Origin of the sequence: Rhodoferax sp. OV413, assembly GCF_945881795.1 — a bacterium.
In the GTDB taxonomy this organism is placed as follows: domain Bacteria; phylum Pseudomonadota; class Gammaproteobacteria; order Burkholderiales; family Burkholderiaceae_C; genus Allorhodoferax.
Genome location: NZ_CAMCVG010000001.1, coordinates 1 through 57,355, shown reverse-complemented (window position 1 = coordinate 57,355; position 57,355 = coordinate 1). Strand labels below are relative to the sequence as shown.

The window sequence follows — 57,355 nt, the reverse complement described above, 5'->3', positions numbered from 1 at the left end:
ACTTCCGCAAACCGGCTAGCCAGCTCAGCGCCTATGAGGCGGCGCGCCTGGCGGTCATGCTGCCGCGCCCCAAGTTCTTTGAGAAGATGCCCCAGTCGGCTTACCTGAGCGCGCGGGCCGGCACCATCGTGGCCCGGATGGGCGATGCGCGCCTCCCCTGAGGCTATTTTCCATGCGAATCCTTGGCATTGACCCCGGCTTGCGTACCACCGGCTTCGGCCTGGTGGACGTAGTGGGGGCGGACGTGCGCTATGTTGCCAGCGGCACCATCGGCACCCAGCACCTGGACACCCGCGCACTGCCCGCACGGCTCAAGGTGTTGTTTGACGGCATTGGAGAGGTGGTGGCGCGCTACCAGCCCACCTGCGCCTCGGTCGAGATTGTGTTCGTGAACGTCAACCCGCAGTCCACCCTGCTGCTGGGGCAGGCGCGTGGTGCGCTGGTCACGGCGCTGGTGTGCGCCAACCTGCCGGTGGCTGAATACACCGCCCTGCAGATGAAGCAGGCGGTGGCCGGCCACGGCCGCGCCCACAAGGATCAGGTGCAGGAAATGGTCAAGCGCCTGCTCAACCTGCCCGGGCTGCCCGGGCCGGACGCAGCCGACGCGCTGGGCCTGGCGATTACCCACGCACACGCCGGCAAATCGATGGCGCTGCTCTCAGGCGCGAATGGGGTGGGGGGCGACGGTAAGGTGCACTACCGCGACGGGCGCAGCCGCTGAAGCCGGGCCCTCAGCTTTAGCAAGCCAGGTGATGCCCTGGATTACCAGGCCCGCACGGGCTGGGCAAAGCCCTGAGGCGCCTGCCGCACGTCTTCAAAGGTCACGACCTCCCAGGCCTCGGGGTGAGCCTGCAGTTCGCGCAGCAGCTTGTTGTTGAGCGCATGGCCCGAGCGGCGCGCGCTGTAGGCCGCCAGCAGGGGCTTGCCCACGATGTAGAGGTCGCCCATGGCATCCAGGATTTTGTGCTTCACGAACTCGTCGTCATAACGCAGTCCGTCGGTGTTGAGGACCTTGTAGTCATCCATGACGATCGCGTTGTCCAGCCCGCCACCGAGCGCCAGGCCGTTGGCGCGCATCATCTCCACGTCTTTGGTGAATCCGAAGGTGCGGGCGCGGGCAATGTCGCGCGAATAGCTGCCGGTGCTCAGGTCAAACTCCACCCGCTGTCCAGTGGAATCTACGGCGGGATGGTTAAAGTCGATCTCGAAGCTGAGCTTGTAGCCATGAAAGGGGTCGAGCCGCGCCCACTTGGCGTTAGCGCCCTCGCCCTCGCGCACCTCCACCGGCCGGTTGATGCGGATGAAGCGCCGCGGCGCGTTTTGCATCTCGATGCCCGCGCTTTGCAGCAGGAACACAAACGAGGCGGCCGAGCCGTCAAGGATAGGCACCTCCTCGGCGGTAATGTCGACATACAGGTTGTCCACACCAAGGCCGGCGCAGGCTGACATCAGGTGTTCCACCGTGTGCACCTTGGCGTTGCCACACGACAGCGTCGACGCCAGACGGGTGTCGGTCACCGCCTGGGCCGACACCGCAATATCCGGCGCCTGCGGCAAGTCCACCCGCCTGAACACAATGCCGGTGTCCGGCGCAGCAGGCCGCAAGGTGATCTCGACACGCTGGCCGCTGTGCAGGCCCACGCCAACGGCGCGGGTGAGGGACTTCAGGGTTCTTTGTTTAAGCACGTTGGGATTGTAAAAGTTCCCGGGAAATCCCCGACCACGTATCCGATCAATCCGCCTGCTTGCGCAGGAAGGCGGGAATCTCAATGTCTTCCATGCCGCCGGTAGACAGGGCGTCCACCTTGGCGGCTGCCTGGGTGCGGTTGTGGCGCCAGACGCTCGGGGTGGTCATGCTGCCGTAGTCGGGCTGGGCTGCTGCTGAGCCGCCGCCCAGGCTGTGGCCGGCGCCTGCGGGACTGGCCAGTGCGGTGATGGTGGGCACATGAAAGGGCACGTTATCGGTGCCGGTGCGCAGCACCTGCAGTGGGGGCGCAGTGCGGCGGGTGCCGTTGCGGCTGAGGCCGGTCGCAATCACGGTGACGCGGATTTCGTCACCCAGCGTGTCGTCGTTGGCGGTACCGTAGATCACATGGGCATCGGCCGATGCGCAGGCGCGGATGGTCTCCATCGCCACCTTGGATTCTTTGAGCTTCAGGGATCCCTTGCAGGCAGTGATCAGCACCAGCACACCCTTGGCGCCGGAGAGGTCCACGCCCTCGAGCAGCGGGCAGGCCACTGCCTGCTCGGCGGCGATGCGGGCGCGGTCAGGGCCGCTGGCGGTCGCCGTGCCCATCATGGCCTTGCCGGGTTCACCCATGACGGTGCGCACGTCTTCAAAGTCGGCGTTGATTTCGCCCTTGACGTTGATGATTTCGGCAATCCCGCCAACGGCGTTCTTCAGCACGTCGTTGGCATGGGCGAATGCGGCTTCCTGCGCCACATCTTCGTCCAACACTTGGAGCAGCTTTTCATTCAGCACCACAATGAGCGAGTCCACATTGGCTTCAAGATCCGACAAGCCGGATTCGGCATTGCTCATGCGGCGTCCGCCTTCAAAGTCGAAGGGTTTGGTCACCACGCCCACGGTCAGGATGCCCATGTCTTTGGCGACTTTGGCAATCACGGGGGCAGCGCCGGTGCCGGTGCCGCCGCCCATGCCGGCGGTGATGAAGAGCATGTGCGCGCCTTCGATGGCTTGGCGGATGGCGGCTTCAGCTTGTTCAGCGGCTTCGCGGCCCTTGTCGGGCTTGCTGCCGGCGCCAAGGCCGGTGACGCCTAGCTGAATTGTCTTGTGCGCCGAGCTGCGGCTCAGGGCCTGCGCGTCGGTGTTGGCGCAGATGAATTCCACGCCGTTCACACCGGTCACGATCATGTGCTCGACCGCGTTGCCGCCGCCGCCGCCCACGCCGATGACCTTGATCTGTGTGCCTTGGTTGAAGGTTTCTTCTTCGATCATTTCGATGCTCATGCTCTCTCTCCTTGAAACGCTAACTAATTGAATAAAGGGGTGTGTGGCAGCTCAGGCGGCCATGGTCATGCGGCCTGCGAGCAGGATGTCGGCCAGCAGTCGGGTGGCGCGCTCGGCCTCGGGCTTGGGCGCGGGGTGGCTGGTGAGCAATCCCCAGACCACGTCGTCACTGACGCCGAAGCGGCAGAGCAGGATGTCGCTGGAAGCGATACTGGCCTTCTGGCTCTCTGACAGCGTCTTGATGATTTCTGCGGCGTCTTCCGACATCCCCAGAATCTTCAGCGCAGACGGCAGGTCCTGACGGATCAGGTTCTGGGCCATGTTCAAGTACGCCAGGTTGGCATCGCGAATTTCGGCCTGTATGTGGGCTTGCATATTCGTTATCTCCTCATTCCAATAATTCTTCGACGACTTAATTCCAACAAAGGGGGACTTGCATGGGGGCTTGGCCGGCCCGGGGGGTCCAGGCCTCGGTGCACGATGACCCGGATCAGGCCCCAGTGAAAGCGGGGCAACAGCGTGCAGGGGCAGGTGTTCAGTGCGGTGTTTGGCATGATTAAAAGTTCCCTACAAACCAGTCCTTGACGGAACTGAACGCTGATTTCATGGAGCCGGACTTCTGCGCCACCTTGTAGCCGCGCATGCGGGCAATCCGGGCCTCTTCGAGCAGGCCCATCACCGTGGCGGCGCGGGGCTGGGCCACCATGTCGGACAGGGCGCTGTTGTATTTGGGAACGCCGCGGCGCACCGGCTTCAAGAAGATGTCTTCGCCCAGCTCGACCATGCCGGGCATGATGCAGCTGCCACCGGTGAGCACGATGCCGCTGGAGAGCACCTCCTCGTAGCCGGAGTCGCGCATGACCTGGTTCACCAGCGAGAAGATTTCTTCTATCCGCGGCTCAATCACGCCGGCCAGCGCCTGGCGGCTGAGCATGCGCGGGCCGCGGTCGCCCAGGCCGGGTACTTCGACCTGCATCTCGGGGTCCACCAGCAGCTGCTTGGCATGGCCCGACTCGACCTTGATGTCTTCGGCGTCCTTGGTCGGGGTGCGCAGCGCCATGGCGATGTCGCTGGTGATGAGGTCCCCGGCAATCGGAATCACCGCGGTGTGGCGGATGGCGCCGTTGGTGAAGATGGCCACATCCGTCGTGCCCGCGCCGATGTCCACCAGCGCCACGCCGAGTTCGCGCTCGTCCGCGGTGAGCACTGACAGGCTGCTGGCCAGGGGGTTGAGCATGAGCTGCTCAACTTCGAGGCCGCAGCGACGCACGCACTTGATGATGTTTTCCGCCGCGCTCTGGGCGCCGGTCACGATGTGCACCTTGGCCTCGAGGCGGATGCCGCTCATGCCAATGGGCTCACGCACGTCCTGCCCGTCGATGATGAATTCCTGCGGCTCCACCAGAAGCAGGCGCTGGTCGGTCGAAATATTGATGGCCTTGGCAGTCTCCACCACGCGGGCCACATCGGCCTGGGTCACTTCGCGGTCTTTCACCGCCACCATGCCGCTGGAGTTCAGGCCGCGGATGTGGCTTCCGGTGATGCCGGTGTAGACGCGCGTGATCTTGCAGTCGGCCATGAACTCGGCTTCTTTGAGGGCCTGCTGGATGCTGGCCACGGTGGCGTCGATGTTGACCACCACGCCTCGCTTGAGCCCGTTGCTTGGCGCCACGCCAAAGCCGGCCAGCTTGAGCTCGCCGCCGGGCATGATCTCCGCCACCACCGCCATGACCTTGGCGGTGCCGATGTCCAGCCCGACGACGAGATCTTTGTATTCTTTTGCCATAGTTGTACCCTGCTTCGTTGCCGCTATTTCTTGCCACCGTCTGCCGCCAGCGTGGTCACGCCGCGCAGCTTCACTGCATATCCGTTGACGTGACGCAGGTCCGCCGACTCCAACGAGCCCGGCGAGCGCGCATAGCGCGAAGTGACCTGGGTCAGCGTTTTCAAAAACCTTTGCAGGCGATCGCCCACCTCGTCGGGCGCGCCGCGTCCGAGCTCAATCACCGCGCCACCATCGAGCCGCGCCCGCCAGCTCCCGCGCCCGGTGAGCTCAAGCAGCTCCAGCGGCATATCCATGCCGGTGAGCAGCGGCGCCAGCGTGCGATACATGGCCAGGACGTCGGCGCTCTGTCCGTCGGGGCCGCTGAGCTTGGGCAGGTTGTCCTGCTCTACCTCGCCCAGATTGGCCTCAAACACCTCGCCATAGCTGTTCATCAGCCGCAGCTCGGGCTCCGCGCCCCAATAAGCCACTGCCACATGCTCCTGCAGCTCCACCCGCAGACGGTTGGGAAACTCGCGCCGCACCACCGCATGACGCACCCAGGGCACCGACTCAAAGGCTTTGCGTGCGCGGGCCAGGTCGACCGAGAAGAAGTTGCCGTTCAGACCCGGCGCCACGTTGGCGCGCAGGGTCAGGGGGCTGTTGTGGTTCATGTCGCCCATCACCGTCACGCCCTTGAGCGAAAACACCGGCAAGCGGCCCAGCCACTGCCCGCCCGCCACCACGCTCAGGACCACAAAGCCCAGCACCAGCAGCAGCGCGGTGCCGTTCATCAGCTTGACGTCCAGCGGCATGGCAACAGATGGGTTCACGCGTCGGTCCCTCCGTCGGTGGCGGTGCTTTGCAATAACCGCACGCACAGGTCTTCGTAGCTGATGCCCGCCGCGCGGGCCGACATGGGTACCAGCGAGTGACCGGTCATGCCCGGCGAGGTGTTGATCTCCAGCAGATAGGGAGTGCGGCTGGCGGCGTCAATCATCACGTCGGCCCGCGCCCAGCCGCGGCAGCCCAGCACCTGGTAGGCCTTGCAGACCAGCGCCTGAATCGCCTCTTCCTCTCCCTCCGGCAGGCCTGCGGGCACGAGGTACTGGGTGCTGTCGGTGAAGTATTTGTTCTGGTAGTCGTAGTTGCCTTCGGGGGCGACGATGCGGATCACCGGCAGCGCCTCGGGCGTGGCGGTGGGCCCCCAGATAGGGCAGGTCACCTCGTCGCCGGCGATGAACTGCTCGCACAGCACATGGCTGTCGTGCTGCGCCGCCAGCGCGTAGGCTGCGTCGCACTGGTCTGCCGACATGACCTTGGTGAAGCCAATCGACGAGCCCTCGCGGGCGGGCTTCACGATCATCGGTGCGCCCAATTCGGCAAAGGCGGCATGGGTTTGGGCCGCGCTTTGCACCTGCTGCCAGGCGGGGGTGGACAGCCCTTCGAAGCGCCAGATGCGCTTGGTCATGACCTTGTCCATGGAGATGCTGGACGCCATCACACCGGAGCCGGTGTACGGAATGCCCAGCAGCTCGAGCGCGCCCTGCACCGTGCCGTCTTCGCCGAAGCGGCCGTGCAGCGCGATAAAGCAGCGCTCAAACCCTTCGCGCTTGAGCGCGTCGAGCGCGCGCTCGGCAGGGTCAAAGGCGTAGGCATCGACGCCGCGCGCCTGCAGCGCCTTGAGCACGCCGCTGCCTGACATGAGCGACACCTCGCGCTCGGCGGACGCACCGCCCATCAGCACGGCCACTTTGCCAAGACCTGCCGCCGTCAGATTAAAGGCGTTTTGGCTCATAGCGCATGCCCTTGCTGCGTAGAGTGCTCACTATTTTGTAGCAGCTCGACAATTTTGGCCGGTACCGCGCCAATAGATCCGGCGCCCATGCAGATGATCACATCGCCGTCCTGCGCATTGGCCACCGCAACCTGCGGCATGTCGGCAATCTGGTCCACAAACAAAGGCTCCACCCGGGCGGCCACCCGCAGGGCCCGGGCCAGCGTGCGGCCGTCGGCGGCAACGATGGGCGCCTCGCCGGCCGCGTACACCTCGGCCAGCAGCACCGCATCGGCACCGGCGCCGATGACCTTCACAAAATCTTCAAAGCAGTCGCGGGTGCGGGTGTAGCGGTGCGGCTGAAAGGCCAGCACCAGCCGCCGGCCGGGGAAGGCGCCCCGCGCTGCGGCCAAGGTGGCGGCCATTTCCACCGGGTGGTGTCCGTAGTCATCAATCACCGTGATGGTGCCGCGCGCCGCGCCGTTCATGGCGGGCAGTGCCCAGTCGCCATAGCGCTGGAAGCGGCGCCCCACGCCCTTGAACTCGGCCAGAGCCCGCACGACGGCCGCATCGTCAATATTGAGCTCCACCGCCACCGCAATGGCCGACAAGGCGTTGAGCACGTTGTGGCGCCCCGGCAGGTTGAGTACCACCTCCAGATCGGGCAGCACCACGCCGTTGCGGCGCTGCACGGTGAAGTGCATCTGGCCGCCCACAGCGCGTACGTTCAGCGCGCGGACCTCGGCGTCCTCGTTGAAGCCGTAGCTGGTGATCGGGCAGGTGACCTGCTGGCTGATGTCACGCACCGCGGGGTCGTCGGTACATAGGATGGCCGTGCCATAAAACGGCATGCGGTGCAGGAAGTCGACAAACGCCTTTTTCAGCCGGCCGAAATCGTGGCCGTAGGTTTCCATGTGGTCGGCGTCGATGTTGGTCACCACCGCCATCACCGGCAACAGGTTCAGGAATGACGCATCCGACTCGTCGGCCTCGACGACGATGTGCTCGCCGCTGCCCAGGCGCGCGTTGGCGCCGGCGCTGTTGAGGCGCCCGCCGATCACGAAGGTCGGGTCCAGCCCGGCCTCCGCCAGCACGCTGGCCACCAGGCTGGTGGTGGTTGTTTTGCCGTGGGTGCCGGCAATCGCGATACCCTGCTTCAGGCGCATCAGCTCGGCGAGCATCAGGGCGCGCGGTACGACCGGAATCTTGCGCTCGCGGGCGCGCACCACTTCGGGGTTGTCGGCCTGCACCGCGGTGGAGGTGACTACCGCATCTGCGCCATCGACATGGGCGGCATCGTGGCCGAGGAAGGTTTGAATGCCAAGAGCACTTAGGCGGCGGGTGGTGGCGCTATCGGCCAGGTCGGAGCCGGAGATCACGTAACCCAGGTTGCCGAGCACTTCGGCAATGCCCGACATGCCCGACCCGCCGATGCCGACGAAGTGAATGTGTTTGATGGCGTGCTTCATGCGGCAAGCTCCTCGCACGCTGCCACCACGGCTTCGGTGGCGTGTAGTTTTTGCATCTTTTTGGCCTCTAGCGCCCGCTGCATAAGCGCAGAGCGCTCTGTTTTCAATAGCATATCGGCCAACCCTCGGGGGGTGAGTTCGCTCTGGGGAAGCAGCCAGCCGCCGCCCTGATCGACCAGGAAGCGCGCGTTGCCGGTCTGGTGGTCGTCGACCGCCGAGGGGAAAGGCACGAAGGCCGCCGCCGCGCCGATGGCGGCTATCTCGGTCACCGTGCTGGCGCCGGCGCGGCAGATGACCAGGTCGGCATCGGCGAAGGCCTGCGCGGTGTCGGCGATGAAGGGGGTGATGGTGACCGCGGGCTGCGCGTCGCTGGCTGCGTCGACGTTGGGATCGGCATGGGTGTAGCCCTCCACCGCGTCAATTCCAGCGGCCGCGTAATTGGCGCGCAGTTCGTCAATCTGCTTCTCGCCCGCCTGGTGGGTAAGCACCGGGCGCTGCGGTGCGGGGATGAGGGCCAGGGCCTGCGGCACCACGGTATTGAGCGCGCGGGCTCCCAAACTTCCCCCCACCACCAGCACCCTGAGCGCACCGCTGCGGCCAGCAAAGCGGGCTTCGGGCGCGGGATGATTCAAAAACTCGGCGCGCAGGGGGTTGCCCACCCACTGGGCCTTGGGCAATACGCCGGGGAAGGCGCTGAACACCCGGTCCGCCACGCCGGCGAGCACTTTATTGGCCAGGCCGGCCACCGAATTTTGTTCGTGCAAGACCAGCGGCTTGCCGCACAGCACGCCCATCATGCCGCCGGGGAAGGTGATGTATCCGCCCAGTCCCACCAGCACATCGGGCTTCACCCGCAGCACCACCCGCAGGCTCTGCCAGAAGGCGCGCAGCAGCATGAGCGGCAGCAGCGCAATCGTCACCACACCCTTGCCCCGCAGGCCGCCGAACGCCACAAGCTCCAGCGGTATGCCACGCTGCGGAACCAGGCGGCTCTCCATGCTGCCCGGCGCGCCCAGCCAGTGCACGCGCCAGCCCTTGTCCAGAAGCGCCTGCGCCACCGCCAGGCCCGGGAAAATGTGGCCGCCGGTGCCGCCGGCCATGATGAGCGCGACGCGCTGCGCCCCCAGGGTCTGCTTCTGCGTCATACCCGCCCCCCGTGCATCAGTTGCCTGTTTTCATAGTCCACCCGCAACACCATGGCGATGGCGACAAGGTTGAGCAGGATGGCCGAGCCGCCATAGCTCATCAGAGGGAGGGTCAGGCCCTTGGTGGGCAGGGCGCCGAGGTTCACGCCGATATTGATGAAGGCCTGAAAGCCTATCCACACACCCACGCCCTGCGCCAGCAGGCCGGCAAACACCCGGTCCAGCGCGATGGCCTGGCGGCCGATGTGCATGATGCGGCGTGTCATCCAGAAGAACAGCGCGATGACGGTGACAACGCCGACCAGACCGAATTCCTCGCCAAGGATGGCCAGCAGAAAGTCGGTATGCGCTTCGGTGAGGTAGTGCAGTTTTTCTACGCTGCCGCCCAGGCCCACGCCGAATATCTCGCCGCGACCGATGGCAATCAGCGCATGCGTCAGCTGGTAGCCTTTGCCTAGGGCGTACTTCGCGTTCCACGGGTCGAGGTAGGCAAAAATGCGCTCCCGCCGCCACTCCGAGAAAGCAATCATCAGGGCGAAGGCCACCACAATGACCGCCGCAATCAGGAAGAACATGCGGGCATTCACTCCGCCGAGGAACAGGATGCCCATGGCAATCACCGCGATCACCATGAAGGCGCCCATGTCCGGCTCGGCCAGCAGCAGCAGGCCGATCACCGCGACCGCCGCCGCCATTGGCGCCACCGCGCGGAAGAAGTGCTCTTTCACGTCCATCTTGCGGACCATGTAGCCGGCGGCATACAGCACCACCGCCAGTTTGGCCAGCTCAGAAGGCTGGAAGTTCACCACGCCCAGTGACATCCAGCGCTTGGCGCCGTTCACTTCACGGCCCACACCCAGCACCAGAATCAGGAGGAGCAGCGCCGCAATCAAGATCCACGGAGCCATCCGCTCCCAGGTCTGGATCGGCACCTGAAAGGCAATCAGCGCCGCCACAAAGGCCATGACCAGCGACACCGAGTGGCGGATCAAGAAGTATGTGTGGGTGTAGTTGGTGAACCTGGGGTTGTCCGGCATCGCAATGGAGGCGGAATACACCATCACCAGGCCCCAAAGCAACAGCGCTGCCGTCACCATGGCCAGCGGCTGGTCGAAGCCCTTGACCTGCGCCGGCGCGGTGCTGGCCGCGAAGGAACCGCGCCCGCCCAGACGCACCGGCAGCGCGGCGCCGGCCCCGGCCTCCCGGGGCGCGAAGCGGTCTAACCAAGCGCGGGGCAGGAGCTTCATGCTTGCTGCTCCAGATCGGTGCCCCGCTCCAAGGCCAGCGCACGCACGGCCTCGCAGAACACCCGGGCGCGGTGCTCATAGTTGTCAAACATGTCAAAGCTGGCGCAGGCGGGCGACATCAGCACCGCATCACCAGCGTGGGCCTTGCCGTGGGCCAGCGCGACGGCCTCTTCCATGCTGGCGGCGTCCAAGAGAGCCACGCCTGCTCCCTCCAGCGCACTGCGAATCCGCGCGGCATCGCGCCCTATCAGCACCGCTGCGCGGGCATAGCGGGCCAGCGGCGCGGCCAGTGGCCCGAAATCCTGGCCCTTGCCCTCGCCGCCCAGAATGACGACCACACGCCGCTCTGCGCCCAGGCCCTGCAGGGCTGCCACGGTGGCGCCCACGTTGGTGCCTTTGCTGTCGTCAAAGAACTCCACATCTCCGAGCATGCCGATAGGCTCCACCCGGTGGGACTCGCCGCGGTATTCGCGCAGGCCGTACAAGATCGGGCCCAGAGCGCATCCCGCTGAGGCGCACAGGGCCAGCGCTGCCAGAGCATTGCCGGCGTTGTGACGGCCGCGGATGCGCAGGGCATCGGCCGGCATCAGGCGCTGGATGTGGATTTCCTCTTCCTCATCCTTGCGGCGCTTGCGGGTTTCATCGGCTTCCAGCGCGCGCACCAGCCAGACCATGCCGCCCACCTCTTCCATGCCGAAGTCGCCGGGGCGCCGGGGCAGGTCCGCGCCGTAGGTGGTGTGAGCGCGCTCCGGTATCTTGTCTTGGGCGCGTTGCGTGCGAGCGCGGGTGGCGAGATTTGCGGGGGGCTTGCCTTGGGCGTCGTCCGCCGGGGCCTTGTGGAGCATCGCCATGACGGTCTCATCGTCGCGGTTGAGCACCATCAGGGCGCGCTCGCCGAAGATGCGGGCCTTGGCTGCGGCATAGGCCGTCATGCTGCCGTGCCAGTCGAGGTGGTCCTGGGTGACGTTGAGCACCACAGCCGCCGTGGGCTCAAAGCGGCCCGCCGCATCGAGCTGGAAGCTCGAGAGTTCCAGCACCCAGGCCTCGGGCAGGCTGCCGGACTGCAGATGCAGCGTCAGGGTGTCGAGCAGCGTGGGGCCAATGTTCCCCGCCACCGCCACCGTCTTGCCGGCATGGGCCATGAGCTGCCCGGTGAGCGAGGTGACCGTGGTTTTGCCGTTGGTGCCGGTAATGGCCAACACGGCGGGCTGGTAGCCGCGTTGGGCGCGCAGCAAGTCCAGGGCCGCAGAAAACAGGCTTAATTCGCCACCAACGCTTATCAATTCTGCGTTAGCAGCTCCTAAAACAGGAGCAATTTCGTCGGGACTCAGGCCCGGCGAGCGGTAAAGCGCCTGCAAACCCTTGCCCTCGACCAGCGAAGCCGCAAACGGGCCGGCCACAAAATGCACCTCTGGCAGCTCCTCGCGCAGCGCGGTCAGCTGCGGCGGGGCGGGGCGTGTGTCAGCAACCGTGACGCGGGCAGCGCCACCCAGAACGCACCAGCGCGCCATGGCCAGACCCGAGACACCCAGCCCCAAAATCAGCACCTGCTGGCCGGCCAGCGGGGCGAACACGGCTGATTCCGTCGCAGGGCCTGCGGGCGCGGTGGCTTGGACGTCACTGTCTCCTGCTGGATGCGGCGCAGGACGCTCTTGCCCGCCAGCCGCCGGTTCTGTGACTTGTTCGCCCTTTTCGCTGTACTTGTCGCCCTCTTTATCGCTCTGCGGGTCCGCAAAAATGCGGGCCACGAATTCGGCCGCCTCCTGGGCGGCGTTCAGGGTGGTGGGCAAAGGCCGCGCAGGCGCGTGCAGCATCCCGCCGGCGTCAGGCGCCGGTGTGAGCATGGGCTCAAGGGGGGAATGCTGCACGGGAGTGGTCATCGCAGCTTGAGGGTGGACAGGCCGACCAGGCACAGCAGCATGGTGATGATCCAGAAGCGCACGACCACCTGGGTCTCCTTCCAGCCGGATTTTTCAAAGTGGTGGTGCAGCGGCGCCATCTTGAAGAGGCGCCGGCCCTCGCCGAACCTTCTCTTGGTGAACTTGAAGTAGCTCACCTGCAGCATCACCGACAGCGCCTCGGCAACAAAGATGCCGCCCATGATGGCCAGCACGATTTCCTGGCGCACGATCACCGCCACCGTGCCGAGCGCGGCACCCAGCGCCAGCGCGCCCACATCACCCATGAATACCTGCGCGGGGTGGGTGTTGAACCACAAAAATGCCAGCCCCGCCCCGGCAATCGCCGAGCAGAAAATCAGCAACTCGCCCGCGCCCGGGATATGGGGAATCAGCAGGTATTTAGAGAAGATGGAGCTTCCGGTCACATAGGCAAACACGCCCAGCGCCGAGCCCACCATCACCACCGGCATGATGGCCAGCCCGTCCAGGCCGTCGGTGAGGTTGACCGCATTGCTCGAGCCCACAATGACCAGGTAGGTCATCACCACGAAGCCCAGCACGCCCAGCGGATAGCTCACCTCCTTGAAGAAGGGCAGCAGCAGGCCGGCTTTGGGCGGCAGGTTGACATCAAACCCGGAGCGCACCCAGTTAAAGAACAGCTCCAGCACCCGCAGGTTGGAGTTCTCGGAGATGCTGAACACCAGATAGAGCGCGGCCACCAGGCCGATGGCGCTTTGCCAGAGGTATTTCTCGCGAGAAGGCATGCCCTCGGGGTCTTTGCGCACCACCTTGCGCCAGTCGTCGGCCCAGCCGATCGCGCCAAAGCCCAGCGTGACCACCAGCACGATCCACACAAAGCGGTTGGACAGATCGGCCCAGAGCAGCGTCGAGATGGCGATGCACAACAAAATCAGCACCCCGCCCATGGTGGGCGTGCCGCTCTTAGCGAGGTGGGTTTCCATGCCGTAGCCGCGAATCGGCTGGCCGATCTTGAGCGCGCGCAGCCGGCGGATGACGGCGGGCCCGGCCAGCAGGCCGATGAGCAGCGCGGTCAGCGCGGCCATGACCGCACGGAAGGTGAGGTACTGGAACACGCGGAACACGCCGAAATCCGGCGACAGACCTTGCAACCATTGGGCCAGGCTCAGCAGCATGCGGATTCTCCAGAACGATCAGTCATCATGTTTTTTCTCCCGCCGCGGGCGCAGCCGACAAGGCCTCCACCACCCGCTCCATGCGCATGAAGCGCGAACCCTTGACCAGCACACTGGCCACCGACGGGGCCAATTCCCGGGCGGCGTCGATGAGGGACTGCACATCGGCAAAGTGCCGCGCTCCGGGCAGCTGCTGCACCGCGTGGGCACTGGCTTCGCCCAGCGCCAGCAAGTGGTCGATGCCGGCCTGCAAGGCATAGCAGCCGGCCTCAGCATGAAAGGCCGGGCCTTGCTCGCCCACCTCGCCCATGTCGCCCAGAATCAGCATGCGCGGCGCAGGCAGGTCGGCCAGCACATCGATGGCCGCGCGCATGGAGTCGGGGTTGGCGTTGTAGGTATCGTCCACCAGGGTGAAGTCGAGCGCGCCGTGGCGCACTTGCAGCGCGCGGCAACGGCCCTTGACCGGCTCAAACGCCTCCAACCCCTGAATCACGGTGTCGGGCGGCACGCCGGCGGCCAGCGCGCAGGCAGCCGCGGCCAGCGAGTTCTTGACGTTGTGGCGCCCGGCAATTGCCAATCGGTAACGCAGGGCCCCCAGCGGGGTAGACGCATGCACTTGCCAGGCGCCATCCGCCCACTGCGCGCTTTGCAGTGTCACGTCAGCGCCCGCGGGATTCGCGGCAAATCGCATCACCGGGCGGCCGGGGCACAGGGCGCTCCAAAGCTCGGCATAGGCATCGTCGCCCGGAAAAACGGCGCGACCTGTGGCCGGCAGGGCAGCCAGCACGCTGCCGTTTTCGCGCGCCACCGCCTCGATGGTGCGCATGAATTCCAGGTGCTCGCGCTGTGCGTTGTTCACCAGCGCCACCGTGGGACGGGCGATGGCGGCGAGCACCGCAATTTCGCCGGGGTGGTTCATGCCGAGTTCCACCACCGCAATACGGTGCTGCGTGCGCAGGCGCAGCAGGGTCAGCGGCACGCCGATGTCGTTGTTGAAGTTGCCAAGCGTTGCCAGCGCCGCGCCATCGGGCGCGTGGGCGTGCAGGATGCTGGCAATCATCTGGGTGACGGTGGTCTTGCCGTTGCTGCCGGTCACGGCAATCAGGGGCAGGTCGAACTGTGCGCGCCAGCCGCTTGCCAGGTCGGCCAGTGCGCGCCTGGTGTCTGCCACCTCGATGCGCGGCAGGCCCGCGGGGTAGGCCTCCGGTGGCAGGCCGGCGTGGCACACCACCGCTGCGGCGCCTAAGGCCCGGGCCTGGTGCAGCATGGTGTTGGCGTCAAATCGCTCGCCCTGCAGGGCAACGAACAGGTCTCCCGCCTCGATGCTGCGGGTGTCGGTGTGCACGCGCAGCACGCTGGTGGCGACGTCGCCTGCCAGCACCGCGCCGGGGATCCAGCCTGCGGCCCGGGCCAGCGTCATCATCGCGCTCATGCGGTCACCTCCAGCCTTCGGGCGCGACGCTCCAGGCCCGCACGGGCGTGCGCCAGGTCGGAGAACGGCAGCTTGACGCCGGCGGTCTCTTGTGTGGCTTCGTGGCCCTTGCCGGCCAGCAGAATGACATCGGCCACGGCCGCTTTGCCAATAGTGTCCACCACAGCGAGTGCGCGGTCGACCTGCACCTCCACACGCGGACACTCCACCATTCCCAGCAGGATTTGCGCGACGATGGACTCAGGTTTTTCGCTGCGGGGGTTGTCGCTGGTGACCACCGCGCGGTCGGCGTGGGCAGCAGCCACTGCCCCCATGAGCGGGCGCTTGGTGGCATCGCGGTCGCCGCCGCAGCCGAACACACACCACAGCTGCCCCCCGCGCTCGCGCGCGATCGGCTGCAGGGCGCCGAGGGCCTGGGCGAGCGCGTCCGGCGTATGGGCATAGTCCACCACCACCAAAGGTTCTGCCAACCCGCCCACACATTCCATACGACCGGGTACCGGCAGCAATTCCTCACAGGCCCGCACTGCCGACGCCAGATCGATGCCCAATGCGCGCATGGCAGCGACCACACCGAGCAGGTTGGACACGTTGTAGCTACCCACGGCCTGCGACTGCAGCCGCACTGACTGCCCCGCCTCCACCACGTCAAAGGCCAAACCCATCGCGGAGTGCGTCACCGCACGGGCCATCACGCGGGCCTCGCGCTGGATGCCGACAGTCCACAGGTCCAGCGGCGCACCGGCCAGCTCGGCCGCCAGCTCCACGCCCTTGGCATCATCCAGATTCACCACCGCCGCCCTCAGGCCGGGCCAGTCAAAGAGCGCGCGCTTGGCTGCCCAGTAAGCGGCCATGCTGCCGTGGTAATCCAGGTGGTCTTGCGTCCAGTTGGTGAAGATGGCGGTGTGGATGGCCGTGCCGGTGAGGCGCATTTCTTCGATGCCGATGGACGAAGCCTCCACCGCACAGGCCCGTAGCCCCTGCGCCACGAATTTGCGCAAGGTCTTTTGCAGCATGACCGGGTCGGGCGTGGTGAAGCCGGTGGCAGACAGCGCGGGCGGCACGCCCACTCCGAGGGTGCCAATGACGCCACAAGCCCATGCCGCTGTGGCCGGTGACTCGTTGCCTTCCACATCGCGCGCGAGCCGGCCCAGCGCCTGCGCCAGCCACCAGGCGGTACTGGTTTTTCCGTTGGTACCGGTGACCGCAATTACTGAGAGCTCGTCCGAAGGTTGTCCATAAAACTCCGCGGCCAGGGGGCCGGCGGCCGCCTTGAGGCCCTCCACCAGACCCACCCGCCCGGCGTCCCATGCGAAGGCGTGCGCGCCGGCCTGCTCCACCAGACAGGCCACCGCGCCCTGCGCCAGCGCCGGTTCAACAAACCGGCGCGGGTCGGTGGCCAAGCCCGGCCAGGCAATGAATGCGTCGGCGGCCTGTAGCTCGCGGGTGTCGGTGCTCAGGCCCTGCACCCCGAGGGAGCGCAGCCATTGCACGGCATGGGCGGGCGTGTGGAAGGCGGGCATCAGAAGCTCTCCTCCACCGCATCGGCCACGATGTTGGGGCGCACCGCCATGTCGGGCTGCACGCCCATCATGCGCAGGGTTTGCTGCACGGTTTCACTGAACACCGGGGCTGCAATCTCGCCACCGTAGTACTTGCCGTTGCTCGGCTCGTCGAGCATCACGCCCACAATGATGCGCGGCTGGTCAATCGGCGCCATGCCCACAAACCAGCTGCGGTATTTGCGGTTGCCGTCCGTTCCGTAGCCCTTGCCGATTTGCTTGTAGGCCGTGCCCGACTTGCCGCCTACCGAGTAGCCGATGGTCTGCGCCTTGGGCGCGGTGCCGCCGGGGCCGGCCGCCATCTTCAGCATGTGACGGACCTTGGTGGCGGTTTGCTCCGAGAAGACCTGCACGCCCACCGCCGGTTCGCTGGTCTTGAGCAGGGTGGCTGGAATGATCTGCCCGCCGTGAGAGAACACGGTATACGAGCGCACCATCTGGAACAGCGAGGCCGACATGCCGTAGCCGTACGAAATGGTGGCCTGCTCAATCGGGCGCCACGACTTGGCGGGGCGCAGGCGGCCCGAAACCACGCCGGGGAATTCGATTTGCGGCTTCTGGCCGAAGCCCACCTGCGAGAAGGTCTGCCACATTTCACTGGCGGGCATTTGCATCGCCAGCTTGGTGGTGCCGACGTTGCTGGAGACCTGGATGATCTGCTCCACCGTGAGGGCGCCGTGGGGGCGCGAATCGCGAATAGTGGCGCCGGTGATAGTCATCGAGCCCGGGGCAGTGTCAATCAAGGTGCTGGATTTGACGCGGCCGGTCTCCAGCGCCAGCCCCACGGTGAAGGGCTTCATCACCGAGCCGGGCTCAAAGGTGTCGGTCAGGGCGCGATTGCGCAGCTGGGCGCCGGTCAGATTTTGGCGCTTGTCGGGGGTATAGCTGGGGTAATTGGCCAGCGCCAGCACTTCACCGGTCACCGCGTCGAGCACCACCACGCTGCCCGCTTTGGCCTTTTGCGCCTGCACCGCTTCGCGCAGTTTCTGGTAGGCAAAAAACTGCACTTTGCTGTCGATGCTCAGCTGCACATCGCGGCCGCGCACCGGCTGCACGATGTCTCCCACACCCTCGACCGCGCGGCCAAACCGGTCCTTGATCACGTTGTGCATGCCGGGGCGGCCGAGCAGCTGCTTATTGAACATCAGCTCCACGCCCTCCTGGCCGTTGTCTTCTACATTGGTGAAGCCCACGATGTGCGCCGCAGCCTCGCCCTCAGGGTACTGGCGCTTGTATTCCTTGCGCTGGTAAATGCCCTTGATATTGAGCTCGGCGATCTTTTTCGCGACGTCCGCGTCCACCTGGCGCTTGATCCAGACAAAGGTCTTGTCTTCGTCCTTGAGCTTCTTGGCAATGTCGGCCGCGGGCATGCCCAGCAGCCTGGCCAGGTCTGCCAGCTGGCCTTTTTCGAGCTCAACGTCTTCAGGGATAGCCCAGATGCTGGGCGCGGGCACGCTTGAGCCCAAAATCAGTCCATTGCGGTCCAGAATGCGGCCGCGGTCGGCCGGCAGGTCAATCGTGCGGGCAAACCGGATCTCGCCCTGCTTCTGGAAGAAATCGTTTTTGTAGACCTGGATGTAGGCCGAGCGCGCTACCAGCCCTGCAAAGCCCAGCGCAATGACGCCCACCACAAATTTGCCGCGCCACACCGGCGTGCGGCTGGCCAGCAGAGGGCTGGAGGTGTACTGGATGCCGCGGCGCGTCATGGCGCACCCTTTCCGCCCGGCGCTACAGAATTAGTAGCTGCCGACGCAACAGGCGCGGCGTAAGTGACGTAATTGGTAATGGCCGGGGTGACCTGGTGCATTTGCAGTTTCTCGCGCGCGAGTTGCTCGACGCGGGCCGAGGTGGCCTGCTCCCGCTTGGCGACCTGCAGGCGACCGTGCTCCGTCTCGAGGCGGCGGGCGTCTGCACGGGCCTTGTCCAGCTCGGTAAAAAGACGGCGGGAGTCGTACTGCACGCTGACCAGAAAGAGTGCGCTACCCACCAGGGCCACCAGCAGCAAGAGGCTCAGCCGGATCATGCCGGCATCCTTTGCGCCACGCGCAGTATGGCGCTGCGCGAGCGGGGGTTTGCCGCCACCTCTTCGTCACTGGGCTTGAGGCGACCCAGGGCCTTGAGTTTCATGTCCTTCGGGGCGGCAAACGGGTTGCGACGGTCGTACTCTTCTTTCGAATGCTTGGCGATGAACTGCTTGACGATGCGGTCTTCCAAAGAGTGAAAGCTGATGACCGCCAGGCGCCCGCCCGCCTGCAAAACGTCCAGACTGGCGGCTAGCGCCTGTTGCAGCTCTTCAAGCTCGGCGTTGATGAAAATCCGAAAAGCCTGAAATGTGCGCGTTGCAGGGTTCTGGCCCTGCTCGCGGGTTTTGACCGTGTCAGCCACGAGCTGGGCCAGCTCGGCGGTGGATGAAATTGGGCCCCGTTCCTGTCGGCGAGCAACAATCGCCTTTGCAATGGGGCCAGCAAACCGTTCTTCACCATAGTCACGTATCACCTCCGCAATCTGATTGATTTCGGCCGTCTCCAGCCACTGGGCCACACTCTCACCGCGCGTTGTGTCCATGCGCATGTCCAAGGGCCCGTCGAAGCGGAAGCTGAAGCCCCGCTGCGGGCTGTCAATCTGGGGGGAGCTCACGCCCAGGTCCATCAGCAAGCCGCCGATACTGGCAGCCGGCAACTCACCGAGCTGGGAAAAGCCCTCATGGCGGATGGAAAAACGGGGGTCGGTAATGTTCGCGGCCTCGGCCACCGCTTCGGGGTCGCGGTCAAAGGCGATCAACCGGCCGGAATCGTCGAGGCGGGACAGGATGCTGCGGGAGTGCCCTCCGCGGCCGAAGGTGGCATCCACATAGGTAGCCTCCGCCGCGCCGTTAAACGCGACACCACCCACGCTGAACAGGGCCTCCACCGCCTCGCTCAACATCACGGTGGTATGGTTCCGAAGAGCTTCCACCGTCAGACCTTAAAAAGAGAAGTCCTTGAAGACATCGGGCATGTCGCCCTGCATGGCTTTGGCTTCCTGGGCGTCGTAGGTGGCTTTGTCCCACAACTCAAAGTGGTTGCCCATGCCCAGCAGGATGGTGTCCTTGGCGATACCCGCCGACTCGCGCAGCTCGGGCGAAATCAGCACACGGCCGGTGCCGTCCATCTCCACATCCATGGCGTTACCCAGAAATATGCGCTTCCACCACTGCGCCGACATCGGCAGGGCCGCAATGCGTTCGCGGAACTTTTCCCATTCGGGGCGGGGAAACACCATCAGGCAGCCGTGGGGGTGCTTGGTCATCGTCAACTGCCCGGCGGCGGTCGCACTCAGGACGTCGCGATGCCGGGTCGGCACCGAGAGGCGACCCTTTGCATCCAGACTGATTGACGAAGCCCCTTGGAACACGAATTAACACCTTTTTGCTGCGAAGCCCAGAAAACAGCAACCGAGCGGCACTTTTCACCACTTAATTGCACTTTTTTGCACTGTATCAGCAAATGCGCGCTTTGCAAAAGGCCTTTTGCGAAAAATTTTCAATGAAATCAAGGACTTAGAAGCGTTTTAGAAGGCCGCAAAGACCCAAAAATCGTTCTAAATTAAGCACTTAGCAGAGGCTCTGAAAGTGATGCTTGAAGGGAGTTGCCGTTTATCGGGTCGCCGAGTGGCGGCCAGGGTCCGGGCTGCGGGATGGCCAGGGGCTACAAGGGACGGAGCATGACCCGCGCGTGCTCGTGGATGCCGACGACATTGAAAAATGCCGCGACCAGCCGGTTCACGTCCTGAAACTGCACGATGCGCCCCTCGGACTGGCGGGCTGCAACCCAGTTCAGGATGCTGCCGGCGGCAGCAAAATCAATCCGCACCAGACGGCGGCATGGCACGACTATTGGGCCGGCCCCACGCGGCGCAGCGTCGATGGCAGACAGAATGCCGGCCACATCACCGCTGATATTGCCGCTGACAATGCCGCTGATATTGCCAACCAGCTCCATCGCGTGGGAGGGCGCATCGGAGAGGGCTGCGTAATCACAGCGCGGCAATTCCCAAGCGGGTGGCGACACCTCGTAGGTGACGCAATAGTCCAGGGCCACCAGCTCAAATGCATCGAGATCGCCCATGGCGCGCAAGGCATTGAGCCGCGCATGCCACCAGGCCGGATCGACCGACCGGTCGCCCGCGGGGGCAACGGTGCGCAGCGCATCCAGCAGCGCGGACCCTCCGGCACATCGCAGTCCGACCGGCTCATCGCAGACGCGGCGCAGAAATTCGCCCAAGTGAGACATGGCCTCGGGCGCAATCGCCTCGAGCTGCCGCCAGTCCAGCGCCCAGGGCGCGGGCTGCCCGGACCATGTCGCGCGCAAGGACTCCATGCTGTGCGCATCGAGCACCGCAGGGCTGGACCACAGCACCGGTATCGCAGCGCCCTCCAGGGGATCTGGCGCTGCGGCGCTGCCGCAGGCCGCGCGGCCCTGCAGGTCTGCATCCCACACGGGCAGGCGGCCCTGCCACCATGGGGCGTAGTCCACGATGGCGCGGTCAAACTTGGCCTGGTCGCCGGTGGCACGGTAGAGGTCGAGCAGCGCGGCAGCCCAGTTGGCGGCCATGCCACCGGGGGTCTTCGCGGAGGCCAGCGCCTGAACCAGCCCGGCTTCTGCCCCTGCGTCATTGCCATTGGCAAACCGGATGGCGGCTTCCTCCAAGTCGGGATCGGTTTCTACATCCTCGATGTCGATCGCGAACAGGTCGGAGGTGGAAAATCGCAACTCCCCCGCATCGCTGATGTGGGTTACCGGCCCGCTGTGCGGCGGGCGCGGCCCGAGCTCGAGGTCCAGCATGTCCGGCCCCAAGCCGGTGGCTGCATATTCGGTGGGAGGCTCGTCAACCGGGGAGCCGGACGGCGCGGGCCGTTTACCCAGCCCGAGGGGCACCGTGGTCTTGAACGCGGAGGGCAGCGCAAGCGGCGCGGTCTCAAACGCGCGCACCGCCGGACGGGTCTCGGGAGCCGCCGCGTCGGGCACGGCGGAGGGCAGCGGCCCTTGCACAGTGCCGCCGTCCAGCTTGGCACGCCACCATTGGCGTGACATCTGGGCCTCGATTTCATCAATCTTCTTGAGCGTGGTGGCCCGCCCGTCAGGGTCGGACGCGATGCTGCTCTGGAAAAAAGAGGGCCGGCTTTGGCTGGCGGTAGCGGCGGGGTCGCGATTGCGGAGTTTGCGCAGATGGTCGAACTCCCGCTTGCGCACAAAGTCGTTCTGGCGCTTGCGCTCGATCATGGCCTTGAGGGCCAGCTTGTCGTGCGCGCTATCGGGCCGGGAATCCGGAGGGTTCAACTCCGACCAGTCTTTGGTCGGGTTGCGGACGAACATCGCGACCTTGGAGAGCAGGCCGGGGCGTTCGTCTTTGTGTGCCATGGAAGAACCGGACCGTTAGCGTCTGGCCGGCACTCAGTCTCCGAACATTTTTTGCTTGAGCTCGCGGCGCTGCTGCGCCTCCAGCGACAGGGTGGCCGTCGGGCGGGCCAGCAGGCGGCCCACGCCGATGGCTTCGCCGGTCTCGTCGCAGTAGCCGTAGTCGCCGGCGTCGATGCGGGAAATAGATTGCTCGATTTTCTTGAGCAGCTTGCGCTCGCGGTCGCGGGTGCGCAGTTCGAGGGCATGCTCTTCTTCGATGGTGGCGCGGTCAGCGGGATCGGGAACCACGGAGGAGTCTTCGCGCAGGTGTTCGGTGGTTTCGCCGGCATTGGCCAGGATGTCGCGCTTCAGGGCGGTGAGCTTAAGCCGGAAGAAGGCCATCTGGACTTCATTCATGTACTCGGCATCCGGCATGGCCAGGACTTCAGCGTCCGTCAGTTCGGCGACCGGCTTGCTCTTCCAGTTGTTAGCGAGTTTGGCGTCTTTTTTCACGATAGCAGGAATCACGGGAACGATGCGCGGAGCGGACTCGGTCTGGTTGTAGCTGGCCTTGGCAGCCGTGGAGGCAACCGACTGGGCCATGGAAGGTACGGTCAACTGCGCCAGGCGCGATGAAGGGCGACCGGCCTTGGCCGGCACGGGCGTGCCCGCCACGGGCGCCGCACGCACTGCCGCGGCGGCAACGGGTGCTGCCACGACCTTGGCCACAGGGATTGGTTTTTGCGCTGGGACCGCTGCCTTGGCCTTGGGCTCGGGGGCGGCACTCTTTGCAGGCGCTTGGGGCGAGGCCTTGGCTGCAGCCTTCACCGGTACCTTCACCGGTGTCTTGACCGCAGGTTGGGCCACAGTTTTTGCTACAGGCTTGGCGACCGGCTTGGCTGTTACTTTGGGGGTGGGCTTAGCTACAGGCTTAGCCACGGTTTTGCTGGAAGTGGATGGCACAGGTTTCACAGCGACTTTGCCGCTCGGTTTGGTGGCGACAGGCGCTTTCGAGGGCGCTTTGACAGGGGCCTTCACGGCCGCTTTGACAGCGGCCTTGGCAACGGGTTTGGCAACAACAGCTTTTGCAGCGGGCTTTGCGACAGGCTTTGCAACGGGTTTGGGGGCCTTGGAAGACTTCACAGCTTTCTCAGCCACTCTATCAATGGCTTTCGCAACTGCTTTCTCCGCTGCTTTATCAGCTGTCTTGGCGAGTTTTTTCGGGGAGTCCGCTTTAGCAATACCCTCGGAGACCGCGCCTTTTTTGGCTTTCGAAGCGGCTTTACCCGAGTCTTTTTTCACCGTGACTTTTTTTGAGGATTTCGATTTCACTGTGGGTCTCCCGGCAGGTAGATCCTGCGCATCATCGCTGGGGGCAGCTGTCGCCGTGACGGATTCCGAGGCTCCGTCAGAGCGGGTTTCTTCGGCGCGCGAGTGTACAGGCTTCGCTGCGGGAAATCCCATGAGTTGCAAAAGCGAGACAAACATATCACTCCCAGACTTTTTTAGTGGCGCGAGTATGCGGTAAGTTCTTGACAGTGTTCTTTCGCGCCATTCGCAACTGCCGGCCGGCTCAGACCAGCGACTGCTCCATGCCCTGCAGAAAAATGTCCTTTGGCAAATCGATGCCGATGAACACCATCTTGCTCATTCGCACCTCACCCGGCGCCCAGGCCGGCCCGAGGTCGCTGCCCATGAGTTGGTGCACGCCCTGGAAGATCACCTTGCGCTCGGTGCCCTTCATATAGAGAACGCCTTTGTAGCGCAGCATGCGCGGGCCGTAGATATTGACGATGGCGCCCAGAAAGTCTTCCAGCTTGGCGGGGTCGAAAGCGCGCTCGGACTTGAAGACAAAGCTCTTCACATCGTCATCGCGGTGATGGTGGTGCCCATGACCGTGGTCATCTCCGTGGGCGTGGTCATGCCCATGCGCTTTTTCATGCGCGTGTGAGGGGTGATCACAGTGCTCGCCATGCGCGTGGTCGTGGTCGTGGTCATCGCTCTTCAAGAAGTCCGGATCGATATCGAGCTTGGCATTCAGGTTGAATCCACGCAGGTCGAACACTTCTTTCAGCGCCACATCGCCAAAATGCACCGCTTTTTGCGGGGCGCGCGGGTTCATGTGCTTGATGCGGTGCATCAGGGCGTCGAGCTCTTGCGGGCTCACCAGGTCGGACTTGCTGATAAAAATCTGGTCGGCAAAGCCAATCTGGCGGCGTGCTTCCTGCCGGTCGTTGAGTTGCTGGGCGGCGTGTTTGGCGTCTACCAGGGTCAGTATGGAGTCCAGCAGGTAGGTCTCTGCGATCTCGTCGTCCATAAAGAAGGTTTGGGCCACGGGGCCGGGGTCGGCCACGCCGGTGGTCTCAATCACCACGCGCTCAAAGTCCAGCTCGCCTTTGCGCTTTTTCTCAGCCAGGTCCTTGAGCGTGGTGCGCAGGTCTTCCCGGATGGTGCAGCAGACGCAGCCGTTGCTCATCTGGATGATCTGCTCGTTGGTGTCGCTCACCAGAATGTCGCTGTCGATGTTTTCTTCGCCGAACTCGTTCTCGATCACGGCAATCTTCTGCCCGTGGGCCTCGGCCAGCACCCGCTTCAGAAGCGTGGTTTTGCCGGAACCGAGAAAGCCGGTCAGGATGGTGGCGGGAATCAAACTCATCGATCTAGCTCCAAAAAATGGTGCACTGCAAAATTTGCGAAGTGCGCAGTGTAGTCAGGAATTGCGAACTCGTCCGTTGGCTACCTAGCGGCGCATCACTACCAGACCCTTGAGGTACTCCCCCTCGGGGAAGGCGATGGTCATGGGATGGTCGGGCGCTCCGCCCATGCGGTCGGTGATAAATCCGTCGACCCCGGCGTCTGAACCGGCGCCAGCCACGATCTTGTGGAACAAGTCGGCGCTGATGCCGCCCGAGCAGCTGTAGGTAAACAGCACGCCGCCGGGCTCCAGGAGCTTGAAGGCCAGGCGGTTGATGTCCTTATAGGCCCGTGCCGCCCGCTCCGCATGCGCCACCGTTGGCGCAAATTTAGGCGGGTCGAGAATGATGGCGTCAAAGCTGCGCCCTTCAGCCGCAAAGGCGCGCAGCGACGCGTTGACGTCGGCGTCCATGAACGTTGCGCGACCGGCATCAAAGCCGTTGAGCGCCACATTGGCACGCGCTTTGGCGATGGCCGGGCCGCTGGAGTCGATGGAGGTCACCTGAGCTGCGCCGCCGGAGAGAGCCGCCACGGTAAACCCGCCGGTGTAGCAGTAGCAGTTGAGCACCCGCTGCAGGCCCAGGCGGCGGGTGGTCTGGGCAAATTTCTGGCGGCTGTCGCGCTGGTCGAGGTAAAAGCCGGTCTTGTGGCCCTCGGCGATGCTCAAGGCCAGCTGCCAGTCGTGCTCGCGCAGCACCAGGTCGGTGGGGCCATCGCCGCGCAGCCAGCCGGTGGCCTCGGACAGGCCTTCCAAGGCCCGGCTGCTAGCGTCCGAGCGCTCGTAGAGTTTGGCAAGGCCGGTGGCCGCCAGGAGCGCATCCGCAATGACCGGCTTCCACTTTTCTACGCCGGCCGAGGTGAACTGCGCGACCAGCGTGTCGCCGTAGCGGTCCACAATCAGGCCGGGCAAGCCGTCTGACTCGCCGTGAATCAGCCGCACACCGTCACTTTGGATATCAAAACGGGCTCTTGCCCTTATGGCGCTTGCGCAAGCAGCTATGAAAAAGCTAGCGTCGATGCGCTGCGCCTCATCAAAACTCCAGACCCGCGCGCGGATTTTGGAGGCAGGGCTGAACGCCGCCCAGCCCAAAAAGCCGCCCTCCGCCGACTCGACCCGCACCGTCTCGCCGCTGTCTCCGCCGCCTTTGGCGATGGCGGACTCAAAAATCCAAGGGTGGCGTCGCAGCAAAGAGCGCTCTTTGCCGGCCCGGAGTCGAATAATTTTCATGGGGGTATTGTCGCTGTCAGCCAATCTGCGCGGGATCAGCAGCACAGGCGCAGAGGGCCGAAAACAAAAAAGGCCAGCGTGTTGCTGACCTTTTTTGAGAGACCCGAATGGGAAAATCTGGAGCGGGAAAAGAGTCTCGAACTCTCGACCTCAACCTTGGCAAGGTTGCGCTCTACCAACTGAGCTATTCCCGCGTTTCAAAGGAGCGATTATATACCGGCGAACGGCTCCTTTCGGCGGAGCGCCTCATGAACACTCACCTGTCAACACTTTGCCTTCAGGGCTTCGGCTTGAGCTTGGCGCGCGGATGGGCCGCGTCGTAGGCTTTGGCGAGGTGCTGAAAATCCAGACGGGTATAGACCTGCGTGGTGCTGATGTTGGCATGCCCCAGCAGCTCCTGCACGGCGCGCAGGTCGCCGCTGCTTTGCAGCACATGGCTGGCAAACGAGTGGCGCAGCATGTGCGGATGTACCGGCACGTTCAGCCCGGCCAACCGGCTGCGGCGCCTGAGCCGCTGCCACACGCTTTGGGCGGTAAGCCGCGTGCCGCGCAGGCCGGTGAACAAGGCTGCCCCGGCACCTCCACCGCCCGCACCTTCACCGCCTCTCGCTGCGCCGCCCACATCACCAGCGTCTGTCTTGCCCTCGCCGGGATTGCCGGCGCCCTCAGGGATTCGCAATGCAAGCCAACGCTGCAGGGCCCTCAAGGCAGCAGCGCCCACCGGCACGCTGCGGCGCTTGGAGCCTTTGCCCAGCACATGGGCCTCGGCGGCTTGCAGGTCAACCCAGCCTTTGGCGTGCTTGCCGGGCCTCACATCGAGCCCGACGAGCTCACCCACCCGCAGGCCGCTGCCGTAGAGCAGCTCCACCATGGCGGCGTCACGGGCTTCCAGCCAGGCGTTGTCGTCACTCTCAAAGTCGGCAAACTGCACCGCGTCGTCCACCGCCAGCGCCTTGGGCAACGGCTTGGGCGCCTTGGGCGAGCGCACATCCAGCACCGGATTGCTCGGGACCCGCCCCTCACGCCCTAGCCAGGCGTAGAACCCGCGCCAGCCCGACAGGATGAGCGCAATGCCGCGCCCGCTGCGCCCGGCGCCATGCATCTGTGCGACCCAGCGTCGGATGTGGTGGTTTTTGACGTCCAGGAGGGCAACTCCGGTGCGCGAGGCCTGCTCTGCGAGCTTGGCGAGGTCCAGCGCGTAGAGCTCTACCGTGCGTTGGGCCAGGCGCTTTTCGACGCGAACAAACTCGAGGTATTTTTCAACCAGTGCGAGGTCGCCGGCAGTCTGATCCATGGATGCGTGACGGGTGATTTACGCGCGCTGGCGACGGCTTTCCGGCCAGAACTGCGCTCTAACGCAGGCGGGAGAGCGCCGCGCTGGCAATCTCGCCGATGCGGGCCAGAAAGTCGGTGCCCATGCCCGCCTGAAAGCGTTGCGCGTCGCTGGAAGCCAGCACCAGCATGCCAAAGGCCGGCGCCTGGCTGCCCGCCACACCACTGCGCAGGGGCAGCAGCGCAAGAGAGCGCACTTCGGCGGGGGCTTCGAGCCAGCCCACCGCCTCAAAGCCGGTGTTCAGGCCGCAAAAGGGCTCGGCAAGCGAGGAGGCAAACACCTTTGCATCATCGGTCACCGCCTGCGCGGCAGGCAGGGCGGCGTAACTCTCGGCCAAACCCCACAGGCGCAAAGCCACCTGTGGCACGGCGAACTGCTCCTTGATTTCGCGCTCCACCTCGAGCGGCAGCTCGGCCGGGTTGATCGTGAGAAACAAGGACCTCGCCCAGCGCAGGATCTTGTCGGAGAGCATGACGTTTTCGTTACCGTGGCGAATCATTTCCATGATGCGCTGCTCCAGCAGCTTGATTTTGTCGCGCAGCATTTCAGCCTGACGCTCCTGCAGGCTCACCGTGCGGTGGCTGTGCGGGCTGGTGAATTGCACCGTGGCCAAGAGCTCGGCATGCCGTTGGAAGAAGTCAGGGTTGTTGGCCAGGTAATTGGCGATGTCGTCTTCGGTGATGGGATTGCCTAATGCGGGGTTCAGTGCGGGGTTCATTGCGTCGGTCATGGTGAAGGTGTGGCTGGGTTGATAGGTTACAGAGGCGCATCCGGCAGTTCGATTTCGCCGTGGAACACGGTAGTCGCAGGGCCGGTCATGAACACCGGCTGACCCTCGCCCGCCCAGGCAATGGTGAGCGCGCCGCCGCGGGTGTGGACATCGACACGCCCATCGAGCAAGCCCAGGCGAATGCCGGCCACCGCCGCCGCGCAGGCCCCGGTACCGCAGGCCAGGGTCTCGCCCACGCCGCGCTCGTACACCCGCAGGCGCACGCTGTCCCGACCCGTCACCTGCATAAAGCCCACATTCACCCCTTGGGGGAAACGCGGGCTGGCCTGCACCTGCGGGCCCCACAGGGCCATCGGCGCGGCATCCACATCGTCCACCAGGGTGACCGCGTGCGGGTTTCCCATCGACACAGTTGCTACTAAAAGCGTAGCTGGTGACGCAGTGGTATCGAGGGCCAGAGGCCAATTTCCCCATGTTCCCATGGGCTGAAGAGTGAGGCCGCTGTCATCAAACGGAATCCCGGGCGGCGCAAACACCGGCGGCCCCATGTCCACCGTAACGCGGCCATCCGCCGTCAGCTGCGGCTCGATCACGGCCTTCATGGTTTTCACACGGATGCGGTCTTTGCTGGTGAGGCCGCGCTCGCGCACAAAGCGGGCGAAGCAGCGCGCTCCGTTACCGCACTGCTCGACCTCGTTGCCATCGGCGTTGTGGATGATGTATTCGAAATCGATGCCCTCGCCGGGCGACGGCCGCACCGTGAGAATCTGATCCGCGCCCACACCAAAGTGGCGGTCGCCCAGCAAACGGTAGTGCGCCGGCGTCAGGCCCAGCGGGCCTTGGGTCTCGTCAAGCACCACAAAGTCGTTGCCCGCGCCCTGCATTTTGGTGAACTGGATTCGCATGCAATCATTATCCGCGTTTGGTTGCACAATCCGCCGCATGGTCAGCCCTCACCACCTCCTGCCCGGCAATGTGTCGCCGGCCGATGCCTCGCTGGTCGGCGCCTGGCAGACCGATCGTCCTGTTCCCCTGACGCGCCATGTGCAGCGCCTGACCGCCCCCAACCCCGGCGTGATGACCGGCCCGGGCACCAACAGCTATCTGGTCGGCGAGCCCGCCACCGGTTACACCGTCATCGACCCCGGCCCCGCTGACCTGGACCACCTGCGGCGCCTCTGGCAGGCAGCGCTGTTCGAAGACGGCTCCGGCGGAAACATTCTGCGCATCGTCTGCACCCACTCCCACCCAGACCATGCGCCCGGCGCCGCGCCCCTGAAGGCCCTGTGCCAGGGTGGCCCACCGATTCTGGGCCTGCCCTCAGCGCCAACAGCGCGGGCCGCCAGCGAGTTCAGCCCAGACAGAGTGCTATCAAATCATGAGCTGCTCACGCATATCCTGCCTGCCTCAGACGCCGAAAACACCCTCAATCCGGCGCACACCCTGAGGGTCCTGTTCACCCCCGGACATGCCGCCAACCATCTGTGCCTGCTGCTGGAGGACGAGGGCCTGCTGTTCAGCGGCGACCACATCCTCAACGGCAGTACCACCGTCATCGACCCGCCCGACGGCAACATGCACGACTACCTGAACTCGCTCGACGCGCTCAGCGCCGCCTGCTCCGACCAGGCGATTCGCTACATCCTGCCGGCCCACGGCCATGTGATGGACGGCGCTCTGGAAGCCATCGCCACACTCAAGTCACACCGCCTGCGCCGCGAGGCCAAAGTGGCCGCCGCCATGCAAGCCCTGCCGCTTGCCGGACTGGACGATTGGCTGCCCCTGGCCTACGACGACGTCGAGCCGCGGCTCTGGCCGGTGGCCAAACGCTCGCTGCTCGCGCACGTGGAACGCATTTACGCCCTCGCCAACCAAACAGGCCGCCCATGAGCCGAAGCACCCTCAAGCTCCAGCCCAAACCGGTGGCGGCGCAAGCAATGGCTCCCCCAAAAGCAGCGCAGAAAAATGCAGGGCCGCCACAAGCTGACAAACGCCCGGGCCCCCCAGGCCCTCGGACCAGCCCCGCTCGCACTAGCCCTCCTCGCACTAGCCCCCCGCGTAAAGCGCCACACCCGCAAGCCGCCGCCCCGACACTGCCGGACACCGGCGAGCGACTGTCCAAAAGAGTGATGCAACTCAAAGGCTGCTCGCGCAAAGAGGCCGAGCAATACATCGAAGGCGGTTGGGTGCGCGTTGATGGGGCATTGGTGGAAGAGCCCCAGCACCGCGTAGACCACCAGACCGTCACGCTAGACCCCGAGGCCAGCCTGATGGAGCTCACCGCCGTCACTTTGGTGGTGAACAAGCCCGCCGGCCACACCGACGGGCTGGATGAACCCGGCCGCAAAAAAGCGCCCCCGGATGCCCGCCAACTGCTCACGGCCGCCCACCACTGGAGCACCGACCCCAGCGGCCAGCGCGTGCTCAAGCGGCACTTTCAGCATTTAGAGGCAGACGTGGAGCTGGAAACCGGTGCCAGCGGATTGGTCGTCTTCACCCAGGACTGGCGCACCACCCGCAAGCTCAGCGAAGACATGGCCACCATGGAGCACGAATATCTGGTCGAGGTGCAGGGCGAGGTCGCGCCCGAAGCGCTCAAGCCCATAGGCTACGCCCTGAAAGATCCGCGGCTCACGCTGCCTGCGGTGAAGGTGAGTGTGAGCAGCAGCACGCCCGAGATGAGCCGCCTGCGCTTCGCCGTGAAAGGCTCACACCCCGGCCTGATCGCCTACTTGTGCGAGACCGCGCAACTGCAGATGCTGGGAATCAAACGCGTGCGCCTCGGGCGCGTCTCCCTGGCCGACCTGCCGGCCGGCCAGTGGCGCTATCTGGCGCCGTGGGAGAAGTTTTAGCCTTACAGCGGAACGCGCAGGCTCAGGCCCACCGTCCAGTTCTGCGGCAGACCCGGCTCGTAGAACTGCAAGGCCGATTGGTTCACGATGACCGAGCCGACATAGCGCTCGTCGCTCAGGTTGTTGAGCCGCGCGTAAGCGGTCAAGGACCCCTTGCCCACGCCCCAGCGCTGGCTGGCGCTCAGGTTGAACACGGTGCGGCCATCGGCTGACTCGGTATTGCTGTCATTGGCATAAATACGGCCCGACTGCACCATCTCCACCGCCAAGCGCAGCCCATTGGGCGTGCGGCTTGCACCGGCCGGCTGGCTGGTCCAGGCCAGTTCCGAGTACACCGAGGTTTGCGGAATGCCAGGCATCTTGCTGCCGGAAGCCACGGTCGTCGTGCCGGTGGTAAAGGTCTGTGAATACTGCGCGTCAATCATCGCGGCCGACGCAGTCAAGGCGATATGCGGGGTCCACTGGCTGCTCGCAGACAGCTCCCAGCCACTGCGGCTGGTACCCGGTGCATTTTTGAAGGAATTCTGCCCCTGGCTGCTGCGCTCAATGACGATTTCGTCGGTAGTGTCGATTTGGTAGTAAGCGAAATCAACCCGCGAGGTCTCGGTCGGCGCCCACTTGGTGCCCAGCTCGTAATGCCGGCTGGTGGATGCGTTGAGCGCCGTGTTGAACTGGCCCGACAGCAATGTCGTGCTTCCAGCCGTAGGCACATACGCCATTTCGGCCAGCGTAGGCGTCTCAAAACCCTTGCCATAGTTAGCATACAGGTTCAGGCTGTCGGAGGCATGGAAGGTGACGCCCACCACTGGGCTGGTAGCCTGGTACGACACATTACCCGAGCCATTAGGGTCGCCGCCGCTGGTGTAATAGTCATCGCTGATGAAACGCACCGTGCTGTTGCGCAGGCCCGCCGCGACCGACACCTTCTCGGACAGCGCGGCCGTGCCTTGCACAAACAAATCGCTGTTCTCGGACTGGTTGTCCTCGCTGCGGGTGTTGGCGCCGGTTTTTTGGCCCGCCGGCGAAAGACCACCCACCCGGTATTCCCGTGAGCGGTCGAACTCGTACCCAGTGACCCACTCCACTGGCGTGTCGGCCACCTTGGTGCGGGCGTTGTACTGCAGGCCCACGCCGTAGTAGTCGCGGGTCAAGCCCACCCATCGACTTGACGACAGGTACTGGGTGTTCTCGCGGTTGCCGTAATACACGCGGCCGGTCAGCGACTGGTCTTTGTCCAGCGCATAGGTAGCCGAACTACCGACCTGGTTTTGCGCCACGATTTTGCGTGTCAGGGTGCTAGTGGCATTGGTTCCCGCGGCAGACGGATCTTGCTGAAGCTGGGCCCGGGTCAAACCCAGCGGGTCGCGGGCCAGCGGCATATCAAACTGGTTGAACACCAGATTGACCTTGAGGTCATCGTTCAGGTCCATGGCGAGCTTGCCGTTGAACTGCTTGCGCTCGGTCGTGCTGTTGGCGCGGTAACCGTCAATGCTCATGGTGCTGTAGTCGGCCACGATGCCCACTTTGCCCACCGTGTCGCCAAACTGGTAGTCCGCGCGGTGCAATCCATAGGAGCCCACGTAGTACTGGTAGTCCACCGTGGGGGCGTCGGGTGCGGGCTTGGTGAATGCTTGAATCACGCCGCCCGAGGAATTGCCATACAGCAGAGCCAGCGGTCCGCGCAACACCTCAATGCGCTCGGTAGACGGCAGGCTGATGCTGGAGCCCTGGCCCTGACCGTCGGGGGTGCTGGCCGGAATCCCGTCAATCAACAAGCGGATACCGCGAATGCCAAAAGTCGCGCGGGCGCCGAAGCCGCGGATCGAGAGCTGTAAGTCCTGCGCGTAGTTCTGGCGGTCCAAAATGGTCAGGCCAGGCACTCGCACCAGAGACTCGGACAGGTTGACCTGCGGACCGGCGTCTTGAATGACTTCGCGCCCCACGCTTTGCACCGCAGCGGGCGCGTCAAAACTTTTTTGCTCACTGCGTGAGGCTGATACGACGACTTCCTGCAGGGTCTGGGCCATAACGCCAGCGCTGCAGCAGGCGGTAATGGTGGCAATAACGATAGGTCGGAGTTTCGGATGGGCCCGCATGATGGTGTGTCTCGCTCTGGATAATTTTCGGGGTAGGAGCGCGCGAATCTAGCAGCTTCAGCCCCGGTAATATCTAGGTAGTTATCAGGGCACCTACGAAGCCGGGGGAAATGTGTGGCGCACTTGGCATGGCACTTGCGCCGTGTTTAGCATTACAACGGTGAGACAAAGTTCCCTCGCAGGAGCAACCAACAGCACATGAACCCGCGCCTTCTACTGGGCCGTTTTACCGGCTTGCTCTTGATATGGTGGGCTTTTTCATGCCACGCGGCCGCCAACAGCGATGTCACATTGCGGGTTGGAGTGCTTCAATTTGGAACAGTCAACTGGGAGCTGGATGTCATTAAGGCCCGGAATCTGGCGCAAAAACGTGGACTCAAGTTCAAGGTCGTGCCGTTGGCATCGGGCGATGCCTCTACCGTCGCCCTGCAGGGGGGCGCGGTCGACATGGTCGTTTCCGATTGGATTTGGGTAACCCGCCAGCGCGCCGAGGGCAATAACTTCACCCTGGTGCCTTACTCCAACGCAGTGGGCAACCTCACGGTCAAAGGCGACAGCGCGATTCGCGGAGTGCCGGACCTCAAGGGCAAGAGAATCGGCATCAGCGGCGGCGCCTCGGACAAGGGTTGGCTGTTATTGCGCGCCTATGCGATCAAAAAACACGGCATCGATCTCTCCACCTCCGCCCGGCCCGTGTTTGCGGCACCACCCCTTTTAAATGAGCTGGCCTTGTCAGGGCAGGTGGATGCCGTGCTTAACGTGTGGCACTTCGATTCGCGCCTCGAAGCCAAAGGCATGGGCCCCCTGATCCGTCTTCCTGAGATTTTGGCCGGCCTGGGCATCGATAAGCCCATCCCGTTGGTGGGCTGGGTCTTCCGTGAAGACTTTGCTGCCAAGAACCCCGACGTCATGGAGAAGTTTTTCCAGGCCTCCATGGAGGCCAAGAGCCTGATGGCCACGAATGACTCCGAGTGGGAGCGACTCAAACCCCTCATGCGCGCCGAGGACAACGCCACCTTTGGAGCGCTGCGCAACGGTTACCGCAGCGGCATTCCCCAGTGCTTAGAGGCTGACTACCTGAGCAACGTCGGCCAGGTTTTCAAGGTACTCGCCGAGAGCGGAGGCGAAAAGCTGGTCGGTAAATCGCGCACGCTGAGCGATGGCACTTTCTGGAGCGGGTTCAAACTTCCGGTATGCCCGAAGAACTAAAGCCCCCCGCACCCACGCAAGACGCGGGTTGGTCGCGCGTCTGGCCGCTGCTTGTGCTGGTCGCGCTGTGGCAGTTGGTGGCCATGCAAGCGCAAAGCCGTGTTTTACCCACGCCGGTGGCTGTCTGGGGGGCGCTGTGGGCCGAAATCACCTCCGGCAGCCTGCTGTTTCATTTGGGCAGCACCCTTACCCGGGTCGGGCTCAGCTTTGTGCTGGCCATGGTGCTGGGGGTGGCACTCGGCATCCTCATGGGCCGCTCCCGCCGCTGGGACCGGCTGCTCGACAGCTTCCTGGTGCTCGGGCTCAACATCCCAGCGCTGGTCACCACCATCCTCTGCTACATCTGGTTCGGCCTGACGGAGGCAGCCGCAATTGCGGCGGTGGTCGTCAACAAAATTCCGATGGTGGCGGTGAGCCTGCGCGAAGGTGCCCGCGCGGTCGACACCAGTCTGCTGGAGGTCGCCGATGTGTACCGGCTGACCCGCTTCCAACGCTTTACTAAGGTCTATCTGCCGCAACTCTACCCCTACCTGTTTAGTTCCGCGCGCAATGGCCTGGCACTGATTTGGAAGATTGTGCTGGTGGTGGAGCTGCTGGGCCGCAGCGATGGCGTGGGCTTTCAGATCGGCAGCTTTTTCCACTTCTTCGACATCACGAGCATCCTGGCCTACACCTTGGCCTTTGCGGGCGTGATTTTTTTGCTGGAGGCGATGCTGCTGCGCCCCCTGGAAAACCGGCTTAACCGGTGGCGGGGTTGAACATGTTGTCGGTAAACATTCAGGCCAAAGCGTTTACCAACGGGCATTGCGCCCTGCGCGATCTGGCCTTTACCGCCCGCGCGGGCGAGTTTCTCGCCATCGTCGGGCCCAGTGGTGCAGGCAAGAGCACCCTGCTCAAAATCATCAGCGGGCTGGACACCGATTTTCAAGGCACGGTGCAGCAGCATGCGCAAGCGCGTCTGGGTTTCATGTTCCAAGAACCACGCCTCATGCCCTGGCTCACCGTCGCGCAAAACCTGCAGCTGGTTGACGCGTCTATGGCCGGGGAGCGGCTGGCTGAGGCCCTGCATAGCGTGGGCTTGAATGACTGCGCCATGCTATTTCCCGGCCAACTCTCGGGCGGCATGCAGCGTCGCGTAGCCCTGTTGCGCGCCTTCAGCGTTGCGCCGCAGCTGCTGTTGATGGATGAACCTTTTCAGTCGCTGGATGCGCCCAATGCGGAGCAGCTGCGCGGCCACCTGCAGTCGCTCTGTCGGGCCACCCAACCCACCGTCCTGTTCGTCACCCACAACCTCTCTGAGGCGCTGGCCTTGGCAGACCGGGTGCTGTTTTTGACCGCGGGTCCTTCTCGCGTGCTCCTGGAGCTGCCGGTCACTCTGCCGCGGCCGCGCAGCCAACACGACCCGGCCGTTCAGGCCCTGCGGCACGAGCTACTGACAAAGCATCCGGATTTACTCAAGGGCGCGCTGTAGCCGACGACGCTGCCTCACAGATCTTGAAAAATGCCTGCTCCAGTGTGGCCTCGCCTGACTGGGCAATCAGCTGCGCGGGCAGGCCGTCAAAAGCAATCTGCCCCTGGTGCAGCACCACTACGCGGTCGGCGTTCACCACTTCATCGACCAAATGCGTGGTCCAGAGCACCGCCACCTCGCCGCTGCGGGCCAGCGCCTCGACGGAGCGCATCAGGTCGTGGCGCGAGGCGGGATCGAGGCCCACGGTCGCCTCGTCCATCAGCAAGAACTTCGGCTTGTGCAGCAGCGCGCGGATCAATTCCACCTTGCGCCGGTTGCCGCCTGAGAGCGCGCGCACTGCCACTTCGGCCTGGGCCTGCAGCCCATGCTGCTCCAGACCCGCAGAAATACGCTCTTGCGCTACAGACCGTGGCAGGCCGTGCAGGTCGGTGTGAAACAGCAGGTTGGCCCGCACACTCAAATCCAGGTCCAGGGAAGCCTGCTGAAACACCACGCCCAACCCTGCCAGGGCCTTGGACGCGTCCTTGCGGATATCAAAGCCCAGCAGGCTGAGGTCGCCCTGCTCGGCCACAAAAAGGCCACTCAAAATCTGAATCAGGGTGGACTTGCCCGCACCGTTAGGACCGAGCAAGGCGACGAACTCACCCAAGCGCACCGAGAGTGAGACCGACTTCAACACCTTCTTGGCGCCGTAAGACTTTTGCAGCGCGTGGGTTACCAGCACAGGCTGGCAATTTTGGGGAGAGCGGTCAGGGTTTGTCATGGCAGTTTGAGTCTACGTGAGTCAGCGGGGTGTGAGCACATTGAGCACAATGTGTGCCGCATCTTCAGCGATGCGACCTGGCCCCCAGCTGGCATGAGTATTGCTCAGTGTTCGCTTCCAAACCTACAGGAGACACCCCATGAAAACCCCTAAAACCGCCCCCGTTTTGCGCACAGTTTCGCTGGCCTGCGCTGCCTTGTTGGCATGCACTGCCAGCATGGCCGACATCTTTGTGAGCAGCGAGAAAGACAATACGGTGGTCCAGCTCGATGACGAAGGAAAAGTCCTGCGCTCCATCGAAGTCTGCAAACGCCCTCGCCATATGGAATGGGCCCAGAGCGGACAGCAAATCTTGGTTGTTTGCGGCGACAGCGACCAGCTCGGCGTCATTGACGTGAAGGCCGGCAAGATGGTGGGCACCGTGCCCACCGGCGAGAGCCCGGAAATCATTTCGCTCTCACCGGACGGCAAGGTCGCCTATGTGTCGATCGAAGATGAGAACAACGTGACCGCCTACGACCTGGCGACCAAGAAGCCATTGTTCTCGGTCAAGACCGGTGCCGAGCCCGAGGGCGTGCTGGTCACTGCCGATGGCAAAACCTTGTTCGCAACCTCCGAGGTTGCCAGCAGCGTCTACCGCATTGATGTGGACAAGCGCAAAACCACGGGCCAGGTCAAAGTGGGGCTGCGCCCACGCCGCTTTGTGATTGCGCCCGATGCGTCGGAGCTCTGGGTAACCAACGAGCTGGGTGCCAGCGTCAGCATCATTGACACCCAAACCATGAAAGTGCGCCACACCCTGAAGTTTGAGGTGAAGGGCATGCGCGCCTCCGACATCACCCCTGTGGGCATGACCATGAGTGCCGATGGCAAGACCGTGTGGGTCGCACTGGGCCGCGCCAACCATGTTGCAGAGGTCGATACAGCCAGCCGCGCGGTAAAGGGCGTCGCACTGGTGGGCAAGCGTGCGTGGGGCGTAGCACTGTCGAAGGACGGTAGCAAGCTCTATGCAGCCAATGGCATGTCTGACGACATGACCATCATCGACACCGCCAGCCGCAAACCTCTCAAGACCGTACCGGTGGGGCGCGAACCCCACTCGATACTGGCCAACTAAATCGTCAGGGCGCGGCCAGAGTCAGGCCGTGCGACTGAAAGATTCGCAGCAGTTCGCCCGACGAGCGCAGACGATCGAGCGCTGCGTCGAGCAAGGTGGCCAACTCTTTGCTGTCTGCCTTGACGGCCATGCCCAGCGCCCAGCCGTTGGGCGGGACCGCTGGCATGGAGAGCTGGGTGAACTCCCAGTCCTTGCGGTCGAGCTTGCGGGCAAACACTGCGGCCTCAGCCTGCGCCAAAGTGACAAACGCTGCATCGACTTCACCGCTGAGCACCTTGGAGGCCGCATCCATGCCGCTCTTGAACAGCATCACCCGGTCCCGCACCAAGCCCCCACGGTAACCCAACATGGCGCTCGCAGCGCCGGTACCGCGCTCCACCGCAATGTTGCGGCCCACCAGATCGTCCACACGCGACACCAGGCCGAGGTTTGCGCGCTTGTAAAACAACACCAGATACTCGCGGGTATAGGGGGCAAAGATGAAAGCCTGGCTGTTCTGGCTCATGAAGTATTTGTCCACCGGCACGTGCAACATCACGTCGGCAGGTCCGTAGCCAAGGTAGTGCCCGCGCCAGACCATGTTGCGCAGGTCATCCGCCATGTTTTCGCCCGCATCGAACGGGAGGAACGACGTCTTGAGCTGCAGCTCCCGGGCCAAAGCCTCAGCCAGGCTCACATCCAGACCCGTCATCGCGGAGGCAGTGCCGTCCGAGAAAGGGACGTTGTCTTTATAGAGCGCAACCTTGAGGGCGCCATTGGCGCGGATTTTCTCGACCGCGGTTCTCTCCTGGGCCTGCGCCACACCGCCCAGCCCTAAAGCCAAGGGCGCAGCGGCTGCCAGCAGAATTCGGCGAGGGAATGCGCCGGGGTTCACATTGCGTGATTGACTCATCGTGTCTCCATGTATTTTTTTACTTGCCGGTCACTCTTGGGATCAAGGCTCGCGGCGGGTTTCGAGGTAAGTCTTGATCGCCCAGATGGCTTCCTGCGTCAGGATACCTTCAAACGGAGGCATGTAAACGCGGCCGTCGCGGGTGCGCCCACGGCGCGTTGTGGACACATAGTATTCGTTGATTTCCGCGAAACAAGCCTGCTTTTTGGCCATATCGGCCAGGCCCATGCAGTCGGCATCGAGCTTGCGCAAGTCGGGCGATATGCCGCCGGAGATTGCCTCCAGGCCGTGGCAACGTGCGCAATTCTGGTTGTAGGCAGAGGAGCCGATGCGCAGTGCTTCCTTGTTGGCGGGGCCTGCGGAATAGGGGTTGTTGTCCAGCCACTTGGGGCCGAGTTGCGGCAATGTCGTTGTGTCTACCGACTGGGGGACTACATCGCCGTGGGCCCAGGCGCTCTGGGAGGTCCAGGCCATGCAGGCGGCCAGTGCCAGCGCAGCCAGTGCGCCCTGTTTGAGGATATTGGTTGTCATGAAAAGGTCTGCCTTCCAGGTAAATAGTTAGTGTTGCAACCAGCAGAGGCCTGCAAATATCGCGCCAATCAATTTTGGCTCTGCTCCACTCGGGTGTGCCAACTTGACACACCGCCCTGACACTGCTTGGCCTGCATATTGCGCCGTGTTGAACATTGTTTCAAAACAGAGCAGAATGAATGTCAAAGAGCTACACAACAACATATCGCACGGATCATTTTCTTGGCGAACTCGAAGCGGACCCGACAAGTCCTTTTGAGTCAAGCGCCATGGGCTGGCCGGAAGCGATTGCTGGAGACACAATGACCGCAGTTAGCATTGCCGACGCCGGCGGGAAGGGCTTTGCCCCGTTAATCTGCCCGCCCTTGGACAGTCCTGAGCACACCACGCTCATACACACCTCCCACGGGCGGTCGAACGGCTTCGGCCTGCGCGAGATAGACCTGCCCGACTACACCTCTGCCGCCCGCGGTGAGATGAACGAAGCCTTGGAGGCCAACCGGTTTTTGTACCGGCATGCCGCGCCCATCATGGAGACGCTCTACCACCAGATCGCAACCACGCAAAGCATGGTGCTGCTCACCGCGCGCAGCGGCATGGTGTTGCACTCGCTGGGTGATGCCGACTTTCTGGAAAAAGCCTCTCGTGTGGCACTGGCCCCGGGGGTGGACTGGTCCGAAAAGAGCAAGGGCACCAATGCGATTGGCACCGCATTGGCCGAAGAACATCCGGTGGTGGTGCACGGCGCGCAGCACTACCTGCAGGTCAATCGCTTTCTTACCTGCTCGTGCACCCCCATTTTTGACCCCTACGGCAAAGTCATTGGTGCGCTGGACGTAACCGGCGACCACCGCAGCTACCACCAGCACACCATGGCGCTGGTCCGCATGTCCGCCCAAATGATTGAAAACCACATGTTCGCGGCGGTCTTCCCGAAAGATGTGATCGTGCGCTTTCACTCACGGGCGGAATTTCTGGGCACGCTGATGGAGGGCATTGTTGTTCTCACCCAGGAGGGCCGGTTTGTTACCGCCAACCGCAGCGCGCAGTTTCAGCTGGGTCTTTCGTGCAACGCCTTGGGCGCACATACTTTTTCATCCTTGTTCGGTACCTCGATTTCGCAATTCATCGACCGCATCCGGACGGCAGGCAGCCAACCCGTCACTCTGTGCATGCACAACGGGGTAAGCGTGTGTTGTCTCAGCGAACAAAAGCCGCGCAACACCTTTGAGGCGCAGGGCTTTGAAGCGCCGCCCGCCGCCGCACCGGTGGTTGAAAAACAGCAAGCGCGCATGGAGTCTCTCTCCAGCCTGCGCTACCTTGACACCGGGGACCCGCAGCTCGCCCGCGTAATTCAAAACCTCAGCAAGGTGCGCGGCTGCGATATTCCGATCATGATCCTGGGCGAAACCGGCACCGGCAAAGACCTTTTGGCGCAGGCCATTCACAACGATTCGCCACGGGCCCGGCACAACTTCGTATCGGTGAACTGTGCGTCCATTCCCGAGACGCTGATTGAGTCCGAGTTGTTCGGCTACGAAGAGGGCGCCTTCACCGGTGCCAAGCGCAAGGGGTCGGTGGGCAAGGTCTTGTACGCCAACGGTGGAACCTTGTTCCTCGACGAAATTGGCGATATGCCCAAGCACCTGCAGGCCCGTTTGCTGCGTGTGCTGCAAGAGCGAAAAGTCAGCCCGCTGGGCGCCGGGAAAGAGGTGGAGGTGGACGTTGCCGTAATTTGTGCCACCAACAAGAACCTCAAAGACATGATCGCCCGCGGCGAGTTTCGGGAAGACCTGTACTACCGGCTGAACGGTTTGGTGGTGCGCCTTCCCGCGCTACGCGAGCGTCAGGACCTGGAGGTGGTAACCCGCAAAATTCTGGCCAGCGTCTGCAGGACAGCCACCCCCATGGGCATTTCGGCCGAGGTGATGGACATCTTCCACCAGTTCCCCTGGCCGGGCAATTTCCGCCAGCTTTTTAATCTGCTCCGGACCACCGTGGTGATGGCAGGCGACAGCTCTGAGGTTCAACTGCACCACCTGCCGCAGGACTTTCTGGAGGAAGCCAACCTGGCTGACCGCATGTTGCCGCCCTCTATCGTGCGGCACATGCCCTACCCTGCCACCGCCCTCCAGGCGCGCACAGACATCAGCATCGATGTATCAGCGCCCCCTGTGCCCCCACAAGCTATGCCGCTGCGCACAGAGCCGGCCAGGCTGGAGAACGTAGCCCTGGACGCCATGGCGCAGGCTTTGCGCAGCACCGGTGGCAATGTCTCGGTCGCTGCAAAAATGCTGGGCGTCTCGCGCAACACCATTTACCGCAAGAAAGACCAGTTGCCTTCCGATGTCTGGGGCTGACTGCTGAGCCTTCAGGCCTATTGCGGGGCAGCAGTGCTGGCAACCAGCGCCGCCATGGCGGCGGGGTGATTTTGGGAGGCCGCTTTTTGCAGCCAGTCCAGGCTTTTCTGCAGGTCTAACGTGCGGCCCCGCCCGGTGCGCAACATCACGGCCAGAGCGTACTGTGCTTCCGGATTGCCGGCCTGCGCACCCAACTCAAACCTGCGAGCCGCCTCTTGCAAGTCCATGGGTACACCGCGTCCCGCCTCGTAGGCCCAAGCCAGGCGCGCCTGGGCAGTGGAGTCGCCTGCTTCCGCCAGTTCACGGTACAGGATCGCCGCGCGCTCGTGCTGCCCGCCGCCACTGAGCAGCTCGGCCTGTTGCAAGGGCGTCAGGGCACTGGCATCCTGGCCCAAGGTAGCCAGCATGGCTTTTGCATCTCGGTCCCCGTGTGAAGCTGCCTGAGAGAGGTACAGGCGCGCTTTGTCGGGGTTGCGAGGCAGCAGGGTGCCCGCGAAATAGAGCAGGCCCAGACGGTACTGCGCCTTGAAGTTGTTGGTCGATGCAGCGCTTGCGTACAGCGCCTCGGCTTTGCCCATATTGCGCGGCTCACCCAGCCCGTCTTCCGCCAGGATGCCCAAATTGAACAAGGCATCCCCGTTGCCTACTTCTGCAAGGGTTTGCCAGACTTCCCGGGCGAAGTCATAACGGGCCATCTTGAATTCGGCATAAGCCTTGTAGTTGCCCATCGCGGGGTTGCGCAACCAATCGGCGCGCGTGCTGTCTTGCGCCAAGGAGCCGCCACTGATCAGCAGGGCGCCCGAGAGTGCCAGAGAGGCCGCGCCCCGGGAAGTGAACATGGAACGCGTAGCCCGCTTTTATTGCTTGGGAACTGACAGCACCCAGTTGGCCAGCTTGGCGAGATCCGCCTGGCCTATGGAAGAGTGCGGTGGCATGGGAATACGACCCCACTTGCCTTTAGAGCCGTTTTGTATGGCTTGCACCAAGGATGCAGCGGCTCCGGCCTCGCCCCGGTATCGCTCTGCGATGGCAGAAAACGAGGGGCCCACCACTTTCTCATTCATGGCATGGCAGGAGAAGCAGCCATTGTCTTTGGCCATCGCCATGGCGGCGGCCTGATCGGCTGCGCTCAACCCGGTCGCGTGGCAAGCGCCGGACAACAGAAGCAAAGGAATTAGGAATTTTTTCATGCTACTTGAGGCAATAAATGAGGGGTGCTGAACTTGCGCCCAACACCCCACGTTTCATCAAAACACTAGCTGATTAGCTCTTGGGCAACTTGAATGTCCACACGGAACCGCCTTGCTCGAGGAAGTTGACCTTCTTGGCCACTTCGCCGCCCCACAGCGGCACCGCACCGCCCCAGCCGGACACAACGCTGATGTACTGCTCGCCGTCTTGCTTCCAGGTGATGGGAGGAGCCACCACGCCGGAGCCGGTTTGGAATTGCCACAGCACCTTGCCGGTCTTGGCATCAGCGGCCTTCAGGTAGCCTTCAGGCGTACCCCAGAAGACCAGGTCGCCAGCGGTTGCCAGAACACCACCCCACAGAGGCGCGTTGTTCTTGATCTCCCATGCCATCTTGCCGGTCTTGGGATCAAAAGCGCGCAGGCTGCCGATGTAGTCGTTGTTCAAAGGCTTGATGGTGAAGCCCGCACCCAGGTAAGCGCCGCCCTTCTTGTAGGTGATGGGCTCGTTCCAGATGTCCATGCCCCATTCGTTGGTGGGCACATAGAACATCTTGCTCTTGGGGCTGTAGGCCATAGGCTGTTGGTTCTTGCCACCCAGGAAGCCTGGAGCCGCGAACACTGCAGAGCCCTTCTTGCCGTCAGCCGACGCGTTAGGGTCGCCGGGGCGGTTTTCAGGAACGAAGTTCGGACGTCCGGTTGCAATGTCGATGCTCTTGGCCCATGTGTTGCCCTTCACGAACGGGAAGGCATTGATCAGCTTGCCGGTGGCGGCATCGTTCACATAGAAGAAGCCGTTACGGTCGGCCTTGCCGCCCACGCGCTTGCCGTCCATGTCGAATGTGATGAACTCGTTGACGCCGTCAAAGTCCCAAGCGTCGTTGGGGGTGTTTTGATAGTGCCAGACGATCTTGCCGGTCTTTGGATCGATCGCAACGGTGGCAGCGGAGTACAGGTTGTCACCCTTGCGCACGTGGGCGTTCCATGGGCCGGGGTTGCCGGTACCGAAGTAGGCGAGGCCGGTCTTGGCGTCGTAAGTGCCGCCCAACCATGGGGATGCACCACCGGTTTTCCACATTTCACCAGGCCAGGTGGCGTTGGTGGTGCCGGAAATACCGTTTTCCTTGCCGTCTTTGTAGCCCATGTGGCCTTCGACTACGGGGCGTGTCCAGACCAGCTTGCCGGTCTTGGGGTCACGCGCTTCGACACGACCCACCACACCGAATTCGCCGCCGGACAGGCCGGTCATCAGCAACCCGTCAGCGATCAGAGGGGCTGCGGTGTAGCTGTAGCCGGCTGCGTAATCGTCAATCTTTTCGCGCCACACCACCTTGCCGGTGTCTTGGTCGAGGGCCACGATTTGGGCGTCCAATGTGCCGAAGATCACCAGGTTGTCATACAGGGCAGCGCCACGGTTCACCACGTCGCAGCAAGGCATGATGCCTTCGGGCAGACGGTGCTCGTACTTCCAGATTTTTTCGCCGGTCTTGACGTCCACCGCAAAAATGCGGGAGTAAGAGGCGGTCACGAACATCTTGCCCTTGTAGACCAAAGGCTGCGACTCCTGGCCGCGTTGTTTTTCGCCGCCGAAGGACATGGACCACACGGGCACCAGGTTCTTCACGGTTTTGGTGTTGACGCTATCGAGTGCGGAGTAGCGCTGGCCTTGTGTGCCCATGCCCCACGACAAAACCGAGCTTTCATCGGCAGCGTCGTTTGCAATCATGGCGTCTGTTACTTGTGCCGACACATGCGCGGCAGCTGCCGACATGAGCAAGGCGAAGAGTTTCTTTTTCACTGTGTTGTCTCCTGGCTAATGGTTGCGTTATCCACAGGCCAGCGGCCGGCGGGTTCGGACTGTCCCGCTTTTTACAGAGTGACCAGTCCGTAGAAGGTTTTTGCAAGGACTGTGCCAACTCAGAAGTCCATTTTTAGGGCCAAAAGCAGGCCGCACCATCAGGGTTTTTCCGAGGCTCCCGGCACCGGGTGAGGGCTATTGTTGCGTGACGACCTGCGACACTGTTCCAAATTGGCGCAACAGCCCGCATGGCGCTACAGGACGCGTGCGCCGAAGCCTTCGCTGGCTTGCCAGCGGCCTTTTTTGTCCACCACCAGCACATCCACGCCCCAAGCCCGCGCAAGGGGCAACGCCCGGTCGTAGCCCGCCACAAAAAACACCTTGGTAAGGGCGTCTGCCATCACGCAGCTGCGGGCAGCCACGGTCACCGCTGCCAACTCCGGCGGCGAGCGTCCGGCCATTGGATCGAAAATGTGATGGTCGCGGCCATCGGGGCTGAAGCGGCACTGGTCGTCGGCGGACGAAGCGATGCAGCGCCCCCGAAGGGCCACCGTGGCCAGCAATTCACCCGGAGCGCGCGGGTCTGCCAGCCCCAGCGACCAGTCGGTGCCATGCGCCGACTCGCCCAGCGCCGCCCATTCACCGGTATCCACCAGCGCATCAGCAACACCCAAGGACTGCAGGCGAAGGCGCACTACATCGGCACAGTAGCCTTGGGCAATGCCGTTGAGCGTAATGGCCATGCCGGTCTGCGCCAGGCTCACGGTGTGCGCCCCCACATGCAGTTGGCGCCAATCCACCGGCCGCCGCGCGGCATGAATCTCTGCCGGTGTCGGCAGCCGCCCCTGCGACTGCGCTGTGGCATAGGCGGCCCAGAGCGGCTGCACCGTCACATCAAAAGCGCCGCCGCTGCGGCGCGACACGTCCTGCGCCACCCGCAGCACTTGCAGAAGATGGTTCGGTGCCCGCTCCAGCCGGCCGGCCTGGTTGAGCCGGGTAATGGCGCTGCCTTCGCGATACAGACTCATCTGGTCTTCTAGGGTTCGAATATCGTCCACCGCCGCGTCCAGCGCGCGCGCAAGCACCGCGCCCTCAGCGTGCGCCGCACGCACAGTCATGGCGGTGCCCATGGCCTGCAGCGTGCGGCTTTGCCACTGCATGGCAGCCGTGTGGGGGCGGGCCGCGGCCGGCCCGTTGCCCAAGCCCGCCGCCGCGCCCATTGCAAAGGCAATCAGATTGCGCCGCTTCATGAGGGGCTTCTTTCCGGAACGATGGGAATCACAGTGGCACCCGACGCCGCCGCACCACCCTTGCGGGCGCTGTTGTACACAGGAACGCAGAGGGTCGCGCTCTCATAAATCACCACGCAGTCCATGCACTGGAAGCATTCGTTGTAGTCCACCTTGCCGGACTTCTCGATTGCTTGGTAGGCGCAATCGCTGCGGCAGCGCTGGCAGGGCTGCCCGCACTCCGAGCGGCGGGCGATCCAGTCCCAACGGCGCAAGCGTCCCAGCACGCCCATGCCGGCTCCCAGCGGGCACAGGTACCTGCAGTAGCCCTTGTAGACAAACGCACTGAGGGCCACCATGGCGACCGCCCACAACACAAAGGGCCAGGCACGCACAAAGTTCAGCGTGATACTGGTCTTGAAGGGCTCCACCTCCACCAGCCGGTCCGTCCACGTCACCGACAGACAGGCCGACACCACGATCAGCCCCAGAACCGCATATTTCACCCGCTTGAGCTGCCGGTCGACATCGCCGGATACCCGCACCGGCCGAATGCCCAGCTTGCGGGTGATCTGACTTACCAAGTCCTGCAGCGCGCCGAAAGGGCAAAGCCAGCCGCAGAAGGTGCCGCGTCCCCAGACAAAAAAGGTCAGCGCCACAAAGGCCCACAGCAGCACGGTCATCGGGTCATAAAGCAGGAAGCCCAGGCTGCGGCCAGCCATCAACGCCTGAATGACGGCGGTGATATTCACGATGGACAACTGCCCCTGCGCATACCAGCCTATGAAGAACAGAGTGAAGATCAAATAGCCCAGGCGGAACCTATGCAAGCGCGAGACGCTGGCGGTCAGCCAGCGCGGCCGGCTCAGCGCCCATGCCAGCAGTGCCAGACCGGCCACCAACAACGCCAACTCCCACACCCGTGAGGTCCAGCTCAATACCCAGGTCTTGCTGTCGGAGCTGGCGGCTTCGACATAGCGCTCCGGGATGGCTGCAGAAAACGCAAAAGGCTTGTTAACCACCTCGGGCATAAACTGCCCCTTGCTGCGCGAGACCAGCAGCGCAAAATTCAGGGGCAAAGAAGGGTCCAGCCCCGCGGCCGAAATAACCCGGAAGACGCGCCATTGCGCATCCTTCAGGTCCTCGGGAAAACCAATAGTGGTGTCCAAATCGAGGTCGCGCATTTCCAGCGGCAGTCCGCCTTGGGTCAGGCTGAGCCGGTCCGGCAGGGTGCCGCGCTGGAAGTCCTCGCCGACGATGCCGTAGCGGCCCTTGCTCGCCACCAGCAAGGCATGGTCGCCGGGCTCCAGTCGCTTTTGGAGGTAATCCCAGGTGGCTGGCGGCAGCAGGCTGCTTCCAACCGAGGGCACGGTGAGCGGCGCGAATACCAGCTCTACGAAGGGAGCGTTCGCAGCGCCGCCCCCGTCATCCATCCCCTCGGCGGCGGTGCCTTTGAAAGCCGCCTCCACCTCGGCGTTGCTAAACACTTTGCGGGTAATCAGCCCCTTGCGCTCCAGGCCTTGCCAGTCCAGCGCGTCCAGTACATCGGGCTTGATGCGACCCACCATATCGGGGTCACGCCCTGCGCCGTAACCCATCTTGGCGCGTGCCACCTTCAGCGAAGCGGCCAGCAGGCTCTGGTTCAAGATGCGCACCGAGGCGGTGGCCTTTGCGACCCCGTCGATGTAGACGTTGGCACTGTTGGCCTTGTTGTCACTGGCGTTGTTGAGCCCGATCTTGATGCTCTGCTTGAGCGAGAGATTTTGGTATTGCTCCACAAACTTGAACAAAGGCTGCTCTCCCAGCCCTTCCAGAAACACCGGCTCGTGGTGGTTCAGCACTTTGACTTCCATGAACTTGCCGTCCTTGTCCAGCGCCACCAACAGGTTCATGGGTGTGCCGGAGAAGCCGGGGATGGCCGCAAAGTCGATGGACTCAAACGCATAAGCCACGATGGGTGTCGCGGTGGCCTCTTGCTTGAAGATCGGCCAGACCGGAAGGTCGCGATCTTTCTCACCGACGATAAGCGGCGAAGGAAAGGCTTTCTCCATGGCCGCGCGGTCCATGACGCCGGCGTGCGCAAAGGGGCCGTCCACCAGCAGCGCAAACAGCCCGAGGAACACAGCAGCCCAGCCTGCGCGCCAATGACTCTTTAAGCTCACCGCCGCTTTACACACAGCACCCCCTCAGGCCCGCTGCCGCACCCAGCCCCGCTGCGGGTCGTAACCCCGCAAAGCGAGGCCAAAACACACTGCGCCGCCCACCAGCACCACGGCCAGCGCAGTGGGGTTGAACTGCCCCTCCAGAGCAAATCGCAACAGTTCCACCACATAAGTGAACGGGTTGAGTTGCGCGAGCTGCGACAACCACAGTGCGCCGGACTCCTCCACCTTCCACAGCGGATAGAGCGCGGTGCTGATGAAGAACATCGGGAATATGACAAAGTTCATGGTGCCGGCAAAGTTCTCCAGCTGCTTGATGTAGACCGACAGCATCAGGCCCATGGCGGCCAGCATGGTCGCGCCTACGGCCATGAAGGGCAGCGCCAGCAGGCAGCTGGCCAGCTCCAAGTCCACCCCGAACACCACCGCAATCAGCAGGAAGACCACCATCTGCAACAACGACAACACGGTGGAGGCCAGTAGCTTGAAGCCCAGCAGCCAGCCGCGCGGCAGGGGTGCGGTCAGCAGCAGGCGCATGACACCCATCTCGCGGTCGTAGACCATGGAGAGCGAGCTTTGCATGCCGTTAAACAGCGCAATCATCCCCAGCAGTCCGGGCAGCATGTAGACCTTGTATTCGACATAGGTCTCATACGGCGGAATGATGGCCACGCCAAACACGTTATGAAAACCCGCAGAGAAAACCACAAACCACAGCAGAGGCCGCACCAGGCTTGAGGCCAGCCGGGAGGGCTGGCGCATGAACTTCAGCAGCTCACGCCCCACCACTGCGCGCACTGCGCGGGCGAGATGCATCAGGGACGGTTGCGACATGCGCTCTCCTTCTCGTCCACACCCAGGGTGTCCAGCACATCGGTGGGATGCATCACGCCGTCAAATGGAGCCGCAGCGGCCACGCCATCGGCATGGCCCAGAAAAATCGGTTGGCGCAACTGCCCGTCCCAGGTGCGGAACGACAATCGCGGTCCTTTGAAACCATCCAAAAACACCTGCCCACCCCGCAAGGCCTTGAGGTGGTCTGCAGCGCTGCCCTTTGGCTGCTCGGCCAATGCCCCCACGACTGCCTTGACAGCAATCCATGACGCCCAGTCGTGCTCGGCCATGGGCCGCCCGGCGGAGCGCATGAAACGGCGCGAGAGCTGGGGCCCGCCATTTAAGTCCCACTGCGGATGCCACGCCAGGGGGGTTAGCCCGTTGGCGCCCACAACCGGACGTGGCCACTGGATGTTGTAGGGGAGGCCGCGGGCAAACTCGCCGTCGCTGTCCACCACCACCACCACGTCGTAGCCCTTTTCTTTGGTCAGCAGGCGGACATTGCCCAGCTCGCGCTCGCGCGGGTCGGTTGAGAGCTTGAACTGGGTGGTTTTGCTGAGCTTGACGCCATAGCGCTTGGCCGAGCGGCTGAAGGCATCCAGCTGCCGCTTATCCTGCGGCCGCGGACCGTGCAGCACCAAGGCCTGCGTCCAGGAGCGCGCTGCGAGAAATTGGGCCACGGCGTCACTGCGCATGGCCTCGCTGGGGTAGGTGTGCAACAGGTTTGCGTTGCAGCCTGCACCACGCAGCTCGTCGGACGCCGAGCCGGTATTGAAATACACCGCCGCCCCTGCCGCGGGGCCCGCAGCGAGCACGCTTTTGATCTCGGCCTCAGGCAGGTCGAGCAATACGTATTGCACCTTGGCCGCCTTGATCTGGGCCAATGCCTTGGGAAGGTCGGCAGCGCTGGCCGCCGAAAAGCTCTTGATCACCAGCTTGTGGCCCAGGGCTTCCATCTCAGGCGCAGACTCGTTTGCAGCCAGCGAAGCGCCTGCCATCTGACGGCCTTGAGGGTGCCCGGGGTACTGCTTTTCCAGCACGCGGGGTTGGTACCGCGAATCGTCATCAAGTCCCAGCACCCCCACGGTGATGGTGGCAGCGGCAGCCCCGGGGTGTGCAAGGGCTAGGCATATAGCGAGGCACGTCGCAAGACCGGTAGTGAGGAATAGAGCGCGCCAAGGCGCCAGACGCAGGGATGTCAAAGTAGTCTGCTCCTCATGGGGAAAGATCAGGGCTGTGGACCGGCGGGCGTTGCAAAACGCAACACCCTTCTACGAGATGGCAAGATTGGTGCCAGCAGCGGGGCGCGCCTGCGGCACCCGGGCCAACACCGCCCCATCAGCCGGAGATGTAGCTCTGCAGCTGGCTGATGGTTTGTTCGTGGTCTTTGATGATGTCGTCCATCAGGTCGCTGATGGAGACCATGCCCAGCACTTTATCGCCATCGACAACCGGCAGGTGGCGGATGCGCTTTTGGCTCATCAGTGCCATGCATTCTTGCGTGCGGGTTTGGGGGGAGACCACCATCACCTTGGCGGTCATGATGTCCTTGACCTTGGTGTCTTTGGAAGACCGGCCGGCAAGGGCGATTTTGCGGGTGTAGTCCCGCTCGGAGAACACACCAACCAATCTGTCGCCCTCCATCACCAGCAGCGCGCCTACGTCGCAATCGGCCAGCATTTCAAGGGCCTGGTAAACGCTGTCCTCAGGGCTCAGGCTCCAGATGGAGCCGCCGTGTTTTTCCAACAGTTCAAGAATCGGTCGCATAGTGCCTCCGCCAAACGTGTGAGGAACTCACCATACATCAAATAAAGTGTGAAGCCCACCGATAAGCCGGATTCTGTGCATGGGGTTTCCCCCATGTGACCACCATTACTCTGGGCCGCCGGTCGCCCGAGCGGCTCGATGCTACCTACCCGCACACTCCGGGGGCCCCGTCAACGTGTGCCTACTTGGTATTGCTGCGCGTAGAGATTGCCCGTTTCACCCGAACTGAATCGGCTCGTCTCTGTTGCTCTGATCCTCACCTTAGGGCCTGCCACTTGCGTGGCCGGCTTGTCGGTGGACAGCCGTTAGCTGCTACGCCGCCCTATGCAGTCCGGACGTTCCTCCAGTGCTCTGTTTCCAGAATTGCACCAGCGGTGGTCTGGCAGGCTTCACAGACGCATTATCAGTGGTGCAGCTCCCATACAGTGGGCTTTGCCTCAAAATGCATTGCCCACACCCACCACCCAGGAGACACCCATGCCATTTGATAACGTCCTGCAAACCATCGGCAACACGCCCCACATCCGCATCAACAAACTCTTCGGCGACAGCCACAAGGTGTACGTCAAGAACGAGCGCGCCAACCCCGGCGGCTCCATCAAGGACCGGATTGCGTTGGCAATGATTGAAGACGCCGAACGCAGCGGCGCACTGCAGCCCGGCGCGACCATCATCGAGCCCACCTCGGGCAACACCGGCGTGGGTCTGGCGCTGGTTGCCGCGGTCAAGGGCTACAAACTCGTTCTGGTCATGCCCGACAGCATGTCCATCGAGCGCCGCCGCCTGATGCTGGCCTATGGCGCCAGCTTCGATCTGACTCCGCGCGAAAAAGGCATGAAAGGCGCCATCGCCCGCGCCGAAGAACTCAAGGCCCAAACGCCCGGCGCCTGGATTCCGCAGCAGTTCGAGAATCCGTCGAACATCGACATCCATGTGCGCACCACCGCGCTGGAAATTGCCAACGACTTCCCCGGCGGTGTGGACTACATCATCACCGGCGTGGGCACCGGCGGCCACATCAGCGGAGTGGCGCAGGTGCTCAAGGCCCAATGGCCGCAGCTCAAGGTGTTTGCAGTGGAACCCAGCGCCTCGCCGGTCATCAGCGGCGGCGCGCCTGCGCCCCACCCGATTCAGGGCATCGGCGCGGGCTTTATCCCCAAGAACTTGAAGACCGAGCTGCTGGACGGCGTGATTCAGGTGGAAGCCGAAATCGCCCGTGAGTACGGCCGCCGCTCCGCCCGCGAAGAGGGTCTGCTGGTAGGTATCTCCAGCGGCGCCACGCTGGCCGCCATTGCCCAAAAATTGCCCGAGATTGCCGCCGGCAGCACGGTGCTGGGCTTTAACTACGACACCGGCGAGCGCTACCTGTCGGTCGAGGGCTACCTGCTGGCATAAGCGGAACCTAAAATCGGGGCTGCTTGATAACCACGAGCCCCCCATGATCCGCATTACTGAACTCAAACTCCCGCTTTCGGCGCTGCCCGTCGAGACGCGCCGCGCCTCCGACGCGCCGTCTGAGACCGAGGCAGACCGCGCGCCGGTGGCCCACCCGCTGGACGCCCTCACCCGCCTGAGCGCCCAGGCCCTGGGCGTAGACCCGTCAGCCATTGCCCATATGCAGGTATTCAAGCGCAGCTTCGATGCCCGCAAGGTGGATTTGCTGGCGGTCTACATCGTAGACCTCACCCTGGCAGACGCGTCGCTGGAGGCCCGCTTGTTGGACCAACACGCCGGCCACCCCCACATTGGCGCAACCCCCGACACGGCTTACCGCATGGTGGCGCAGGCGCCGGCTGGGTTGCGAACTCGCCCCGTGGTGGTGGGATTTGGCCCGTGCGGCATGTTTGCGGCGCTGGTGCTGGCGCAAATGGGCTTCCGGCCCATCGTGCTGGAGCGCGGCAAACCGGTTCGCCAGCGCACCAAGGACACCTGGGGCCTGTGGCGCAAAAAGAATTTGAATGCGGAGAGCAACGTGCAGTTCGGCGAGGGCGGCGCCGGCACGTTTTCAGACGGCAAGCTCTACAGCCAGATCAAGGACCCGCGCTTTCTGGGCCGCAAGGTGATGGAGGAGTTTGTGCAGCACGGTGCCCCCGCCGAAATCCTGTACGAGGCGCACCCGCACATCGGCACCTTCAAGCTGGTCAAGGTGGTGGAGGGGCTGCGCGAGCAAATCATTGCCTTGGGCGGTGAGATCCGGTTCGAGCAGCGCGTCAGCAACTTGCTCCTGAATTCAGAGCAGCCTGCGCAGTCTGTACGGGCGCTGGAGGTCGAAAACCTTGCCACGGGAAGCCGTTACGAGTTGCCGGCCAGCCATGTGGTGATTGCCCTTGGCCACAGCGCGCGCGACACCTTCGCCATGTTGTACGAGAGCGGCGTGGCCATGCAGGCCAAGCCGTTCTCGGTGGGCTTTCGCATCGAACACCCGCAAGGCGTGATTGACCGCGCCCGCTGGGGCCGCCATGCCGGCCATCCGCTCTTGGGGGCCGCCGACTACAAGCTGGTTCACCACGCGCAGAACGGCCGTGCGGTGTACAGCTTTTGCATGTGCCCGGGCGGCACAGTGGTGGCCGCTACCAGCGAACCCGGGCGGGTGGTGACCAACGGCATGAGCCAGTATTCCCGCGCCGAGCGCAATGCCAACGCCGGCATGGTGGTGGGCATTGACCCACCCGACTACCCCGACGACGAGGCCGCCTTCACCCACGCCTTCGGCCCCGAGCGCGGCCCGCGTTATGCCGCCGAGGCCGCCGCCCTGAAGGCCCTCAACCCGCGCGAAGCGCACCCGATGTCGGGCATTGCGCTGCAGCGCCAGCTCGAGAGCGGCGCCTACACTCTGGGCGGCAGCACCTACGAGGCACCCGGCCAGCTGGTGGGGGACTTTATTGCCGACAGGCCGTCAAGCGCTTTGGGCAGCGTCACGCCGTCGTACCAGCCCGGCGTGGCGCTGGGCGACCTCAGCTCCGCCCTGCCCGCCTATGCCATCGAGGCCATGCGCGAGGCGCTGCCGGTGTTCGGCCGCAAGATCAAAGGCTTTGACATGGCTGATGCCGTGCTGACCGGCGTAGAAACCCGTACCTCCAGCCCCATCAAAATCCCCCGCGGCGCCGACCTGCAGTGCAGCAACGTGCGCGGCCTCTACCCCGCCGGCGAAGGCGCCTCCTACGCCGGCGGCATCTTGTCCGCCGCGGTGGACGGCATCAAGGTGGCCGAGGCGCTGGCCTTGGACATGGTCGCCCGGCACTGAATCCGCAAAAAGAAGCCCCGCAACACCGTTGGCGTTGCGGGGCTTCGAAGCGGATCCGACCGGCGCATCACAGCGCGTCGCACCGTGCGCCGGCTCCCGGGTTTACAGCTTCGCGTTTTGCAGCGCGGCAATGCGATCTTCGATCGGCGGGTGAGTGCTGAAGAGCTGACCGATGCCGCCGGCAATGCCCATGGCGGCCACGGTCTTGGGCAGCTCGCCGGGGGTCATTCCACCCAGGCGGGCCAGGGCGTTCACCATGGGCTGCTTGCGGCCCATGAGCTGGGCGGCGCCGGCATCCGCACGGAACTCGCGCTGGCGGCTGAACCAGGCCACCACTATCGCCGCCGCGAAGCCGAGCACGATGTCCATCACGATGGTGGTCACAAAGTAGCCGATGCCGGGGCCTGTGTTTTCTTCGTCGTTCTTGCGCAGGAAGCTGTCGACCGCATAACCCACCACGCGGCTGATAAACACCACAAAAGTATTCATCACGCCCTGAATCAGGGTCATGGTGACCATGTCGCCGTTGGCAATGTGGGCGACCTCGTGGCCGATAACCGCCTCAATTTCCTCGCGGGTCATGCCGCGCAGCAGGCCGGTAGACACGGCGACCAGCGCGCTGTTCTTGAAAGCGCCGGTGGCAAAGGCGTTGGGCTCGCCCTCAAAAATACCCACCTCTGGCATGCCGATGCCGGCCTTGTCGGCGAACTTGCGCACCGTCTCGACAATCCAGGCCTCGTCCGCGTTTTGCGGCTGCTCGATGACCTTTACGCCCGAAGACCACTTGGCCAGTGGCTTGCTAATGAGCAAAGAGATGATGGCGCCGCCAAAACCCATGACGAGTGCAAATCCCAGCAACATGCCCAGATTCAGGCCGTTGGAGGTGAGGAACTGGTTCACCCCCAGCAGGCTGGCAACAATGCCCAGCACCACCACGACCAGCAGGTTGGTCACGATAAACAGAAAAATGCGTTTCATAGTCTCTCTTCCTAAAAGCGCCCGACCAGGGCCCGTGTCACCCATAGTAGGGATGCAGTGGCGGAATTCAAGCATCCACCGGCTTGAGCCCACGGAGTTTATGGCCTTTGCGGCGTGCGAAAGACGCTGACATCGGCATAGAAGTCCGGCTGCGCGTTGTCCGGCCACCAGCCCGGCACGCCCAGCACCGGCAGGTGCGCAAAGGGCTTGGCCGCCAGCATCGGGGCGCTCAGCGTGCCGGCGAGCCAGGCATCTACGTCTGCTATCGAATTAGTAGCTGCTTGCGCACGGAATACATGGGCTGTAATGGGTTTTCGTGGGTAAACCAGCTTCTCCAGCAAGGCGTGGCCGAACAGAACCAGAGTCGCCTCCTGCCACAGCGGCCGCAAGGGACCGAACAGGCGCGCCCAGTCTTTGGCGGCCAGCGCGTCCCACAGGTCGTCCGGCGCGACGAACAGGGCGGCGTTTTCATCGAACACGGTCAGCGCATCCCGCGCCGGGCCACGAACGGGCTGGATGCCGGTTTGCGCGGTGTGTTCAGCCTGCAGCTGGTTGAGGCGGCGTTTGGACTGCGGGAAATGCATCCAGCACAGGCCATTGAAAAAATCGTGCAGCCCGTCGCGGGTGGGCACGCAGTCGGTGTCAAAAATATGCCGCTCGTAGGCCACGCCCGCCGGCAGTTCGGCCTGCGGCACGAAGCGCACCGGCGCCAAGCCGGCGTCGTTCAGGGCCTGGGCCACTGAGATGCCGGCATCGGCCCGCGCGGCAATTTCAGCGCCCAGAACGCGCCACGGCCTCAGCCAGGGCGCCGCCCAGTCAATGGCCTCTAGACCATGCGCCACTGCAATGCTTCGCCGGCGGCCAAGGGCTTCAAGCTCGCCTCGCCGAAGGCAAAGCTCTCGGGCGGTATCCAGGTCTCGCGCCGCAGGGTGATGGTGCCGGCGTTGCGAGGCAGGCCGTAGAAGTCGGCCCCATGAAAGCTGGCAAAGCCTTCGAGCTGCGTCAGAGCGCCGGCGGTATCAAAGGCCTGGGCGTACAGCTCCATGGCGGCGTGCGCGGTGTAGCAGCCGGCGCAGCCGCTGGCGTGTTCTTTGAGTTGCGCGGGGTGCGGCGCGCTGTCGGTTCCCAGAAAGAATTTGCGCGAGCCGCCGGTGGCCGCCTGCACCAGAGCCAGGCGGTGGGTTTCGCGCTTGAGCACCGGCAGGCAGTAGTAGTGGGGCCGAATGCCGCCCATGAAGATGGCGTTGCGGTTGTAGAGCAGGTGGTGGGCGGTGATGCTGGCGGCGGTGAAGCCGTCGGCCTCGGCGACGTATTGCGCGGCCTCCCGTGTGGTGATGTGCTCAAACACGATCTTGAGCTCGGGAAAATCCCGCCGCAGCGGGATGAGCTGCTGGTCGATGAAAACCGCCTCGCGATCAAACAGATCAATGTCTGCGCTGGTCACCTCGCCGTGCACCAGCAGCAGCATCCCCGCTTTTTGCATGGCTTCGAGCGTCTTGTAGGTCTTGCGGATGTCGGTCACGCCGGCGTCGCTGTTGGTGGTGGCGCCTGCGGGGTAGAGCTTGGCAGCCACTACGCCGGCATCTTTGGCGCGGGCAATTTCGTCCGCGGGCAGGTTGTCGGTGAGGTAGAGCGTCATCAGCGGCTCAAACGAAACACCCGCCGGCACCGCCGCCTGAATGCGGGCCTTGTAAGCCAGCGCCTGCGCGGCAGTGGTGACCGGCGGCCTGAGGTTGGGCATGATGACCGCGCGGCCGAATTGGGCTGCGGTATGGGGCACCACGGTCTGCAGGGCCGTACCGTCGCGCACATGCAGGTGCCAGTCGTCGGGGCGGGTGATGGTGATGCTGTTTTGCAAGGTCGGGCTAGCGTTCATGGTGCGGATTGTCCCAAAAGCGTGGCGTGTGACTGGAGGTAGTCCCACAGGGCTTGCGCGGCGCCCTTGGGCGTGCGGCTGAGCGCGCGCTGGGCGGGGCTCAGGCTGCGGGCCGACTCCCGAACCAGCAGGCGCTCGCGGTAGGCCCGCACCTCCATGGTGATTTGAAAGGCCGGCTGCGCGGATCGCCTTGGCGGCACCGCGCTGACCAGCTTGCCGGCGGCCACATCGTTCTTGACCGCACTGTGGGGCAGGAAGGCAAGACCGTGGCCTTCGAGCGCCATGGCCTTGAGTCCCTCGGCCATGTCGGTCTCGTACACCCGGTCCACATGAATAGGCACCTCGGATTGCTTGAGGATCAGCTCCACCATCTGGGCCAGATAGGCGCCGGGCGCATAGCCCAAATAAGGCAGCGGCCGGGCGCCGGCGCCAGGCAGGCAAAACAGGGGCTTGCCGTCGGCGTCGGGCTTGGAATAGGGGGCCACAACCTCCTCGCCCAGGCTCACCATTTCATAGCGTTCGGCGTCGACCTGATAGGGCTGCGAGGCGTGGTGGTACGCAATCAGCAGGTCGCAGCTGCCCTCGACCAGGCGGGTGACGGCGTCGTGCACATTGAGGGCGATGAGCCGGCTCTTGAAGGGGCCGAAGGTGTCGCGCAGCGCCGACACCCAGGCCGGAAAAAAGGTAAAGGCCAGCGTGTGCGGCACCGCGAACTCCACCACGTCCTGCGCGGAGGTGGCATGGCCGCGCAGCATGGCGCGGGTGCTTTGCAGGGCCTGCAGCACTTCGATGGATTGGTCGTAAAGCGTTTCGCCGGCGGGGGTGAGGCGGGTCGGGTAGCTGCTGCGGTCCACCAGATCAGTGCCGGCCCAGGCCTCGAGCGACTGAATGCGCCGCGAAAACGCCGGCTGGGTCACATGGCGCAGCTGCGCGGAGCGGCTGAAACTGCGCGTTTCCGCCAGCGACACAAAGTCTTCAAGCCATTTGGTTTCCATGGGCGCAAATTATGCGCGGAATGCATAGATGGCGCAGCATCACCACGCTCTTCAGGCCTTGCGCCCCACCAGCCGTACGTAAGCCTCGCGGGTCTGGCCCGAGACGCTTTTGAGCACCTGCGCGTACGAGGTTTTGTGGCGCGCCATCAGACGCGCCGAGGCCACCGCCCGGGAGCGGCAAAACCAGTGGCAGCTGTGTTGCATCAAAAAC

Annotated in this window: 50 protein-coding genes, 1 tRNA gene, 1 other RNA gene and 1 pseudogene (1 of these 53 cut by a window edge); 11 read left to right on the top strand and 42 right to left on the bottom strand. The window is 63.8% G+C overall.

Translation table 11 applies throughout. The annotated features are described in order from the left end of the window. Positions 1-161 carry the final stretch of a monofunctional biosynthetic peptidoglycan transglycosylase gene (mtgA, locus tag Q0O05_RS00265; RefSeq protein ID WP_293659772.1) on the top strand. 583 nt of this gene lie to the left of the window's left edge, so 161 of the gene's 744 nt are visible here — the last part of the coding sequence; its start codon lies beyond the left edge, outside the window; the stop codon is at positions 159-161. An 11-nt stretch (positions 162-172) separates the two neighbouring features. Continuing rightward, positions 173-721 carry a crossover junction endodeoxyribonuclease RuvC gene (gene ruvC / locus Q0O05_RS00260; RefSeq protein ID WP_293659745.1) on the top strand — a complete coding sequence of 183 codons (549 nt, stop codon included), beginning with the start codon at positions 173-175 and terminating at the stop codon, positions 719-721. Between the two features lie 41 nt (positions 722-762). Here ruvC and lpxC read toward each other — a convergent pair whose 3' ends face one another. From lpxC to dapF, 25 genes are all read right to left on the bottom strand, one after another. Then, the gene (lpxC, locus tag Q0O05_RS00255) at positions 763-1,686 is read right to left on the bottom strand and encodes a UDP-3-O-acyl-N-acetylglucosamine deacetylase (protein ID WP_293659743.1); all 924 of its coding nucleotides are present in this window, start codon (positions 1,684-1,686) and stop codon (positions 763-765) included. 46 nt (positions 1,687-1,732) lie between these two features. Then, positions 1,733-2,971, bottom strand: coding sequence for a cell division protein FtsZ (gene ftsZ, locus Q0O05_RS00250; protein WP_293659741.1), 1,239 nt, complete (start codon positions 2,969-2,971; stop codon positions 1,733-1,735). Between the two features lie 51 nt (positions 2,972-3,022). Next, positions 3,023-3,355, bottom strand: a complete 333-nt coding sequence (locus tag Q0O05_RS00245; protein WP_293659770.1) for a flagellar transcriptional regulator FlhD — start codon at positions 3,353-3,355, stop codon at positions 3,023-3,025. Between the two features lie 172 nt (positions 3,356-3,527). After that, positions 3,528-4,757 carry a cell division protein FtsA gene (ftsA, locus tag Q0O05_RS00240; protein ID WP_293659739.1) on the bottom strand — a complete coding sequence of 410 codons (1,230 nt, stop codon included), beginning with the start codon at positions 4,755-4,757 and terminating at the stop codon, positions 3,528-3,530. Between the two features lie 23 nt (positions 4,758-4,780). Continuing rightward, positions 4,781-5,566, bottom strand: coding sequence for a cell division protein FtsQ/DivIB (locus Q0O05_RS00235; RefSeq protein ID WP_293659737.1), 786 nt, complete (start codon positions 5,564-5,566; stop codon positions 4,781-4,783). Further along, positions 5,563-6,531 carry a D-alanine--D-alanine ligase gene (locus tag Q0O05_RS00230; RefSeq protein WP_293659735.1) on the bottom strand — a complete coding sequence of 323 codons (969 nt, stop codon included), beginning with the start codon at positions 6,529-6,531 and terminating at the stop codon, positions 5,563-5,565. Before Q0O05_RS00230 ends, Q0O05_RS00235 begins: the two co-directional genes overlap by 4 nt. Next, positions 6,528-7,979, bottom strand: coding sequence for a UDP-N-acetylmuramate--L-alanine ligase (murC, locus tag Q0O05_RS00225; protein WP_293659733.1), 1,452 nt, complete (start codon positions 7,977-7,979; stop codon positions 6,528-6,530). Before murC ends, Q0O05_RS00230 begins: the two co-directional genes overlap by 4 nt. Next, entirely contained in the window at positions 7,976-9,124 is a 1,149-nt protein-coding gene (murG, locus tag Q0O05_RS00220; RefSeq protein WP_293659731.1) for an undecaprenyldiphospho-muramoylpentapeptide beta-N-acetylglucosaminyltransferase, read from the bottom strand. Before murG ends, murC begins: the two co-directional genes overlap by 4 nt. Continuing rightward, entirely contained in the window at positions 9,121-10,371 is a 1,251-nt protein-coding gene (gene ftsW / locus Q0O05_RS00215) for a putative lipid II flippase FtsW (RefSeq protein ID WP_293659729.1), read from the bottom strand. Before ftsW ends, murG begins: the two co-directional genes overlap by 4 nt. Then, a complete protein-coding gene (gene murD / locus Q0O05_RS00210) occupies positions 10,368-12,185 on the bottom strand; it encodes a UDP-N-acetylmuramoyl-L-alanine--D-glutamate ligase (RefSeq protein ID WP_293659768.1) in 1,818 nt (605 codons plus the stop codon). The genes ftsW and murD overlap by 4 nt, the downstream gene beginning before the upstream one ends. Before the next feature lie 62 nt (positions 12,186-12,247). Next, positions 12,248-13,426 carry a phospho-N-acetylmuramoyl-pentapeptide-transferase gene (mraY, locus tag Q0O05_RS00205; protein WP_293659727.1) on the bottom strand — a complete coding sequence of 393 codons (1,179 nt, stop codon included), beginning with the start codon at positions 13,424-13,426 and terminating at the stop codon, positions 12,248-12,250. Positions 13,427-13,451: 25 nt separating this feature from the next. Next, a complete protein-coding gene (gene murF / locus Q0O05_RS00200) occupies positions 13,452-14,858 on the bottom strand; it encodes a UDP-N-acetylmuramoyl-tripeptide--D-alanyl-D-alanine ligase (RefSeq protein WP_293659725.1) in 1,407 nt (468 codons plus the stop codon). After that, a complete protein-coding gene (locus tag Q0O05_RS00195) occupies positions 14,855-16,381 on the bottom strand; it encodes a UDP-N-acetylmuramoyl-L-alanyl-D-glutamate--2,6-diaminopimelate ligase (protein ID WP_293659723.1) in 1,527 nt (508 codons plus the stop codon). The genes murF and Q0O05_RS00195 overlap by 4 nt, the downstream gene beginning before the upstream one ends. Continuing rightward, on the bottom strand, positions 16,381-18,126 hold the full coding sequence (locus Q0O05_RS00190; protein WP_293659721.1) for a penicillin-binding protein 2: 1,746 nt from the start codon (positions 18,124-18,126) through the stop codon (positions 16,381-16,383). The genes Q0O05_RS00195 and Q0O05_RS00190 overlap by 1 nt, the downstream gene beginning before the upstream one ends. Continuing rightward, on the bottom strand, positions 18,123-18,443 hold the full coding sequence (gene ftsL / locus Q0O05_RS00185; protein WP_293659719.1) for a cell division protein FtsL: 321 nt from the start codon (positions 18,441-18,443) through the stop codon (positions 18,123-18,125). The genes Q0O05_RS00190 and ftsL overlap by 4 nt, the downstream gene beginning before the upstream one ends. Then, complete coding sequence (gene rsmH, locus Q0O05_RS00180) at positions 18,440-19,375, bottom strand: 16S rRNA (cytosine(1402)-N(4))-methyltransferase RsmH (protein WP_293659717.1); 936 nt, start codon at positions 19,373-19,375, stop codon at positions 18,440-18,442. Before rsmH ends, ftsL begins: the two co-directional genes overlap by 4 nt. Positions 19,376-19,384: 9 nt before the next feature. Continuing rightward, on the bottom strand, positions 19,385-19,813 hold the full coding sequence (mraZ, locus tag Q0O05_RS00175; RefSeq protein WP_293659715.1) for a division/cell wall cluster transcriptional repressor MraZ: 429 nt from the start codon (positions 19,811-19,813) through the stop codon (positions 19,385-19,387). Between the two features lie 293 nt (positions 19,814-20,106). Further along, positions 20,107-21,819, bottom strand: a complete 1,713-nt coding sequence (locus Q0O05_RS00170; protein ID WP_293659713.1) for an STAS domain-containing protein — start codon at positions 21,817-21,819, stop codon at positions 20,107-20,109. A 33-nt stretch (positions 21,820-21,852) separates the two neighbouring features. Further along, complete coding sequence (dksA, locus tag Q0O05_RS00165; RefSeq protein WP_293659766.1) at positions 21,853-22,638, bottom strand: RNA polymerase-binding protein DksA; 786 nt, start codon at positions 22,636-22,638, stop codon at positions 21,853-21,855. 733 nt (positions 22,639-23,371) lie between these two features. Continuing rightward, positions 23,372-24,454, bottom strand: a complete 1,083-nt coding sequence (locus Q0O05_RS00160; RefSeq protein ID WP_293659711.1) for a GTP-binding protein — start codon at positions 24,452-24,454, stop codon at positions 23,372-23,374. Between the two features lie 84 nt (positions 24,455-24,538). After that, complete coding sequence (locus tag Q0O05_RS00155) at positions 24,539-25,720, bottom strand: class I SAM-dependent methyltransferase (protein WP_293659709.1); 1,182 nt, start codon at positions 25,718-25,720, stop codon at positions 24,539-24,541. Between the two features lie 118 nt (positions 25,721-25,838). Beyond that, positions 25,839-25,914, bottom strand: a tRNA-Gly gene (locus tag Q0O05_RS00150). 83 nt (positions 25,915-25,997) lie between these two features. Beyond that, the gene (locus tag Q0O05_RS00145; RefSeq protein ID WP_293659707.1) at positions 25,998-27,014 is read right to left on the bottom strand and encodes a tyrosine recombinase XerC; all 1,017 of its coding nucleotides are present in this window, start codon (positions 27,012-27,014) and stop codon (positions 25,998-26,000) included. A 58-nt stretch (positions 27,015-27,072) separates the two neighbouring features. Next, positions 27,073-27,783: a DUF484 family protein gene (locus Q0O05_RS00140; RefSeq protein ID WP_293659705.1), complete on the bottom strand. Its 711-nt coding sequence runs from the start codon at positions 27,781-27,783 to the stop codon at positions 27,073-27,075. 26 nt (positions 27,784-27,809) lie between these two features. After that, complete coding sequence (gene dapF, locus Q0O05_RS00135; RefSeq protein ID WP_293659703.1) at positions 27,810-28,688, bottom strand: diaminopimelate epimerase; 879 nt, start codon at positions 28,686-28,688, stop codon at positions 27,810-27,812. A gap of 103 nt (positions 28,689-28,791) precedes the next feature. Here dapF and Q0O05_RS00130 point away from each other — a divergent pair. After that, positions 28,792-29,673 (top strand): annotated as a pseudogene (locus Q0O05_RS00130) (MBL fold metallo-hydrolase); the annotation flags it as partial. Between the two features lie 203 nt (positions 29,674-29,876). Then, complete coding sequence (locus Q0O05_RS00125) at positions 29,877-30,635, top strand: RNA pseudouridine synthase (protein ID WP_293659764.1); 759 nt, start codon at positions 29,877-29,879, stop codon at positions 30,633-30,635. A gap of 2 nt (positions 30,636-30,637) precedes the next feature. On the opposite strand, the gene Q0O05_RS00120 is transcribed toward Q0O05_RS00125, so the two are convergent. Continuing rightward, positions 30,638-32,731, bottom strand: a complete 2,094-nt coding sequence (locus Q0O05_RS00120) for a TonB-dependent receptor (protein ID WP_293659702.1) — start codon at positions 32,729-32,731, stop codon at positions 30,638-30,640. A gap of 198 nt (positions 32,732-32,929) precedes the next feature. Here Q0O05_RS00120 and Q0O05_RS00115 point away from each other — a divergent pair, with 198 nt between their 5' ends. The 3 genes from Q0O05_RS00115 to Q0O05_RS00105 are packed head-to-tail and all read left to right on the top strand — an operon-like array spanning position 32,930 to position 35,411. Next, on the top strand, positions 32,930-33,940 hold the full coding sequence (locus Q0O05_RS00115; protein ID WP_293659701.1) for a transporter substrate-binding domain-containing protein: 1,011 nt from the start codon (positions 32,930-32,932) through the stop codon (positions 33,938-33,940). Beyond that, positions 33,925-34,698, top strand: a complete 774-nt coding sequence (locus tag Q0O05_RS00110) for an ABC transporter permease (RefSeq protein ID WP_293659700.1) — start codon at positions 33,925-33,927, stop codon at positions 34,696-34,698. The genes Q0O05_RS00115 and Q0O05_RS00110 overlap by 16 nt, the downstream gene beginning before the upstream one ends. A 2-nt stretch (positions 34,699-34,700) precedes the next feature. Then, complete coding sequence (locus Q0O05_RS00105; protein WP_293659699.1) at positions 34,701-35,411, top strand: ABC transporter ATP-binding protein; 711 nt, start codon at positions 34,701-34,703, stop codon at positions 35,409-35,411. Here the strand turns inward: Q0O05_RS00105 and Q0O05_RS00100 are convergent. Then, positions 35,395-36,174, bottom strand: coding sequence for an ATP-binding cassette domain-containing protein (locus Q0O05_RS00100; protein ID WP_293659698.1), 780 nt, complete (start codon positions 36,172-36,174; stop codon positions 35,395-35,397). The genes Q0O05_RS00105 and Q0O05_RS00100 overlap by 17 nt on opposite strands. A gap of 139 nt (positions 36,175-36,313) precedes the next feature. Here Q0O05_RS00100 and Q0O05_RS00095 point away from each other — a divergent pair, with 139 nt between their 5' ends. Then, positions 36,314-37,291 carry a PQQ-dependent catabolism-associated beta-propeller protein gene (locus Q0O05_RS00095; RefSeq protein WP_293659697.1) on the top strand — a complete coding sequence of 326 codons (978 nt, stop codon included), beginning with the start codon at positions 36,314-36,316 and terminating at the stop codon, positions 37,289-37,291. A gap of 4 nt (positions 37,292-37,295) precedes the next feature. On the opposite strand, the gene Q0O05_RS00090 is transcribed toward Q0O05_RS00095, so the two are convergent. Beyond that, positions 37,296-38,183, bottom strand: coding sequence for a transporter substrate-binding domain-containing protein (locus Q0O05_RS00090; protein WP_293659696.1), 888 nt, complete (start codon positions 38,181-38,183; stop codon positions 37,296-37,298). Between the two features lie 42 nt (positions 38,184-38,225). Further along, positions 38,226-38,714, bottom strand: coding sequence for a cytochrome c-550 PedF (gene pedF, locus Q0O05_RS00085; RefSeq protein WP_293659695.1), 489 nt, complete (start codon positions 38,712-38,714; stop codon positions 38,226-38,228). Positions 38,715-39,016: 302 nt separating this feature from the next. On the opposite strand from pedF, the gene Q0O05_RS00080 reads away from it, so the two are divergent. Beyond that, a complete protein-coding gene (locus Q0O05_RS00080; protein WP_293659694.1) occupies positions 39,017-41,074 on the top strand; it encodes a sigma-54-dependent Fis family transcriptional regulator in 2,058 nt (685 codons plus the stop codon). 17 nt (positions 41,075-41,091) lie between these two features. On the opposite strand, the gene Q0O05_RS00075 is transcribed toward Q0O05_RS00080, so the two are convergent. From Q0O05_RS00075 to rnpB, 9 genes are all read right to left on the bottom strand, one after another. Beyond that, positions 41,092-41,913 (bottom strand): tetratricopeptide repeat protein, encoded by an 822-nt coding sequence (locus Q0O05_RS00075; RefSeq protein ID WP_293659693.1) that lies wholly within the window; start codon positions 41,911-41,913, stop codon positions 41,092-41,094. Positions 41,914-41,931: 18 nt separating this feature from the next. Next, entirely contained in the window at positions 41,932-42,264 is a 333-nt protein-coding gene (locus Q0O05_RS00070; RefSeq protein ID WP_293659691.1) for a c-type cytochrome, read from the bottom strand. Between the two features lie 73 nt (positions 42,265-42,337). Further along, complete coding sequence (locus Q0O05_RS00065) at positions 42,338-44,032, bottom strand: PQQ-dependent methanol/ethanol family dehydrogenase (protein ID WP_293659763.1); 1,695 nt, start codon at positions 44,030-44,032, stop codon at positions 42,338-42,340. A gap of 281 nt (positions 44,033-44,313) precedes the next feature. Continuing rightward, complete coding sequence (locus tag Q0O05_RS00060; RefSeq protein ID WP_293659689.1) at positions 44,314-45,309, bottom strand: FAD:protein FMN transferase; 996 nt, start codon at positions 45,307-45,309, stop codon at positions 44,314-44,316. Next, positions 45,306-47,450, bottom strand: a complete 2,145-nt coding sequence (locus Q0O05_RS00055; RefSeq protein WP_293659687.1) for a 4Fe-4S binding protein — start codon at positions 47,448-47,450, stop codon at positions 45,306-45,308. The genes Q0O05_RS00060 and Q0O05_RS00055 overlap by 4 nt, the downstream gene beginning before the upstream one ends. A 24-nt stretch (positions 47,451-47,474) precedes the next feature. Continuing rightward, on the bottom strand, positions 47,475-48,284 hold the full coding sequence (locus tag Q0O05_RS00050; RefSeq protein ID WP_293659685.1) for an ABC transporter permease: 810 nt from the start codon (positions 48,282-48,284) through the stop codon (positions 47,475-47,477). Continuing rightward, complete coding sequence (locus tag Q0O05_RS00045; protein WP_293659684.1) at positions 48,266-49,486, bottom strand: branched-chain amino acid ABC transporter substrate-binding protein; 1,221 nt, start codon at positions 49,484-49,486, stop codon at positions 48,266-48,268. The genes Q0O05_RS00050 and Q0O05_RS00045 overlap by 19 nt, the downstream gene beginning before the upstream one ends. 136 nt (positions 49,487-49,622) lie before the next feature. Continuing rightward, entirely contained in the window at positions 49,623-50,051 is a 429-nt protein-coding gene (locus Q0O05_RS00040; RefSeq protein ID WP_293659683.1) for a CBS domain-containing protein, read from the bottom strand. Between the two features lie 46 nt (positions 50,052-50,097). Then, an RNA gene (rnpB, locus tag Q0O05_RS00035) (RNase P RNA component class A) lies at positions 50,098-50,442 on the bottom strand. Between the two features lie 86 nt (positions 50,443-50,528). Here rnpB and cysK point away from each other — a divergent pair. Then, on the top strand, positions 50,529-51,446 hold the full coding sequence (gene cysK, locus Q0O05_RS00030) for a cysteine synthase A (protein WP_293659681.1): 918 nt from the start codon (positions 50,529-50,531) through the stop codon (positions 51,444-51,446). A gap of 43 nt (positions 51,447-51,489) precedes the next feature. Further along, on the top strand, positions 51,490-53,295 hold the full coding sequence (locus Q0O05_RS00025; protein WP_293659680.1) for an NAD(P)/FAD-dependent oxidoreductase: 1,806 nt from the start codon (positions 51,490-51,492) through the stop codon (positions 53,293-53,295). A 102-nt stretch (positions 53,296-53,397) separates the two neighbouring features. Here Q0O05_RS00025 and htpX read toward each other — a convergent pair whose 3' ends face one another. The 4 genes from htpX to Q0O05_RS00005 form a co-directional block, all read right to left on the bottom strand. Continuing rightward, a complete protein-coding gene (htpX, locus tag Q0O05_RS00020; RefSeq protein ID WP_293659679.1) occupies positions 53,398-54,273 on the bottom strand; it encodes a protease HtpX in 876 nt (291 codons plus the stop codon). A gap of 98 nt (positions 54,274-54,371) precedes the next feature. Then, a complete protein-coding gene (locus Q0O05_RS00015; RefSeq protein ID WP_293659678.1) occupies positions 54,372-55,115 on the bottom strand; it encodes a DUF3025 domain-containing protein in 744 nt (247 codons plus the stop codon). Beyond that, complete coding sequence (gene pyrC, locus Q0O05_RS00010; protein ID WP_293659677.1) at positions 55,100-56,149, bottom strand: dihydroorotase; 1,050 nt, start codon at positions 56,147-56,149, stop codon at positions 55,100-55,102. The genes Q0O05_RS00015 and pyrC overlap by 16 nt, the downstream gene beginning before the upstream one ends. After that, on the bottom strand, positions 56,146-57,144 hold the full coding sequence (locus Q0O05_RS00005; protein ID WP_293659676.1) for a LysR family transcriptional regulator: 999 nt from the start codon (positions 57,142-57,144) through the stop codon (positions 56,146-56,148). The genes pyrC and Q0O05_RS00005 overlap by 4 nt, the downstream gene beginning before the upstream one ends. Between the last annotated feature and the right edge of the window lie 211 nt (positions 57,145-57,355).

Coding starts and splice junctions, on each gene's coding strand:
- ftsA (WP_293659739.1), bottom strand. CDS start 4,757: ATGGCAAAAGAATACAAAGATCTCGTCGTCGGGCTGGACATCGGCACC.
- Q0O05_RS00025 (WP_293659680.1), top strand. CDS start 51,490: ATGATCCGCATTACTGAACTCAAACTCCCGCTTTCGGCGCTGCCCGTC.
- Q0O05_RS00005 (WP_293659676.1), bottom strand. CDS start 57,144: ATGGAAACCAAATGGCTTGAAGACTTTGTGTCGCTGGCGGAAACGCGC.
- Q0O05_RS00065 (WP_293659763.1), bottom strand. CDS start 44,032: ATGTCGGCAGCTGCCGCGCATGTGTCGGCACAAGTAACAGACGCCATG.
- Q0O05_RS00070 (WP_293659691.1), bottom strand. CDS start 42,264: ATGAAAAAATTCCTAATTCCTTTGCTTCTGTTGTCCGGCGCTTGCCAC.
- Q0O05_RS00155 (WP_293659709.1), bottom strand. CDS start 25,720: ATGAAAATTATTCGACTCCGGGCCGGCAAAGAGCGCTCTTTGCTGCGA.
- Q0O05_RS00105 (WP_293659699.1), top strand. CDS start 34,701: ATGTTGTCGGTAAACATTCAGGCCAAAGCGTTTACCAACGGGCATTGC.
- murD (WP_293659768.1), bottom strand. CDS start 12,185: ATGCTGCACGCGCCTGCGCGGCCTTTGCCCACCACCCTGAACGCCGCC.
- Q0O05_RS00040 (WP_293659683.1), bottom strand. CDS start 50,051: ATGCGACCGATTCTTGAACTGTTGGAAAAACACGGCGGCTCCATCTGG.
- Q0O05_RS00115 (WP_293659701.1), top strand. CDS start 32,930: ATGAACCCGCGCCTTCTACTGGGCCGTTTTACCGGCTTGCTCTTGATA.
- Q0O05_RS00140 (WP_293659705.1), bottom strand. CDS start 27,783: ATGACCGACGCAATGAACCCCGCACTGAACCCCGCATTAGGCAATCCC.
- ftsL (WP_293659719.1), bottom strand. CDS start 18,443: ATGATCCGGCTGAGCCTCTTGCTGCTGGTGGCCCTGGTGGGTAGCGCA.
- ftsZ (WP_293659741.1), bottom strand. CDS start 2,971: ATGAGCATCGAAATGATCGAAGAAGAAACCTTCAACCAAGGCACACAG.
- htpX (WP_293659679.1), bottom strand. CDS start 54,273: ATGAAACGCATTTTTCTGTTTATCGTGACCAACCTGCTGGTCGTGGTG.
- Q0O05_RS00080 (WP_293659694.1), top strand. CDS start 39,017: ATGACCGCAGTTAGCATTGCCGACGCCGGCGGGAAGGGCTTTGCCCCG.
- Q0O05_RS00170 (WP_293659713.1), bottom strand. CDS start 21,819: ATGGCACACAAAGACGAACGCCCCGGCCTGCTCTCCAAGGTCGCGATG.
- murC (WP_293659733.1), bottom strand. CDS start 7,979: ATGAAGCACGCCATCAAACACATTCACTTCGTCGGCATCGGCGGGTCG.
- Q0O05_RS00195 (WP_293659723.1), bottom strand. CDS start 16,381: ATGCCCGCCTTCCACACGCCCGCCCATGCCGTGCAATGGCTGCGCTCC.
- Q0O05_RS00075 (WP_293659693.1), bottom strand. CDS start 41,913: ATGTTCACTTCCCGGGGCGCGGCCTCTCTGGCACTCTCGGGCGCCCTG.
- Q0O05_RS00230 (WP_293659735.1), bottom strand. CDS start 6,531: ATGAGCCAAAACGCCTTTAATCTGACGGCGGCAGGTCTTGGCAAAGTG.
- Q0O05_RS00050 (WP_293659685.1), bottom strand. CDS start 48,284: ATGTCGCAACCGTCCCTGATGCATCTCGCCCGCGCAGTGCGCGCAGTG.
- Q0O05_RS00110 (WP_293659700.1), top strand. CDS start 33,925: ATGCCCGAAGAACTAAAGCCCCCCGCACCCACGCAAGACGCGGGTTGG.
- murG (WP_293659731.1), bottom strand. CDS start 9,124: ATGACGCAGAAGCAGACCCTGGGGGCGCAGCGCGTCGCGCTCATCATG.
- pedF (WP_293659695.1), bottom strand. CDS start 38,714: ATGACAACCAATATCCTCAAACAGGGCGCACTGGCTGCGCTGGCACTG.
- Q0O05_RS00090 (WP_293659696.1), bottom strand. CDS start 38,183: ATGAGTCAATCACGCAATGTGAACCCCGGCGCATTCCCTCGCCGAATT.
- pyrC (WP_293659677.1), bottom strand. CDS start 56,149: ATGAACGCTAGCCCGACCTTGCAAAACAGCATCACCATCACCCGCCCC.
- cysK (WP_293659681.1), top strand. CDS start 50,529: ATGCCATTTGATAACGTCCTGCAAACCATCGGCAACACGCCCCACATC.
- Q0O05_RS00120 (WP_293659702.1), bottom strand. CDS start 32,731: ATGCGGGCCCATCCGAAACTCCGACCTATCGTTATTGCCACCATTACC.
- ruvC (WP_293659745.1), top strand. CDS start 173: ATGCGAATCCTTGGCATTGACCCCGGCTTGCGTACCACCGGCTTCGGC.
- Q0O05_RS00100 (WP_293659698.1), bottom strand. CDS start 36,174: ATGACAAACCCTGACCGCTCTCCCCAAAATTGCCAGCCTGTGCTGGTA.
- mraY (WP_293659727.1), bottom strand. CDS start 13,426: ATGCTGCTGAGCCTGGCCCAATGGTTGCAAGGTCTGTCGCCGGATTTC.
- Q0O05_RS00060 (WP_293659689.1), bottom strand. CDS start 45,309: ATGAAGCGGCGCAATCTGATTGCCTTTGCAATGGGCGCGGCGGCGGGC.
- Q0O05_RS00145 (WP_293659707.1), bottom strand. CDS start 27,014: ATGGATCAGACTGCCGGCGACCTCGCACTGGTTGAAAAATACCTCGAG.
- ftsW (WP_293659729.1), bottom strand. CDS start 10,371: ATGAAGCTCCTGCCCCGCGCTTGGTTAGACCGCTTCGCGCCCCGGGAG.
- dapF (WP_293659703.1), bottom strand. CDS start 28,688: ATGCGAATCCAGTTCACCAAAATGCAGGGCGCGGGCAACGACTTTGTG.
- Q0O05_RS00160 (WP_293659711.1), bottom strand. CDS start 24,454: ATGAGTTTGATTCCCGCCACCATCCTGACCGGCTTTCTCGGTTCCGGC.
- Q0O05_RS00190 (WP_293659721.1), bottom strand. CDS start 18,126: ATGACGCGCCGCGGCATCCAGTACACCTCCAGCCCTCTGCTGGCCAGC.
- murF (WP_293659725.1), bottom strand. CDS start 14,858: ATGAGCGCGATGATGACGCTGGCCCGGGCCGCAGGCTGGATCCCCGGC.
- Q0O05_RS00095 (WP_293659697.1), top strand. CDS start 36,314: ATGAAAACCCCTAAAACCGCCCCCGTTTTGCGCACAGTTTCGCTGGCC.